At 74.2% G+C, this 56,115-nt stretch carries 53 protein-coding genes (1 of these 53 only partly in view); 14 read left to right on the top strand and 39 right to left on the bottom strand.

Annotated elements, in window-relative coordinates:
• Nucleotides 1–997 carry the 5' portion of a DUF3048 domain-containing protein gene (locus tag BGO37_RS15120; RefSeq protein ID WP_291756204.1) on the bottom strand. It extends 113 nt beyond the left edge of the window, so 997 of the gene's 1,110 nt are visible here — the first part of the coding sequence; it begins with the start codon at nt 995–997; its stop codon lies beyond the left edge, outside the window.
• A gap of 83 nt (nt 998–1,080) precedes the next feature.
• Between BGO37_RS15120 and menE the strand changes: the two genes are divergently transcribed.
• Both menE and BGO37_RS15110 read left to right on the top strand, forming a co-directional pair.
• Entirely contained in the window at nt 1,081–2,250 is a 1,170-nt protein-coding gene (gene menE, locus BGO37_RS15115; protein ID WP_291756202.1) for an o-succinylbenzoate--CoA ligase, read from the top strand.
• A 184-nt stretch (nt 2,251–2,434) separates the two neighbouring features.
• Nucleotides 2,435–3,304: a 1,4-dihydroxy-2-naphthoate polyprenyltransferase gene (locus BGO37_RS15110; protein WP_291756199.1), complete on the top strand. Its 870-nt coding sequence runs from the start codon at nt 2,435–2,437 to the stop codon at nt 3,302–3,304.
• Between the two features lie 49 nt (nt 3,305–3,353).
• Here BGO37_RS15110 and BGO37_RS15105 read toward each other — a convergent pair whose 3' ends face one another.
• From BGO37_RS15105 to BGO37_RS15070, 8 genes are read right to left on the bottom strand one after another with little or no spacing between them, the layout of a single operon-like run.
• Nucleotides 3,354–4,070, bottom strand: a complete 717-nt coding sequence (locus tag BGO37_RS15105) for a DUF2161 family putative PD-(D/E)XK-type phosphodiesterase (protein ID WP_291756198.1) — start codon at nt 4,068–4,070, stop codon at nt 3,354–3,356.
• Between the two features lie 3 nt (nt 4,071–4,073).
• Nucleotides 4,074–4,397 (bottom strand): DUF4229 domain-containing protein, encoded by a 324-nt coding sequence (locus BGO37_RS15100; protein WP_291756196.1) that lies wholly within the window; start codon nt 4,395–4,397, stop codon nt 4,074–4,076.
• Nucleotides 4,398–4,414: 17 nt separating this feature from the next.
• Nucleotides 4,415–5,560 carry a c-type cytochrome biogenesis protein CcsB gene (gene ccsB / locus BGO37_RS15095; protein WP_291756194.1) on the bottom strand — a complete coding sequence of 382 codons (1,146 nt, stop codon included), beginning with the start codon at nt 5,558–5,560 and terminating at the stop codon, nt 4,415–4,417.
• 2 nt (nt 5,561–5,562) lie between these two features.
• On the bottom strand, nt 5,563–7,233 hold the full coding sequence (locus BGO37_RS15090; protein ID WP_291756191.1) for a cytochrome c biogenesis protein ResB: 1,671 nt from the start codon (nt 7,231–7,233) through the stop codon (nt 5,563–5,565).
• Nucleotide 7,234: 1 nt separating this feature from the next.
• The gene (locus tag BGO37_RS15085; RefSeq protein ID WP_291756188.1) at nt 7,235–8,005 is read right to left on the bottom strand and encodes a cytochrome c biogenesis CcdA family protein; all 771 of its coding nucleotides are present in this window, start codon (nt 8,003–8,005) and stop codon (nt 7,235–7,237) included.
• Nucleotides 8,002–8,634 (bottom strand): TlpA disulfide reductase family protein, encoded by a 633-nt coding sequence (locus BGO37_RS15080; RefSeq protein ID WP_291756244.1) that lies wholly within the window; start codon nt 8,632–8,634, stop codon nt 8,002–8,004. The genes BGO37_RS15085 and BGO37_RS15080 overlap by 4 nt, the downstream gene beginning before the upstream one ends.
• Nucleotides 8,634–9,290: a histidine phosphatase family protein gene (locus tag BGO37_RS15075; protein WP_291756185.1), complete on the bottom strand. Its 657-nt coding sequence runs from the start codon at nt 9,288–9,290 to the stop codon at nt 8,634–8,636. Before BGO37_RS15075 ends, BGO37_RS15080 begins: the two co-directional genes overlap by 1 nt.
• Nucleotides 9,291–9,313: 23 nt before the next feature.
• Nucleotides 9,314–9,883 (bottom strand): MarR family winged helix-turn-helix transcriptional regulator, encoded by a 570-nt coding sequence (locus BGO37_RS15070; RefSeq protein WP_291756183.1) that lies wholly within the window; start codon nt 9,881–9,883, stop codon nt 9,314–9,316.
• Between the two features lie 104 nt (nt 9,884–9,987).
• Between BGO37_RS15070 and BGO37_RS15065 the strand changes: the two genes are divergently transcribed.
• Nucleotides 9,988–10,554, top strand: coding sequence for a YceI family protein (locus tag BGO37_RS15065; protein WP_291756181.1), 567 nt, complete (start codon nt 9,988–9,990; stop codon nt 10,552–10,554).
• A 58-nt stretch (nt 10,555–10,612) separates the two neighbouring features.
• Here BGO37_RS15065 and BGO37_RS15060 read toward each other — a convergent pair whose 3' ends face one another.
• The 3 genes from BGO37_RS15060 to BGO37_RS15050 all read right to left on the bottom strand — a co-directional run bounded on the left by BGO37_RS15060 (nt 10,613) and on the right by BGO37_RS15050 (nt 12,233).
• On the bottom strand, nt 10,613–11,230 hold the full coding sequence (locus BGO37_RS15060; RefSeq protein WP_291756179.1) for a LysE family translocator: 618 nt from the start codon (nt 11,228–11,230) through the stop codon (nt 10,613–10,615).
• Between the two features lie 13 nt (nt 11,231–11,243).
• Nucleotides 11,244–11,906, bottom strand: a complete 663-nt coding sequence (locus tag BGO37_RS15055; protein WP_291756178.1) for a redox-sensing transcriptional repressor Rex — start codon at nt 11,904–11,906, stop codon at nt 11,244–11,246.
• A 63-nt stretch (nt 11,907–11,969) separates the two neighbouring features.
• Nucleotides 11,970–12,233 carry a glutaredoxin family protein gene (locus tag BGO37_RS15050; protein WP_291756176.1) on the bottom strand — a complete coding sequence of 88 codons (264 nt, stop codon included), beginning with the start codon at nt 12,231–12,233 and terminating at the stop codon, nt 11,970–11,972.
• Between the two features lie 61 nt (nt 12,234–12,294).
• On the opposite strand from BGO37_RS15050, the gene BGO37_RS15045 reads away from it, so the two are divergent.
• Together BGO37_RS15045 and BGO37_RS15040 are read left to right on the top strand one after the other, a co-directional pair.
• Complete coding sequence (locus BGO37_RS15045; RefSeq protein WP_291756173.1) at nt 12,295–13,008, top strand: HAD family phosphatase; 714 nt, start codon at nt 12,295–12,297, stop codon at nt 13,006–13,008.
• A 53-nt stretch (nt 13,009–13,061) separates the two neighbouring features.
• A complete protein-coding gene (locus BGO37_RS15040; protein ID WP_291756172.1) occupies nt 13,062–13,685 on the top strand; it encodes a hypothetical protein in 624 nt (207 codons plus the stop codon).
• A 96-nt stretch (nt 13,686–13,781) separates the two neighbouring features.
• Here the strand turns inward: BGO37_RS15040 and BGO37_RS15035 are convergent, their stop codons facing one another.
• From BGO37_RS15035 to BGO37_RS15025, 3 genes are all read right to left on the bottom strand, one after another.
• Complete coding sequence (locus tag BGO37_RS15035) at nt 13,782–13,880, bottom strand: AURKAIP1/COX24 domain-containing protein (protein ID WP_003792170.1); 99 nt, start codon at nt 13,878–13,880, stop codon at nt 13,782–13,784.
• Nucleotides 13,881–13,993: 113 nt separating this feature from the next.
• Nucleotides 13,994–14,221, bottom strand: coding sequence for a helix-turn-helix domain-containing protein (locus BGO37_RS15030; RefSeq protein WP_291756170.1), 228 nt, complete (start codon nt 14,219–14,221; stop codon nt 13,994–13,996).
• A 128-nt stretch (nt 14,222–14,349) separates the two neighbouring features.
• The gene (locus tag BGO37_RS15025) at nt 14,350–15,540 is read right to left on the bottom strand and encodes an acetoin utilization protein AcuC (RefSeq protein WP_291756168.1); all 1,191 of its coding nucleotides are present in this window, start codon (nt 15,538–15,540) and stop codon (nt 14,350–14,352) included.
• A 118-nt stretch (nt 15,541–15,658) separates the two neighbouring features.
• On the opposite strand from BGO37_RS15025, the gene BGO37_RS15020 reads away from it, so the two are divergent.
• Nucleotides 15,659–16,516, top strand: coding sequence for a PPK2 family polyphosphate kinase (locus BGO37_RS15020; RefSeq protein WP_291756166.1), 858 nt, complete (start codon nt 15,659–15,661; stop codon nt 16,514–16,516).
• On the opposite strand, the gene BGO37_RS15015 is transcribed toward BGO37_RS15020, so the two are convergent.
• The 4 genes from BGO37_RS15015 to BGO37_RS15000 are packed head-to-tail and all read right to left on the bottom strand — an operon-like array spanning nt 16,517 to nt 19,324.
• Entirely contained in the window at nt 16,517–17,254 is a 738-nt protein-coding gene (locus tag BGO37_RS15015; RefSeq protein ID WP_291756165.1) for an ABC transporter permease, read from the bottom strand.
• A complete protein-coding gene (locus BGO37_RS15010; RefSeq protein WP_291756162.1) occupies nt 17,251–17,997 on the bottom strand; it encodes an ABC transporter ATP-binding protein in 747 nt (248 codons plus the stop codon). The genes BGO37_RS15015 and BGO37_RS15010 overlap by 4 nt, the downstream gene beginning before the upstream one ends.
• A gap of 46 nt (nt 17,998–18,043) precedes the next feature.
• Entirely contained in the window at nt 18,044–18,661 is a 618-nt protein-coding gene (locus tag BGO37_RS15005; RefSeq protein ID WP_291756160.1) for a TetR/AcrR family transcriptional regulator, read from the bottom strand.
• Nucleotides 18,662–18,709: 48 nt separating this feature from the next.
• The gene (locus BGO37_RS15000; RefSeq protein ID WP_291756157.1) at nt 18,710–19,324 is read right to left on the bottom strand and encodes a TetR family transcriptional regulator; all 615 of its coding nucleotides are present in this window, start codon (nt 19,322–19,324) and stop codon (nt 18,710–18,712) included.
• A 113-nt stretch (nt 19,325–19,437) separates the two neighbouring features.
• On the opposite strand from BGO37_RS15000, the gene BGO37_RS14995 reads away from it, so the two are divergent.
• Both BGO37_RS14995 and BGO37_RS14990 read left to right on the top strand, forming a co-directional pair.
• On the top strand, nt 19,438–20,364 hold the full coding sequence (locus tag BGO37_RS14995) for an ABC transporter ATP-binding protein (RefSeq protein WP_291756155.1): 927 nt from the start codon (nt 19,438–19,440) through the stop codon (nt 20,362–20,364).
• A complete protein-coding gene (locus BGO37_RS14990; RefSeq protein WP_291756153.1) occupies nt 20,361–21,980 on the top strand; it encodes a hypothetical protein in 1,620 nt (539 codons plus the stop codon). The genes BGO37_RS14995 and BGO37_RS14990 overlap by 4 nt, the downstream gene beginning before the upstream one ends.
• 1 nt (nt 21,981) lies before the next feature.
• Here BGO37_RS14990 and araA read toward each other — a convergent pair whose 3' ends face one another.
• From araA to BGO37_RS14910, 16 genes are all read right to left on the bottom strand, one after another.
• Nucleotides 21,982–23,487 (bottom strand): L-arabinose isomerase, encoded by a 1,506-nt coding sequence (araA, locus tag BGO37_RS14985; RefSeq protein WP_291756152.1) that lies wholly within the window; start codon nt 23,485–23,487, stop codon nt 21,982–21,984.
• A 32-nt stretch (nt 23,488–23,519) separates the two neighbouring features.
• Nucleotides 23,520–24,272 (bottom strand): L-ribulose-5-phosphate 4-epimerase, encoded by a 753-nt coding sequence (locus BGO37_RS14980; protein WP_291756150.1) that lies wholly within the window; start codon nt 24,270–24,272, stop codon nt 23,520–23,522.
• Nucleotides 24,273–24,333: 61 nt separating this feature from the next.
• Complete coding sequence (locus BGO37_RS14975; protein WP_291756148.1) at nt 24,334–25,905, bottom strand: xylulokinase; 1,572 nt, start codon at nt 25,903–25,905, stop codon at nt 24,334–24,336.
• Nucleotides 25,906–26,039: 134 nt separating this feature from the next.
• On the bottom strand, nt 26,040–27,059 hold the full coding sequence (locus tag BGO37_RS14970; protein ID WP_291756145.1) for a LacI family DNA-binding transcriptional regulator: 1,020 nt from the start codon (nt 27,057–27,059) through the stop codon (nt 26,040–26,042).
• Nucleotides 27,059–27,892, bottom strand: coding sequence for a pyrroline-5-carboxylate reductase (proC, locus tag BGO37_RS14965; RefSeq protein WP_291756143.1), 834 nt, complete (start codon nt 27,890–27,892; stop codon nt 27,059–27,061). The genes BGO37_RS14970 and proC overlap by 1 nt, the downstream gene beginning before the upstream one ends.
• A gap of 200 nt (nt 27,893–28,092) precedes the next feature.
• Nucleotides 28,093–30,036: an HlyD family efflux transporter periplasmic adaptor subunit gene (locus BGO37_RS14960; protein WP_291756141.1), complete on the bottom strand. Its 1,944-nt coding sequence runs from the start codon at nt 30,034–30,036 to the stop codon at nt 28,093–28,095.
• A complete protein-coding gene (locus BGO37_RS14955; RefSeq protein WP_291756139.1) occupies nt 30,029–30,976 on the bottom strand; it encodes a hypothetical protein in 948 nt (315 codons plus the stop codon). The genes BGO37_RS14960 and BGO37_RS14955 overlap by 8 nt, the downstream gene beginning before the upstream one ends.
• Before the next feature lie 26 nt (nt 30,977–31,002).
• Complete coding sequence (locus tag BGO37_RS14950) at nt 31,003–32,232, bottom strand: ABC transporter permease (RefSeq protein ID WP_291756137.1); 1,230 nt, start codon at nt 32,230–32,232, stop codon at nt 31,003–31,005.
• The gene (locus tag BGO37_RS14945; RefSeq protein ID WP_291756135.1) at nt 32,229–32,972 is read right to left on the bottom strand and encodes an ABC transporter ATP-binding protein; all 744 of its coding nucleotides are present in this window, start codon (nt 32,970–32,972) and stop codon (nt 32,229–32,231) included. Before BGO37_RS14945 ends, BGO37_RS14950 begins: the two co-directional genes overlap by 4 nt.
• Nucleotides 32,965–34,215 (bottom strand): efflux RND transporter periplasmic adaptor subunit, encoded by a 1,251-nt coding sequence (locus tag BGO37_RS14940; RefSeq protein ID WP_291756134.1) that lies wholly within the window; start codon nt 34,213–34,215, stop codon nt 32,965–32,967. The genes BGO37_RS14945 and BGO37_RS14940 overlap by 8 nt, the downstream gene beginning before the upstream one ends.
• 153 nt (nt 34,216–34,368) lie before the next feature.
• On the bottom strand, nt 34,369–36,636 hold the full coding sequence (gene yicI / locus BGO37_RS14935) for an alpha-xylosidase (RefSeq protein WP_291756133.1): 2,268 nt from the start codon (nt 36,634–36,636) through the stop codon (nt 34,369–34,371).
• Between the two features lie 22 nt (nt 36,637–36,658).
• A complete protein-coding gene (locus tag BGO37_RS14930) occupies nt 36,659–37,546 on the bottom strand; it encodes a carbohydrate ABC transporter permease (protein WP_291756132.1) in 888 nt (295 codons plus the stop codon).
• Nucleotides 37,546–38,478: a carbohydrate ABC transporter permease gene (locus BGO37_RS14925; protein ID WP_291756131.1), complete on the bottom strand. Its 933-nt coding sequence runs from the start codon at nt 38,476–38,478 to the stop codon at nt 37,546–37,548. The genes BGO37_RS14930 and BGO37_RS14925 overlap by 1 nt, the downstream gene beginning before the upstream one ends.
• A gap of 84 nt (nt 38,479–38,562) precedes the next feature.
• Nucleotides 38,563–39,897, bottom strand: coding sequence for an ABC transporter substrate-binding protein (locus BGO37_RS14920; protein ID WP_291756130.1), 1,335 nt, complete (start codon nt 39,895–39,897; stop codon nt 38,563–38,565).
• 56 nt (nt 39,898–39,953) lie between these two features.
• Nucleotides 39,954–40,991 carry a LacI family DNA-binding transcriptional regulator gene (locus tag BGO37_RS14915; protein ID WP_291756129.1) on the bottom strand — a complete coding sequence of 346 codons (1,038 nt, stop codon included), beginning with the start codon at nt 40,989–40,991 and terminating at the stop codon, nt 39,954–39,956.
• Nucleotides 40,992–41,144: 153 nt separating this feature from the next.
• Nucleotides 41,145–42,491 (bottom strand): dipeptidase, encoded by a 1,347-nt coding sequence (locus BGO37_RS14910; RefSeq protein WP_291756128.1) that lies wholly within the window; start codon nt 42,489–42,491, stop codon nt 41,145–41,147.
• A gap of 123 nt (nt 42,492–42,614) precedes the next feature.
• Here BGO37_RS14910 and BGO37_RS14905 point away from each other — a divergent pair, with 123 nt between their 5' ends.
• The 3 genes from BGO37_RS14905 to BGO37_RS14895 all read left to right on the top strand — a co-directional run bounded on the left by BGO37_RS14905 (nt 42,615) and on the right by BGO37_RS14895 (nt 45,522).
• Complete coding sequence (locus BGO37_RS14905; protein WP_291756127.1) at nt 42,615–43,154, top strand: sigma-70 family RNA polymerase sigma factor; 540 nt, start codon at nt 42,615–42,617, stop codon at nt 43,152–43,154.
• Nucleotides 43,145–44,587, top strand: a complete 1,443-nt coding sequence (locus BGO37_RS14900) for a hypothetical protein (protein WP_291756126.1) — start codon at nt 43,145–43,147, stop codon at nt 44,585–44,587. The genes BGO37_RS14905 and BGO37_RS14900 overlap by 10 nt, the downstream gene beginning before the upstream one ends.
• Nucleotides 44,588–44,709: 122 nt before the next feature.
• Nucleotides 44,710–45,522: a hypothetical protein gene (locus BGO37_RS14895; protein ID WP_291756125.1), complete on the top strand. Its 813-nt coding sequence runs from the start codon at nt 44,710–44,712 to the stop codon at nt 45,520–45,522.
• 5 nt (nt 45,523–45,527) lie between these two features.
• Here BGO37_RS14895 and BGO37_RS14890 read toward each other — a convergent pair whose 3' ends face one another.
• Nucleotides 45,528–47,885 carry a sodium-translocating pyrophosphatase gene (locus BGO37_RS14890; RefSeq protein ID WP_291756124.1) on the bottom strand — a complete coding sequence of 786 codons (2,358 nt, stop codon included), beginning with the start codon at nt 47,883–47,885 and terminating at the stop codon, nt 45,528–45,530.
• 291 nt (nt 47,886–48,176) lie between these two features.
• Here BGO37_RS14890 and BGO37_RS14885 point away from each other — a divergent pair, with 291 nt between their 5' ends.
• From BGO37_RS14885 to BGO37_RS14875, 3 genes are all read left to right on the top strand, one after another.
• A complete protein-coding gene (locus tag BGO37_RS14885; RefSeq protein WP_291756122.1) occupies nt 48,177–48,830 on the top strand; it encodes a sigma-70 family RNA polymerase sigma factor in 654 nt (217 codons plus the stop codon).
• Nucleotides 48,827–50,209 carry a hypothetical protein gene (locus tag BGO37_RS14880; protein ID WP_291756119.1) on the top strand — a complete coding sequence of 461 codons (1,383 nt, stop codon included), beginning with the start codon at nt 48,827–48,829 and terminating at the stop codon, nt 50,207–50,209. Before BGO37_RS14885 ends, BGO37_RS14880 begins: the two co-directional genes overlap by 4 nt.
• A 264-nt stretch (nt 50,210–50,473) precedes the next feature.
• Nucleotides 50,474–51,907, top strand: coding sequence for a DUF222 domain-containing protein (locus BGO37_RS14875; RefSeq protein WP_291756118.1), 1,434 nt, complete (start codon nt 50,474–50,476; stop codon nt 51,905–51,907).
• A gap of 108 nt (nt 51,908–52,015) precedes the next feature.
• On the opposite strand, the gene BGO37_RS14870 is transcribed toward BGO37_RS14875, so the two are convergent.
• The 3 genes from BGO37_RS14870 to BGO37_RS14860 form a co-directional block, all read right to left on the bottom strand.
• Entirely contained in the window at nt 52,016–52,981 is a 966-nt protein-coding gene (locus tag BGO37_RS14870) for an anaerobic ribonucleoside-triphosphate reductase activating protein (protein WP_291756116.1), read from the bottom strand.
• A gap of 2 nt (nt 52,982–52,983) precedes the next feature.
• Complete coding sequence (locus tag BGO37_RS14865) at nt 52,984–54,855, bottom strand: ribonucleoside triphosphate reductase (protein WP_291756114.1); 1,872 nt, start codon at nt 54,853–54,855, stop codon at nt 52,984–52,986.
• Between the two features lie 521 nt (nt 54,856–55,376).
• A partial coding sequence (locus tag BGO37_RS14860) for a hypothetical protein (protein WP_291756113.1) occupies nt 55,377–56,115 on the bottom strand: 739 nt, incomplete at its 5' end.

Here is a 56,115-nt window from a genome sequence, read left to right as displayed (position 1 = left end):
GCGCGCCCTTGCTCCACTTGACCGGGATCGTCTTGCCGCCACTGGCCAGCACGCCGTCGCCGCTGGCGTTGACCAGGGTGTACGTGGGCACCGGCGCGTTGTTCTGCGCCCGGAACTGCGTGTTGGGGTGCGACGCCACGATCGTCAGCACGTTGACCGCGTGGATCTGCGACTCCGCCGCGCCCGACGTCTGCGTCATCGCCTTGGCCGGGCCCTCGAAGCGCAGCCAGGTCCCCGACGTCGCATCCCACGTCCAGCTCGGGTGCGCGTAGGCCGACAGCTTGAAGCTCAGGACGTTGGTGGGGGTCCCCGCCACCATCGCACTGGCCTGCGCGGCCGAGCGGCCGAACTGGAACCACGGCTTCGGCGCGACGCGGCTCGGGTCGGCCTGCGCCCAGATGTCCGCCGGGTGCGAGTAGACGTTGTGCGGCGCCGGCCGGGCCTTGATCCGGTAGAACGCCGAGTTGCCCGAGTCGAACGAGAAGTTCTGCTCGCCGCTGGACTGCGCCAGCGCGAGGATCCCCGGCTGGCCGCCGGAGTAGGCGAAGAGCCCGTGCAGCGGCGCGCTCTCGGGCATGTCCATCGGCCGCACCGAGCGGATCGGGCCGATCTCCCCCGGCACCTGCGACTGGAACACGGCGTTGAACCGGGACACGTCGAACTCGACGATGTTCTCCCAGACCAGGTCAGCCTCGTTGAGCCCCTCCTGCGGGCGGGCCTCGGCGGTGTTCTCGATCTTGACGGCGAGCGCAGGGCGGTTGGCGGCGGTGCCCGTCACCGGCATCCCGGTCAGCGGCCACACCGACGGGACGGTCGGCGTGGGGACGGGCTGCTTGCTGGGGTCGACCGTCGGCGGGAGGGCGACCGTGCTGGTCGACGGGGTCGATGTCGTGGGCGGCGTGGTGCCGCCGGTGCACGCCGCGAGCGCCAGCGTCAGGGCCCCCAGGAGCGCGACCAGCATCGGCCTGCGGACCGGCCCGAGCCGGGTCGTCGTCATCGTTCCTCCGTCCGTCGCGGTGAGCGGGTACCAGGGTGCCACTAGTTGGCCGAGCCGCGGGGAGGCACGAATACCCTGGACGCGTGGACCGCCCGCTGCGTGACCTGGCCGCGGACCACCCGCACCTCGCTGCCGCGCTGGCCGCCGCGCTGGACGGGTCGGGCCCGGCCCTGCGCGTGCTCGCGCCGGGAGCGGCCGTGACGCGTCCAGCCTCCGCGCACGACGAGCCGCACGTGCCGGAGGGGGTCGCCGTCGTCCTCCGCACGTCGGGATCCACCGGCGCGCCCCGTGACGTGCTCCTCTCCGCCGCAGCGCTGCGGGCGTCCGGCGAGGCCACGCTGCGACGCATCGGCGGGCCGGGCAGCTGGCTGCTGGTGCTGCCGCCGGACCACGTGGCGGGCCTCCAGGTGCTGGCCCGCGCGGCCCTGTCCGGCGCCGTGGCGCACGTCGCGCCCGGTGGGCCGTTCCGGGCCTCGTCGTTCGCGGCCGCCGCCGCCGAGCTCCCGGCCGGGGGACGTCGGTACACCTCGATCGTGCCGACACAGCTGGTGCGGCTGCTGGACGACGAGGCCGGCCGCGCCGCGCTGCGCACGTTCGACGCCGTGCTGCTGGGCGGCTCGGGCATCCCGCCGGCGCTGCTCGACGACGCGTTCGACGCCGAGATCACGGTCGTCACCACGTACGGGATGACCGAGACCTGCGGCGGCTGCGTCTACGACGGCGTGCCCCTCGAGGGCGTGCGGGCGCGCGTGGCCGACGACGGCCGCGTGCTGCTGGCCGGCCCCGTGCTCGCCGACGGGTACCTGGGCCGCCCCGACCTCGACGAGGCGGCGTTCCTGGTGGACGACGAGGGCACGCGCTGGCTGCGGACGTCCGACCTCGGTCGCTTCGACGCCGGTGGCCGGCTCCGGGTGGTCGGCCGGGCGGACGACGTCATCATCACCGGCGGCGTCAACGTCACGCCCGGCCCGGTGGAGGACCTGCTGGTGACGTTGCCCGCCGTCCGCGAGGCGTGCGTCGTCGGGGTGCCCGACGACGAGTGGGGCCAGGCCGTGGTGGCGGTGCTCGTCGTCGGGCCGTCCGGCCCACCTGCCCTCGCCGACGTCCGCGCCCTGGTCACGGCGCACCTCGGGACGGCCGCCGCGCCGCGCCGGCTCGTCGTCGTCCCCGCCCTGCCCACCCGCGGCCCGGGCAAGCCCGACCGCCGCGCCGCCGCCGCCCTCGCCACGGAGCCCCCCGCACCACCGGCATGACGCCTCGGCGCGGCCCCTCGCCGAGGCCGCCACCCTCACCGAGCGCCACCCCTGTTCGTCGAACGCCACCGACGTTCCACCGGCACTCGGTGAACGACACCGGCACTCGGCGGATGGCGGCGGTGCTCGGCCAGGGGCGGGGCGGCCGAGGGGAGCACGTCCTGACCACGTAGGGTTTCGATCCGTGGCGAACGGGCATGAGTGGGCGGCCGGGGCGAGGCCCCGCACGCTGCCGGCGGCGGTCGCACCCGTGCTCCTGGGCACCGGTGCCGCCGCGCAGCTGGGCGCGGCGTCGCTGGGCCGGGCCGTGCTGGCGGGCGTCGTGGCGCTCGCGCTGCAGGTGGGCGTCAACTTCGCCAACGACTACTCCGACGGCGTGCGCGGCACGGACGTCGACCGCGTCGGGCCGATGCGCCTCACCGCGTCCGGCGCGGCCAGGCCCGGCCAGGTGAAGGCCGCCGCGTTCGCGGCGTTCGGCCTCGCGGCGCTGGCGGGGCTCGCGCTGGTCGCCGTCTCCGCGCACTGGTGGCTGCTCGCGGTCGGCGCGGCCGCCATCCTCGCCGCGTGGTTCTACACCGGCGGGAAGCGGCCGTACGGGTACCGCGGGCTCGGCGAGGTCGGCGTCTTCGTGTTCTTCGGGCTCGTCGCGACCCTCGGCACCACCTACACGCAGGCCGGCCGGCTCTCGTGGCCGGCGTGGGCCGGCGCCATCGGCACGGGCCTGCTGGCGTGCGCGCTGCTCATGGTGAACAACCTGCGCGACATCCCGACCGACGCCCTCTCCGGCAAGCGCACGCTGGCGGTGCGGCTCGGCGACCACCGTGCGCGCCTCGCCTACCAGTGGCTGGTCACGCTGCCGATCCTGCTCGGCGTCGCGTGCGCGTTCGTCGCGCCGTGGTCGCTGCTCGTCGTGCTGCTCGGTGCGGCCGTCGCCGTGCTGGTCACGGCCGTGCGGGCCGGTGCGCGGGGCATCGCGCTCGTCCCGGTGCTCGCCGGGACCGGGATGCTGCAGCTCGGCTTCGGCGTGCTGCTCGGGCTCGGCCTGGCGGTCTGAGACCCGGCCGGGCCGAGCCCGGACGGGCACGCCGCCGGCGGCGCCCGGCTCAGTCGACGGTCGGTGCCGGCTCGGTTGGCATCGGCGCCGCCGGCGGGAGGGTCGGCAGGAGCGTCGGCAGGAGGCCGGCATAGGTGTCGAGCGCGGTCAGGCCCAGGGCGCTCAGCTCGTACCGCCCGGCCCCGAGCCGCGTGAACCAGCCGTACGGGTTGCGGTAGAGGATCGCGTACGTGTCGTCGGGCGCCGCGAGCGCCCGCAGGCCGGCGGCCGTGGCCGGGCCGGTGCGCAGCAACGCGGCGACCGTCAGCGCGCGCTCGCGGTAGGCCGTCATGAGCGGCACGCGGGCGACACCGCCGACGTTGTGGTCGGTCCGGCGCGCGACGAACTCCGCGAGCGCCTCCCGTCGCAGCCGCGCGTTGCGCCGCACGCCGTGGGCTCGCGCCTCGAAGTCGACCCTCGCGCCGCCGGCCCGCACCGTGATCAGCCCGACGTCGAGGCGGCGCAGCACGCGGCAGACGTCCCGGAAGCGCGCCGTGTAGTAGGCGCGGCCGGGGGCCGGGATCGCGACGTAGACGGCGTCGGCGAACCGCTGCCGGGCGGCCGCCTGCACGATGACCTCGAGGTTCAGCCGCAGCTTCAGCTCGACGGCGCAGCACTCGTCACCGCGCACGGCGACCGCGTCACAGCTGGCGACCTCGGCCTGCACCGCGTAGCCGCGCTCCTCGAGCAGGGCCTTGACCGGCGCGTAGAGGTCGCGCTCGAGCATGCGCTAGGCCTGCCGGTCCTCGTCGTCGCCGGGCGCGTCGTCGGGCACGTCCTCGTCCTGCGACGCGAGGAGCGCGTCCTCGTCGGCCGCGTCCCGGCGCGCCCGCGCGGACAGCTGGGTGGTGCCCTTCCGCTTCGCGTCCTTGTCCGCGAGCCACCGCGCGGCGGCGTCGCGGGGTCCTCGTAGCGCCACGTAGCTGAGCCCCCACGCGATGAGTGCGGCGATGACCGCGGCTACCCACGGGTTGACGAAGCCGACCAGCAGCAGCGCCACCCAGCAGGCCCCGAACAGCGCCAGCCGCAGGACCGAGTAGACGAGGAGCGGCACGGCTCCAGGCTAGGGGGTCAGCGCAGGCCGGAGTACGAGTGCAGGCCGGCGACGAACAGGTTGACCACCGTGAAGTTGGCGAGCACCGCGGCGTACCCGGCGAAGACGAGGTAGGCGGCCCGCCGCCCGCTCCAGCCGCGCGTGGTCCGGGCGTGCAGGTAGGCCGCGTAGACCACCCACACCACGAACGTGCCGACCTCCTTGGGGTCCCAGTTCCAGTACCGGCCCCAGGCGTGCTCGGCCCAGATGGAGCCGGCGATGAGGGTGAACGTCCACAGCACGAAGCCGACCGCGTTGAGCCGGAAGCTCAGCGCCTCCAGGTGGAGCGCATCCGGCACCTGCTTGAGCCACGCGAACCGCGGCCCGGTGACGCGCCAGCCGACGAGCGGCCGACGCAGCGCGTCGGCCCGGCCCCAGGGGGTGGCCAGCCGCGAGCGGTTCTCCGCCCGCGCCGCCGAGAGCAGCTGCGTGACGCTCGTGCCGAGGGCGACCGTGAACACGCCCGTCGCGGAGATCGCGACGCCGACGTGGATCACCAGCCAGTAGCTCTGCAGCGCCGGCTGAACCGCGTCGGCCCGCACGAAGAACGCGTTGAGCGCCAGCACCAGCGCGAGCACCGCGATCGCGGTGACGACGACGCCGACGAAGGCGATGATTCGGCGACGCTGGACCACGGCCAGCACCGAGGTGGCGACGAGCACGCCGACGAGGCTGAACTCGTACATGTTCGCGGTGGGCCAGCGTCCGGCGGCGACACCCCGCAGCACGATCCCGATGACGAGCAGGGCGATCCCGAGCCAGTGCGTCGAGCGGGCGATGCCCTCGGCCTTGGCGCCGCTCCCGCGGCCGGTGCCTGCCGGACGGGCGGCCGTGGCCACCGGCGCGGACGCCGCGCCGGCGGCGGGCTCGACGTCCGTGGGCGTCGGGGGCAGCGCCGAGGCGTACGACGACGACGCACCCGCGCCTGCGAGCGCCGGGACGCGCTGGCGGTTCGCCGTCTTCGCCGCGGTCGCGGCGGCGACCTTGGCGGTACGGGCGGCCTGGCGGGGGCGTGCCGCCGCGTCGGCGATGCGCGCGAGGGCGACGGAGTAGCCGAACAGCGCGACGGTGAACGCCGTCGCCGCAGCCCACACGAACAGGGTCGACAGGTCGCCCACCGGCATGACTAGTCCCCTCCCGAGTCGTCCTCGACCGGGGCGCGGCCCGTGACCGGCACCGGGGACCCGAGGACGGCCTCGAGCACACGGCCCAGCTCGGGCGCGAGCCCGACGTCGTCGCCCCGGGCCAGCCCCGCGGCGGTCACCACTGTAGTAGGACCTTCGTCCTGGTTGCCGCGCGAGGTCGACGCCCGGACCCACAGCCGCCGACGCGGTACGAACAGCGAGGTCGCCAGCCCCGCCAGCGCGGTCAGCGCGAACGCCAGCAGCCAGCCGAGGGCCGGGTCCTTGCGGAGGTCGAAGGCGGCGAACCGGCGCATCCCGTCGAACGTCAGCGTGCCGAGGCCGTTCGGCAGGGTCACGGTGTCCCCGGGCCGGAGGTCCAGCGTCACCGGCTTGCCGGACGCGTCCTTGGCCTCGGTGAGGCCCTTCTCGTCCAGCTGGTACACGTTCTGCGGCACGCCGGTGTCCAGCCCGAGGTTCCCGGACCACACCGAGAGGACGAGCAGCGGGGAGGTCGGCTCCGGGTTCGTCGACACCCACTGGTCGGGGCCCATCTGCGCCGCCGTGGGCAGCAGGAAGCCGAGCAGCCCGATCTGCGGCTGACCGCCGGACACGTCCGGCACCTTGACCACGCCGCGCGACGTGTACACCTGGTCCTGCGGCAGGAACGGCACCGGGCCGGAGAACGCGACCTGGCCCGCCGCGTCCTTGACCGTCACCTGGGGCGCGTACCCGTTGCCCTGGAGGTACACCTGCGTCCCGCCGACGTCGAGCGGGTGGTTGACCTTGATGGTCCGCGCCACGGGTGCCGCGCCGGGCTCGGTCACGGTGACGTGCGCGGTGAAGTCGCGGGCCGCCAGCGTCGCCGCGTCGAACCGGGACTCGAAGTCGTCGAGCCGCAGCGTGAACGGCTCGAGCTTGGCGGCGTCGAACGCGCGCCCGTGCTCGAAGGTGTCGAACGACGTCTCGGAGTTGGCGAAGCCGTCGCCGGCCACGACGATCACCTGCGCGCGGTAGTGCAGCAGCTGCCCGTAGGCGACCGCGACGAGCAGCCCGACGAGCGCCAGGTGGAACAGGAGGTTGCCGGTCTCACGCAGGTAGCCGCGCTCCGCCGACACCGACCACGTGCCGTCACCCTCGTCGTGCACGTCGACGCGGTACCGCCGGCCCCGCCCCAGCAGGGCGGCCGTGCGCCGGACGAGGGCCTCGGGCTCGCCCTGCACCGTGACGGAGGCCTGCGCCGGGAACCGGCCGAACCGCCGCGGCGTCCGCGGCGGCCGCGCGCGCATCGCGGCCCAGTGGTGCTTGGTCCGCGGCAGGATGCAGCCGACGAGCGAGACGAACAGCAGCAGGTAGATCGCGCTGAACCACGCCGACGTGTACACGCCGAAGAACCCGAGCCGGTCCAGCCACGTGCCGAGTGCGCCGTGCGCGGTGATGTAGGCCGACACCTTGGCCGGGTCCTGGCCGCGCTGCGGGAACATCGTCCCCGGCACCGCCGCCACCGCGAGCAGCACGAGCAGCAGGAGCGCCACGCGCATGCTCGTCAGCTGCCGCCAGGCCCAGCGCAGCCAGCCGACGACGCCGATCGCGGGCACGGCGACCGGCCGCCCGTCGTCCGACGAGGCGGTGGCGGTGAAGGTGTCGTCGAGCCCCTCGGGGCGGTAGCCGCTCATCTCACACCACCGGCACGAACGGGTCGGCGCCGGTCAGCAGGCCCTGCAGCCACGCGGCCCAGTGCCCCCACACGCCCGTGACCAGGGCGAGGCCGAGCACGACGAGCAGGCCGCCGCCGACCCGCAGCACGCCGAGGCGGTGCCGGGTCAGCCAGCGGGTGAGGCGGCGCGAGCGCTCGAGGCCGAGGGCGACGAGCAGGAACGGCAGCCCGAGGCCGAGGCAGAACACGGCCGCCAGCAGCGCGCCGCGCCCGGCCGAGCCGCCGCCGAGGGACAGCGCGAGGATCGCGGCGAGCGTTGGCCCGATGCACGGCGTCCAGCCGAGGCCGAACGTCAGCCCGAGCACGGGCGCGCCCCACAGCCCGGCGCGCGGCGCCAGGTGCACCTTGCGCTCGTTCTGCAGGAACGGCACCAGCCCGGCGAACGCCAGCCCGAGCAGGACGACCAGCACGCCGAGGATGCGCTGCACCGGGTCCTGCCAGCGGGCCAGCCACGCCCCGACCCCGCCGGCCACCGCACCGAACGCGACGAACACCACGGCGAAGCCGAGGACGAAGAGGCCGACGCCCGCCAGCACACGCCCCCGCCGCGCCGCGCCCGCCTCCGCGCCGAGCGAGCCGCCGACGAAGCCGACGTACCCCGGGACCAGGGGCAGCACGCACGGCGAGGCGAACGAGACGATCCCGGCGAGCAACGCCACCGGGACGGCGAGCGCCAGGGAGCCGCCGGCGACGGCACGGCCGAAGGCGTCGCCCGCGTCGAAGGGCGTCACGGCGTGCCCGCGCTCGGGGTCGGCGACGCGCTCGGGGCGCCGCCCTCGGCGAGCAGCTGGTCGACGATCGAGCGCACGGTCGAGGGGTCCACCCGGCCGAGGATGCGGGCGGCGACGCGGCCCTGCCGGTCGAGCAGCACCGTCGTCGGCACCGCGTTCACCGGCACGACGCCCTGGAGCGCCGCGATCGCCGAGCCGTCGCTGTCGATGATCGTCGGGTAGGGCACGGAGAACTGCCGCGCGAACGCGGCCGCGGTGCCGGCGGCGTCGGTCGAGTTGACGCCGATGACGTGCAGGCCGCGCGGCGCGTCGTCGTTCGCGATGGCGACGAGGTCCGGCGCCTCGGCCCGGCACGGCGGGCACGCGGCGTACCACGTGTTGACGAGCACCACGTCGCCGCGCCAGGCCGTGACGTCACGGGTGGTGCCGTCCGCGTCCTTGCCCGCCAGCGCGACGGGACCGGTCCGCCGGCCGACCGGCCAGGTCTTCGTCGTCCCGTCCGCCGAGGTGTAGCCCGTGTCCGTGCTGCTCGTCGCGGTCGGCCCGGCGGGCGTCGTGGAGCAGGCGGCGAGCAGCGCGACGAGCCCGGCGAGGGCGCCGGCGACGAACGGACGCCGTGACCGGCCCATCACGCCCCCGGCACCGTGGACGCGCCGGCGAGCAGCGCCGCGGCCGGCTCGGTGTACCCGATCCCCACGAGCTCGTCGTCGTCGTAGTGCAGCGACGTCAGGGAGCCCAGCGAGCACTGCCGGCGGCGCGGGTCGTGCCACAGCCGGCGGTGCTCGAGCGTCAGGCGCGTGATCCAGATCGGCAGCTGGTGCGAGACGAGCACCGCCTCGTGCCCGCGCGCGGCGGCCCGCGCGTCCGCGACGGCCGCGAGCATCCGGGAGGCCTGCTCGGCGTACGGCTCGCCCCACGAGGGCGTGAACGGGTTGCGCAGGTACGGCCAGTGGCCGGGGTGCCGAAGGGAGCCGTCGCCGACGCCGAACTTCATGCCCTCGAAGTGGTTGGCCGCCTCGATGAGCCGCGCGTCGCTGCCGACCGGCAGGCCGAACGCCTCGCCGACCGGGGCGGCGGTCTGCTGCGCCCGCTCCAGCGGGGAGGCGACGACGACGGTGACGTCCCGGCGGGGTGCGCCGGCGCGTCCCGCCAGGTGGTCGGCCACGGTCCGGGCCATCGCCTCGCCGCGCGCGGAGAGCCGGTAGCCGGGCATGCGCCCGTACAGGATCCCCGTGGGGTTGTGCACCTCGCCGTGGCGCAGCAGGTGGACCGTCGTCGCGACCATGGGCCCAGTGTGTCAGGCGAACCTCAGTGCACGTCGTCGGCCGGGCACTCGCCCCGCAGGTGCGCGCGCACCTGCTCCATCGCCTCGCCGAGGGCGACGAGCTGCTCGCCGGACAGCACGTCGACGAGGTGCGCCCGCACGCTCGCGACGTGCCCGGGCGCCGCCGCGACGAGCGCGGCCCAGCCCTTCTCGGTCAGCACGCAGTTGACCCCTCGCGCGTCCTCCGAGCACGCGACGCGCGCGACCAGACCGGCGGACTCCATGCGCGAGATCGTGTGCGTCAGGCGGCTGCGCGAGTGCGCGATGTCCGTGGCGAGCTGCGACATCCGCAGCGTGCGGCCGGGCGCCTCCGACAGCCGGACCATCACCTCGTACTCGTGCAGCGAGAGGCCGGAGCGCTCCTCGAGGTCGCGGCCGAGGGCGTCGAGCAGCAGCACGGTGCCGTCGCGGAAGGCGCGCCAGTCGCGCTGCTGGTCCGCCGACAGCCAGCGCACCGGCGCCGTCGCCACGGTGCCCCCGCTCGTCGTCCCGGTGCCGGCGGCGCTCGTCGCGCTCGCGCCGGCCGTGCCCATGTCCGTACCTGTCGTCCTCATCGCTCCCCTCCATGCGCCGCGTCAGTGTCCAACGCTTGCGCTCGGCGCAACAGTGTAGTAGAAAGTTGAACTACATACGTGATGATTCAACCAATGGAGTCGACATGACCGCCACCACGCAGACCGCCCTCCCCCAGGGCCTGACCTCGGGCACCTGGGCCCTCGACACCGCGCACACCGAAGCCAGCTTCACCGCCCGCCACGCCGGCGTCACCAAGGTCCGCGGCACCGTGAAGGTCACCGAGGGCGCGCTCGTGCTCGGTGACACGCTCGAGAGCTCCACGCTGACCGCGACGCTCGACCCGACCACGATCGCCACGGGCAACGAGTCCCGCGACGGCCACCTCAAGAGCGCCGACTTCTTCAACGCCGAGACCGCGCAGCCGTGGACCTTCGTCTCCACCGGCGTGCGCCAGACCGGCGAGAACACCTACGCGATCGCGGGCGACCTGACGATCAACGGCGTCACGAAGGCCGTCGAGCTCGCCACCGAGTTCAACGGCGTGGTCGTCGACCCGTGGGGCGGCACGCGGGCCGGCGCCGAGGCGACCCTCACGGTGTCGCGCAAGGACTTCGGCCTGACCTGGAACGTGGCGCTCGAGGCCGGCGGCGTGCTCGTCTCCGACAAGGTCGTCATCAACCTCGACGTCGCGGCGGTCAAGCAGGCCTGAGCCTGCCCGCTCGTCGGCCCGGTCCCCGTCACCAGCACGCGGGGCCGGGCCGTCGTCGTCAGTGCTCCGCCGCCAGCCCGGTGGCGAACCCGAGGAAGACGAGGCCCGCGGCACCCTCCAGCCGGCGGCGCGCACTCCGGGACGTGAGGACGCGCCGGGCGGCACCGGCCGCCGCCACGACGACGAGCAGCACCGTCACCCCGACCGCGGTGAGGGTCAGGGCGTAGAGCATCAGCTGCGGCAGCGCCGCGTGCGGCCCGACGAACTGCGGCAGCACCGCCAGGTTGAAGGCGAGCACCTTCGGGTTCGTGATGTTGCACAGGAAGCCCGTCCGCGCCGCCGACCATCGCCGGCCGCCGGTGACGGCCTCGGCGGCCTCGGCCGCCTCGTCGTGCCGGGCGGCCGCCATGAGCGCCCGGACACCCAGGTAGACCAGGTACGCGACGCCCGCCCAGCGGATCGCCTCGAACGCCGGCTGCGACGCGTGGATGACCGCCCCGAGCCCGGAGCCCGCCAGCACGCCCTGCACCACGTTGGCGACGCCGATGCCGAGAAGCGTCCAGAGCCCGCGCCGCCGTCCCCCGACGACCGTGCTGCGCATCGTCAGCAGCATGTCGGGTCCCGGCACGAGCGCCAGCGCCAGCGCGAACGCCAGGAACGACAGGTAGTGGCCCACCGCGTGAGCCTAGCTACGCCTTCGCGTGCTCGCGGTGCCGTCCGTGGAACGCCAGCAGCTGCAGCTCCGAGGCGAGGTCGACGGCGCGCACCTGGACGCCGTCGGGCGTCTGCAGGGTCTGCGGCGCGAACGTCAGGATGCCGTGCACCCCGGCGGCCGCCAGCGCGTCGGCCACCTGCTGGGCCACCGCCGCCGGCGTCGCGATGACGCCGATCGTCGCGCCGCCGGACGCCACGACGTCCGCGAGCTCCGCCACCGGCCGCACGACGAGCCCGGCGACCGTCGTCCCGACGACCGCGGGGTCGTCGTCCACCAGCCCGACGATGGAGAACCCGCGCTCCGCGAACCCGCCGTACGCCGCGAGCGCGTGCCCCAGGTGCCCCACGCCGACGATCACGACGCGGTTCGGCTCCTCCAGGCCGAGCACCGAGCCGATGTGCCCCCGCAGCTGGGCGACGTCGTAGCCGACGCCGCGCCGCCCGTAGGAGCCGAGGAACGACAGGTCCTTGCGCAGCTGCTCGGGGCTGACGCCGGAGCGGGCCGCGAGCTCGTGCGACGACGTCAGCTTCGTGCCCTCCGACCACAGGCCGTCGAGGGCGAGGAGGTAGGCGGGCAGCCGCGCGACCGATGCTCGCGGCAGGCGCTCCCGGGCACCCTCCGCACTCGCGGTCGTCACGTCGCACCACCTCTCCGGGGCCCGTCCAGGCACCTGGCCTCACGCTACGGGTCCGGCGGGCCCTCAGGCGAGCGCGGCGCGCAGCAGCCGTTCGGAGACCTGCCACTGCGCCACGTCGACGCCGTCCACCGCGACGACGGGCACGCGCTCGCCGTAGGCGTCGAACAGGTCCGGCGCGCCGGGCGCCGGCGGGTCGTCGACGTCGACCTCGGCCCACGGCACGCCGACCTCGTCGCAGACGCGTGCCACGACGGCCCGCGCCTCGTCGCAGAGGTGGCAGCCGGCACGGCCGTAGAGGACGACACGAGGCGTCGCGGGCGGGGTCACGTCACCACGGTAGACACACCCCGGTTCCGGACCATTCGCCCGCGCTCGCTACAGTGGCGGCGTGTTCGCGCGCCCCGACCGGTCCGACGTGACCGGTCCGGAGGCCCGGGTCGGCGCGTTCTTCGACGTCGACAACACGATCATCCGCGGCGCCAGCGCGTTCCACCTCGCCGTCGGCCTCTACCGGCGCGGCCTGCTGCGCGCCCCGGACATCGTGAGGTTCGCCGGCCACCAGGTGCGCTACCGCACGTTCGGGGAGAACCGGCGGCAGATGGACGAGGTGCGCGCCGCGGCGCTGGCCATCGTGCGCGGCCACTCCGTCGCCGAGATGGGCCTCATCGCCGAGGACGTGTACGACGAGGTGATGACGCTGCGGATCTACCCCGGCGCCCGCCGCCTGCTCGACGCGCACCGCGCCGCAGGTCACCGCGTGTGGCTCGTCACCGCCGGGCCGCGCGAGGTCGGCGAGATCATCGCGCGCAAGCTCGGGGCCGCCGGCGCGCTCGGCACGATCGTCGAGCAGCAGGACGGCCGCTACACCGGTCGCCTCTGCGGTGACCTGCTCCACGGCACGGCGAAGGCCGAGGCGGTCGCGGTGCTGGCCGAGCGCGAGGGCATCGACCTCGGTTCGTCGTACGCCTATGGGGACTCGACCCACGACGTGCCGATCCTGTCGCTCGTCGGCAACCCCGTGGCGATCAACCCCGACCGCCGGCTGCGGCGTCACGCGGAGCGGGTCGGCTGGCCGGTGCAGGAGTTCTCGACGCGGGGCTGAGGCGCCGACCTCCTCCCGTTGCGGCGCCGTGGCGTCGACACGATCCTCGGAACGTGCGCGTCCGGGGGCAGCAGTCGTGGTCGATCCGCATCGACTCCCCGAGCGTGCTCGCGGACCAGGCGCTCTGGGTGCGCGGCGTCGAACGCATCGACGCCCCGGCCGGAGGAGTGGTCCCCGGCCCGCTCGACGAGGACGACCTGCCGGCGCCCACCCCGCGCACCCCCGACCCGGGCCTGCCGGCCGCGTGGTCGCGGTGGTGGACGGCGATCGCGGGGGGCGTGACCGTCGACGCCCGCCCCGACCTCGACGTCCTCGCCGACGAGCCCGGTCTGAGCCGACTCGTCGACGCACGCTTCGACGAGTTCCGCGCCTGGCACGACCGGCGCAAGGAGCGAGCCGCCCGGCGATGGCACGAACGGCTCGAGCAGGCGGGCACGCGCCGACGGCGCGCGGGCTCCCTGTCCGACCCCCTCCGCGAGACTCACCTGGTCGCGGACCTGGAGCGGCGCCTCGGGCGCCCTGCTCCGCCGTTCGTCCTCGAGCTGCTCGTGCTGCCCGTGCGGGACGACGTCATCCGCGAGGTGCGGCCCGACCGGTACCTCGTCCCGGAGCGGGTCTACGACAGCCCGGACTGGCCGGCGCGCCTGGAACCCCTGGTGCTCCGCTGGCTCGCCTGAGGCGCGCGCCGGCCAGGCCGAGGCACCCGGGGAACGACGAGGGCCCGGCCGTCGCCGGCCGGGCCCTCACGTCGGTGCCGCCTCAGGCGGCCGGCGTCACTTCTTGTTGCGACGCTGGTGACGCGTCTTGCGCAGCAGCTTGCGGTGCTTCTTCTTGGCCATCCGCTTGCGGCGCTTCTTGATGACGGAGCCCATGGTGGTCCTCGTTCGCTTCTCGTTGTGGTCGACCGGCGGGGCCGGAAGCCCACGCAGAAAGTCCGGGGACAAACCTTACGCCCACCGGGGCCGTCGCCGTAACGCCGGGGTCGTCAGGAGCTGAGGCGACCCTCGCCGCGGTCCTCCGGCAACGGCACCGTGGAGGACGAGCGCAGGTACGCGTCGAGTGCGTCCTGGGGCACGCGGAACGAACGGCCGACGCGCACGCCGGGCAGCTCGCCGGAGTGCAGCAGCCGGTACACGGTCATCTTCGACACCCGCATGACGGCGGCGACCTCCTCGACCGTGAGGTAGCGCACGCGGCCGGTCTCCTGGCTCATCCTTCGCTCTCTTTCCCGGCCTCGGTCGCGGTGTCGCGTCGCGGTGTCGCCCACGGGCTCGCGCGTCAGCGTAGTGCCTGATGGGACGCGTGTGAAAGGGGTGACGCGTGTGACCGACTCGACGCGGTTCAGTCGTAGTCCGGATCGAGTCCATGGTGGGGGAAGACGGCCGTCCGTGTCGCCCTGATCGCCCGGTCGACGTCGTCGGCCGGGTCCCACCCGGCCGACCACGGGCGGAACGTCGCGGCGGCGCCCTCGGTCATGGTCGACGCCTCCAGCCGGCCGTACCGCTGGCGGACCGCGTCGCACCACATCTCGGGCAGCGGCGCGGCCGGGTCGACCGGCCGGTGCGTCGCCAGGCCGATGACGTGCGCCCACACGCGCGGCACCACCTCGACGCGCGCGTACCCGCCGCCGCCGAGGGCGAGCCACCGGCCCCCGGCCGCCTCGTGCGCCAGGTCGTGGAGCATCGACGCCGCCACGCGCTGGCCGTCCACCGACGTCCGCAGCGTGGTCAGCGGGTCCAGCCGGTGGGTGTCGCAGCCGTGCTGCGTCACCAGCAGGTCGGGGGCGAACGCCCGCAGCAGCGGCGGCACCACCGCGTCCAGGGTCCGCAGCCAGCCGGCGTCCCCCGTCCCCGACGGCAGCGCGACGTTGACGGCGGAGCCCTCCGCCCCCGGACCTCCGATCTCGCGCGGGAAGCCCGTGCCGGGGAACAGCCGGACTCCGGTCTCGTGCACCGACACCGTCAGCACGCGCGGGTCGTCCCAGAACACCGCCTGCACCCCGTCGCCGTGGTGGGCGTCCAGGTCGACGTACGCCACGCGGGACGCGCCCGCCGCCAGCGCGGCGCGGATCGCCACCGCGGCGTCGTTGTAGATGCAGAACCCCGAGGCGGCACCGGGCATGGCATGGTGCAGCCCGCCGCCGACGTTGACGGCGTGCTCGGCCTCGCCCCGCCACACCGCGAGCGCGGCGTCGACCGATCCGGCGACCATCCTCGCCGCGGCCTCGTGCATGCCGGGGAACACGGGGTTGTCCTCGGTCCCCAGGCCGCGGACCTCGTCGGTCACGCCGGCGTCCGAGGCCGCCCGCACGGCCGCGACGTAGGCCGGCTCGTGCACGGTCGTGAGCAGCTCGTCGGGCGCCTCGCCGGCGGCGACCACGGCGACGTCGGGCCGCTCGAGCAGGCCGAGCCCGGCTGCCAGGGCGATGGTGAGGTCGATCCGGTCGCTCGACATCGGGTGGCCCGGGCCGAAGTCGTAGCCGAGCAGCTCGGTCGACCACACGACCCGCGCGACCGTCCCCCCGGCTGACATGCGCCAACCGTGGCACCCGGAGCCCGGTGGTGTCGACGTGGACCAGACGTGGACCAGCGGTTCGCCGCGCCTCGCCGGCACCCGTGCGGTAGGACTTGCCCGACGAAGGAGGGCGACGATGTCCGACGGTCCCTGGGCGTTCGACGCATGGAACGAGCTGCGCCCCGGCCCGCGGTTCTCGCTGGCGGACCTCGACACCTCGGCCACGCCCGGGTTCTCCGGCGGCTCGACGAAGGCGGGCCACCTGCTGGCGGAGATCGGCGAGGCGACCTCCGACCTGCAGGAGCGCCTCTACGCGCACGGGCGTTCCGGCGGGACCCGGTCCGTGCTGCTCGTCGTGCAGGGCATGGACACGTCCGGCAAGGGCGGCATCATGCGGCACGTCGTCGGCATGGTCGACCCGCAGGGCGTCGAGCTGCACGCGTTCGGCGTGCCGACGCCCGAGGAGCGCCGGCACCACTACCTGTGGCGCATCCGCAGGGCCCTGCCCCTCGCCGGCCGCATCGGCGTGTTCGACCGGTCCCACTACGAGGACGTCCTGGTGGTCCGGGTCGACCGGCTCGTGCCGCCCGAGGAGTGGGAGAAGCGGTACGACGAGATCAACGCCTTCGAGGACGAGGTGGTCGGCGGCGGGACGACGATCGTCAAGGTGGCGCTGATGATCTCCCACCACGAGCAGTACAAGCGCCTGCACCAGCGGCTCGAGCGCCCCGACAAGTACTGGAAGTTCAATCCCGACGACGTCGACTCCAGGGCGAAGTGGCCCGCCTACCAGGAGGCGTACCAGGCCGTCTTCGAGCGGACGTCGACCGACGTCGCGCCCTGGCACGTCATCCCGGCCGACGAGAAGTGGTACGCCCGCCTCGCGGTCTCGCAGCTGCTGTGGCAGGCGCTGGTCGGGCTGGACCTCGACTGGCCGTCGGCCGAGTTCGACGTTGCGGAGCAGCTCGCCCGGCTCGAGGCGACCGGGACGTAGCTACTCGGTGCGCCGGCGCAGCGTCGTCGTCGCCAGCGCGACGGCGCCGACGATGAACAGCGCCAGGACGCCGATCGCACCCCGGGTCTCCAGCCACCCGCCGCCCTTGGCGATCTTCTGCATCGCGTCGACGGCGTACGTCAGGGGCAGCACGCGGGAGATCCACTCGAGGACGGCGGGCATCTGGTCGCGCGGCATGATGACGCCGCACAGCAGCAGCTGCGGCAGCAGGAACGCCGGCATCAGCTGCACGGCCTGGAACTCGGTGCGCGCCAGGGCCGAGGCCGCCAGGCCGAGCGTGCAGCCGAGCACCGCGTTGAGCACGGCGACGACGAAGAGCAGCCACACCGGGCCGGCCACGTCCATGCCGCACACCCAGATCGCCCAGAGCACGACGACGACCGACTGGATCAGCGCCATCACCGCGAACGCCAGCGCGTAGCCGACGACGAAGTCGCCCTTGCCGAGCGGCATCGTCATCAGCCGCTCCAGCGTGCCGCCCGTGCGCTCCCGGAGGGTCGCCACGCTCGTGACGATGAACATCACCAGCAGGGGGAAGAAGCCGACCAGCACGGGCCCGATCGTGTCGATCACCGGGACACGGCTGCCGTGGTACATCCACGCGATGATCCCGAGCAGCAGCATCGGCACGCCGATGATGAGGGCGATGGTGCGGCGGTCGTGGCGCAGCTGGCCGAGCACGCGCTCGGTCGTGGCCATCGTCAGCGCGGGGGTCATGCCACCGCTCCCTTCTCGGCGGCGTTCGCCTGGTCGACGAGGTGGAGGAACGCGCCCTCGGCGTCGGCGGCTCCGGTGCGCTCGAGCAGGTCGGGCAGGGTGCCGTCGGCGAGGATCGCGCCGTTGCGCATGAGGACGAGCCGGTCGCAGCGGACCGCCTCGTCCATGACGTGGCTGGACACCAGCAGGCTCGCGCCGGCGTCCCGCAGCCGGTGGAAGAGGGTCCAGAGGTCGCGCCGCAGCACCGGGTCGAGCCCGACCGTCGGCTCGTCGAGCACGAGGAGGTCGGGCCGACCCAGCAGCGTGACCGCGAGCGACACGCGGGAGAGCTCGCCGCCGGAGAGGGTGCGCACGATCCGCCTCTCGAACCCCGCGAGGTCGACGTCGGCCAGGGTGGCGCCCACCCGCTCGCCGTCCACCCGCAGGATCGACGCCGCGTAGCGCAGGTTCTCGGCGACGGTGAGGTCGGGGTACACGCTCGGCGCCTGCGTGGTGTACCCGACGCGGCGCCGCAGCGCCGCCGAGCCGGCCGCCTCGCCGAACACCTCGACCGTTCCCCCGGCGACGATCTGGGCTCCGACGACGGCGCGCATCAGCGTCGTCTTGCCACTCCCGCTCGGGCCGAGCAGCCCGACGACCTGGCCGGCCGGCACCGTGAGGTCCAGGCCCTCGATGACGTGGTTCCTGCCTCGGACGACCCGCAGCCCGCGGACCGCGATCGCCGGAACCTCACTATTCCCCATGCGAGGAATAATGGCCTTGGTGCGCCTCCTGCGCAAGGACCCACGGCTACGGGCGTGCGGGCACGAGCTCGGCCAGCGGCGCGCTCAGGTACCGGTCGAGCGTGGGCCCGACGACGGCCGCGACCTGGCCGATCGGCAGCGACGCCAGCGGCTCCATCCGGATGACGAACCGCACCATGAGCAGGCCCGCGACCTGCGACACCAGCAGCCCCACGCGCAGGGCGACCTCGTCGGGCGCCACCAGGCGGCCGATGTGCTCGAAGATCGTGCGCCCGAGGTAGGCCACCAGCGCCCGCGGCCGCTCGAGGTTGCCCGCCATGAGGCCCGCGGCCGCGCGGAACGCCTCGCCGTCGTCCCCGCCCCACAGCGTGAGGACCTCGGTGACCAGCCGCTCGCCCAGGCCGGGCAGCCCGCCGCCGACGATGCGGGCGGCGACCTCGGCCGGGTTCGCCGTCGGCGGCAGCACGGAGACCGCGAAGAGCTCCGTCCGGTCGGGGAAGTAGTGCCGGACGAGGGCCGGGTCGACGCCGGCCCGCCGCGCCACGGACCGCATGCTCGCCGCCTCGAACCCGCGCTCGGCGAACTCGGCGCGGGCCGCGGCGAGGATCGCCCCTCGGGTGTCGGCCCCGGCGGGGCGCCGTCCCCTCGGCCGCACCGGCTCCATGGCCGCAGCGTAGGGGAATTCCCCATCCGGGGACAGTGATGGGGCTGGTCAGCGAGCCGGGGCTGGTGCGGGCAGCGTGACGATGTCGAGGCCCTCGGAGAACAGCTCGAAGACGCGCTTGACCACGTCGCGCAGGGGTTCGGCGAAGCCGGTGCCCTGCCAGTGGTGGAACATCCCCAGGAGCGCGCCCGCGAGCGCGTGGGCGAACACCTGGACGTCGAGGTCCTCGACGGGGCGGCGCAGCTGCCGGGCGAGGACCACCTCGAGGACACGCGCGGCCGAGTACGTGTACGCCACGGTCGCCTGCTCGAGGGCCGGCGTGGTGCCGGCGATGCGGAGCCGGCGCACGAGGAACTGCTCGTCGGCGGGCGGGAAGCCGTCGAGCGCGCGCAGCACGACGCGGCGCAGGCCGGCCAGCGGCACCGGGTCCGTCATCGCCTCGGCGGCGAGCCCGCGCAGCAGCCGCTCCGAGCCGTCCCAGAGGAGCACGTGCTCCTTGGTGCCGAAGTAGCGGTACACCGAGCTCGCCGACACCTCGGACGCCTCGGCGATCTCGTCGATGGTCACGGCGTCGAAGCCGCGCTCCTCGAAGAGGCCGACCGCGACCGACTGGATCCGCAGCATCGCGGCGGCACGCTTGCGCTCCCGCAGGCCCCCAGGCATGAGGACATCCTAACCCCGAAAGACTGTTGCTCTCAGTTGACAGCAACTATTGACTTCTGGCCATACTGCGACCTACGGTCAACTGATAGTGACTCTCACATCAGGGGGCGGTCATGGACCAGGCCATCGAGACCCGGGGTCTCACCAAGTCGTTCGGTCGCACCGTCGCGCTCGACGGGCTCGACCTCGTCGTCGAGCGGGGCCAGGTGCACGGCTTCCTGGGCCCCAACGGCGCCGGCAAGTCCACGACGATCCGGCTCCTGCTCGGCCTGCTGCGGGCCGACGGCGGGAAGGCGACCGTGCTCGGCGCCGACCCGTGGCGGGACGCCGTGACGCTGCACCGCCGCCTCGCCTACGTCCCCGGCGACGTCGCGCTGTGGCCGACGCTCTCCGGCGGCGAGGCGATCGACCTGCTGTGCGCGCTGCGCGGCTCGGTCGACCGGGCCCGGCGCGACGAGCTCGTCGACCGCTTCGCGCTCGACCCGACCAAGCGGTGCTCGTCGTACTCGAAGGGCAACCGGCAGAAGGTCGCGATCGTCGCCGGCCTGGCGGCCGACGTCGAGCTCTTCCTGCTCGACGAGCCGACGAGCGGCCTCGACCCGCTCATGGAGGCCGTGTTCCGCGACGTCGTCCGCGAGATCACGGCGGCCGGCGGCACCGTGCTGCTCTCCAGCCACATCCTGGCCGAGGCGGAGGCCCTCTGCGACGCCGTGTCGATCATCCGCGCCGGCCGGATCGTCGAGACCGGCAGCCTGGCCGCGCTGCGCCACCTCACCCGCACCACGCTGCACGTGACGACGCGCGTGCCGCTGGACCGGCCGGAGGCCTGGCCCGGGGTGTTCGGGGCCGAGGTGTCCGACCGCACCGCCCGGCTCGAGGTCGGCGCCGACGACCTGGGCGGCGTGATCGAGCGGATCGCCGCCCACGGCGTCGTCACCCTCACCAGCGCGCCGCCGACGCTCGAGGAGCTGTTCCTGCGCCACTACGGCGACGCGCTCGCCCGCCTCGACGGCGAGCGGGAACCGGCGGTGACGCGATGACCGCGACCTGGCGGCTGGTCCGGCTGGCGCTGCGGCGCGACCGCATCGTCCTGGTGGTGTGGGTCGTGGCCATCGCCGGGCTCGCCTGGGGCACCGTGCAGAGCTACGTCTCGCTGACGCAGACCGAGGCCGACCGCATCGCGGCGGCGGCCCTCGTGGCGTCCAACCCCCTGTCCCGCGTGTTCGACGGGCCGGCGTCCGGGCCGTCCGTCGGGGCGATGTCGATGAACGACGGCTACAAGATCCTCGGCATCCTCACCGCGCTCATGGCGGCCCAGGCGGTCGTGCGGCACTCCCGGCGGGACGAGGAGACCGGCCGAGCCGAGCTCGTCGGCTCCGCCGTCGTCGGCCGGCGCGCACCGCTCGCCGCCGCGGTCGTGGTGGCGCTGACCGCGTGCGTCGCCGTCGGCGTCGGCGTGGCCCTGGCGGTCGGCGCGACCGGGGTCGGGTGGACCGGGGCGTGGGCCGGCGGGATGGCCGTCGCGGGCGCCGGGTGGGTGTTCGCCGGCATCGCCGCGGTCGCGTCGCAGGTGTTCGGCACGTCGCGCGGCGCGAACGGTGCGGCCGCCGGCGCGCTCGGGGCGGCCTTCGTGCTGCGGGCGATCGGCGACCTCACCGGGCACGTCGCGCCCGGCGGCCTGTCCGTCGTCAGCGCCTGGCCCTCCTGGCTGTCGCCGCTCGGCTGGGGGCAGCAGGTGCGCCCGTACTTCCTGGACCGGTGGTGGATCGCCGGGCTCTTCGCCGGCACGACGCTGCTCCTCGTCCTGGTGGCGGCGGCGCTGCGCGGGCGACGCGACCTCGGCACCGGCATGGTGGGAGCCCCGCACGGACCGGCGCGGGCGCCCGCCGGCCTGCTGTCGACGACCGGCATGACGTGGCGGCTGCAGCGCGGCGTCCTGCTCGTCTGGGTGGCCGCGATGGCGACGATGGGCGCGGCCTTCGGCTCGGTGGGCCGCACCTTCGCGGACTACGTCGCCGGGAACGACGCGATGCGGGCGATGCTCGAGACCATCGCGCCGGGCGCGGCGCCGCTCGACCTCTACCAGGCGTTCCTCATGGCCTTCCTCGGGGTGGCGGGCACCGGGTACACCGTGCAGGCGCTGCTGCGGATGCGGGCCGAGGAGCAGGAGGGCCGGCTGGAACCCGTGCTGGCCACCGCCGTCGGGCGCGCGTGCTGGCTCACCAGCCACGTCCTCGTCGTCGGGGCCGGGACGGCGCTGGTGCTCGGCTCGTCTGGCCTCGTCGGCGGCCTGGCGTACGGCGCCCTGACCGACGACTGGTCCGGCGCGTCCGGGATCCTCGGTGCCGCCGCGGTCCAGGTGCCCGCCGCGCTCGCGCTGGCCGGCCTCGTCGTCGCCGTGTTCGGCCTGCTGCCCCGGTGGACCAGCCCGGTGGCGTGGTTCGCCCTCGCCGCCGCCCTGGTCATGGGCCAGCTGGGCGAGATCCTCGAGCTGCCGCAGTGGCTGCTCGACGTGTCCCCGTTCACGCACGTGCCGGCCGTGCCGGCCGAGCCGTTCGCCGCCGCGCCCTTGCTGTGGCTGGGCGCGGCGGCGCTCGCACTCGGCGCCCTCGGGTTCGCCGCCTTCCGGCGGCGTGACCTGGCGATCCCGGGGTGAGCTACAGGCCGCGGGCGAGCCGGAAGTAGGCCTGGTTGGCGCGGACCTGGTCCTTGAACCCGCGGCGGGTGGTGGTCTCGTCGATGACGAGCAGCTCGGTGCGGGCCATGTCGGCGAACATCTCCCACGTGTCGACCGGCACGTTGGTGGTCATCACGGTGTGGTGGGCGGCGCCCGCGGTCAGCCACGCCTCCGCGCTCGTCGTGAAGTCCGGGCGCGGCTTCCACACGGCGCGGGCCACGGGCAGGTGCGGCAGGTCGGGGTGCTCGACGAGGTCGACGACGTTGGCGGTCAGGCGGAAGCGGTCGCGCATGTCGGCCAGCGAGACGACGACGCCGACGCCGGGGTCGGCGTCGAAGACCATCCGCACCGGGTCGTCCTTGCCGCCGATGCCCAGCGGGTGGATCTCCACGCGCGGGCGCGAGGTGGTCAGCGAGGGGCAGATCTCGAGCATGTGCGCGCCGAGGATCACCTCGGCGCCCGGCGTCAGGTCGTAGGTGTAGTCCTCCATGAGGGAGGCGCCGCCAGGCAGGCCGGCCCCCATCACCTTGGCGGCGCGGACCAGCACCGCGGTCTTCCAGTCGCCCTCGGCGCCGAAGCCGAAGCCGTCGGCCATGAGCCGCTGCACCGCCAGGCCCGGCAGCTGCTCCAGCTCACCGAGGTCCTCGAAGTTCGTCGTGAACGCGGTGGCACCCCGCTCGGCGAGGAACCCGCGCAGCGCGATCTCCTGCCGGGCGGCGTAGCGCAGCGAGTCGTGCCGGGCGGCGCCCTTGCGCAGCTCGGGCACCACGTCGTACGCCGCCTCGTACTCGGCGACGAGCGCGTCGACGTCCTCGTCGGACACCGCCGCGATCGCTGCGACCAGGTCGTTGACGCCCCACGTGTTGACGCTGACGCCGAAGACGTGCTCCGCCTCGGTCTTGTCGCCCTCGGTGACCGCGACGTTGCGCATGTTGTCGCCGAACCGGACGAGCCTCAGCTCGTGCGTCGCGGCCCAGCCGGCCGCGGCACGCACCCACGCGCCGACCCGGGCGGCGACCGCCGGGTTGGACGCGTGGCCGACGACCGTGGCCCGGGAGACGCCCAGGCGCGTGAGGGAGTACGCGTACTCACGGTCGCCGTGCGCCGCCTGGTTGAGGTTCATGAAGTCGAAGTCGATGGTGTCCCACGGCAGCTCGACGTTCGCCTGCGTGTGCAGGTGCAGCAGCGGCTTGGCCAGGGCGTCCAGGCCGGCGATCCACATCTTCGCGGGGCTGAACGTGTGCATCCACGTGATGACGCCGAGCACGTCGTCGCGGCCGTTGGCCTCGAGCATCGCGCGGCGGATGGACGCGGAGTCCTTGAGGACGGGCTTCCAGACGACGTGCGCCGGGACCGCGTCGGAGGCGTCGAGCAGGCGCGCGACCTCCTGCGACTGCTCGGCGACCTGGCGCAGGGTCTCCTCGCCGTAGAGGTCCTGGCTGCCGGTGAGGAACCAGACCTCGCGGTCGGCGTACGGCTTGCTCATCGTGGTGCTGCTCCTTGGGTGCGGTTGGTGGGTCAGATCGCCTCGGTCAGGGGGGTGCGCGAGGCGCCGCCCTGGCCGTAGACGTACTGGTAGCGCTCGTACAGGGCGTCGACCTGCGACGGGTCGATCGGGGTCGGCTCGCCCAGCTGCCGGCTGATGTGGACGGTCCGGGCGACCTCCTCGACCATGACGGCCGCCTTGACGGCGTCCTGGGCGTCGCGGCCGATGGTGAACGGGCCGTGGTTGCGCATGAGGACCGCTCGGCTGCGGCCGCCGGCGAGCGTCTCGACGATGCCGCGGCCGATGGAGTCGTCCCCGATGAGGGCGAACGGCCCGATCGGGACGGGGCCGCCGAACTCGTCGGCCATCATCGTCAGGACGCACGGCACCGGCTCGCCCCGGGCGGCCCACGCCGTGGCATAGGTCGAGTGCGTGTGCACCACGCCGCCGACGGCCGGCATGTGCCGGTACACGTACGCGTGCGCCGCGGTGTCCGACGAGGGCGACCGGTCGCCGTCGACGAGCCGCGCGTCGAGGTCGCACACGACCATCGACTCGGGGCTCAGCTCGTCGTACGTCACACCGGACGGCTTGATGACGAGGAGGTCGGCGCTGCCGTCGTCGGCACCGCCGAGCGCGGCGGGGACCCGCACGCGCTGCGAGACGTTGCCGGCGGTCCAGACGACGAGCCCCCAGCGAGGGAGCTCGGCGTGCAGGCGCGCCACGACGTCGCGCGCGAGCGCGACCTCGGTGCGGACCTCGTCGGCGTAGCGGGACAGCGTCATCGGGTGGGCCCCCAGGGCGGTGCGGTCGGGTGGTGCGGGTCGGATCGGGTCGTGCGGTGGGTCAGACGGCCTCGGTCGCGGCGCGCTCGACGGCCATGCCGGCGCGGTAGCGGTCGAGGAACGCGGCGTAGCCGGCCACGTCGGCCGGATCGGGCTCGACCACGGTGGTCGGCGCCCCGGCGAAGACGCGCGCCGCCAGGTACTCCCCCAGCGGCAGCTCGTCGTGCGCGTGCAGGTAGGCGGCCAGGACCGCCATGCCCCACGCGCCGCCCTCGCCGGCCGTCGCGCCGACCGCCACGGGCGCGCCGATCGCCGCCGCGAGGAAGCGCTGGGCGACGCCCGCGGTCCGGAAGACCCCGCCGTGGGCGAACATCGCGTCCAGCGCCACGCCCTCGCGGGCGAGCACCTCCATGCCCAGGCTCAGCGTGCCGAACATGCCGTACAGCTGCGCCCGCATGAAGTTGGCCAGGCTGGGCGTGCTGCCGGGCGTCCGGACCACCAGCGGGCGGCCCGCCTCGAGCCCGGTGATGGGCTCGCCGGCCAGGTAGTTGTACGCCAGCAGGCCGCCGCCGTCGGGCTCGCCGTCCAGGGCCGCCCGGAACAGGGCGCCGAACACCTCGTCGGGCGCCGCGTCGTGACCGAGCGCCCGCGCGAACTCGCCGAACAGGCCCGCCCAGGCGTCGACCTCGCTCGCGCCGTTGTTGCAGTGCACCATCGCCACCGGGTCGCCGGCGGGCGTCGTCACGACGTCGATCTCGTGGTGCAGGCTGGCCAGCGGCCGCTCGAGGACGACCATCGCGAAGATCGAGGTGCCGGCCGACACGTTGCCGGTGCGCGGCGCCACCGAGTTCGTGGCCACCATGCCGGTGCCGGCGTCGCCCTCGGGCGGGCACAGCGGCACACCGGCTCGCAGCGCGCCGGTCGGGTCGAGGAGCGCGGCACCCTCGTCGGTCAGCACGCCCGCCGGCACGCCCGCGCCCAGCACCTGCGGCAGCAGGTCGACGAGCGGCGTCGGCCGCCCGGACAGGGCGTCGAACGTCGCCAGCATGCCCGCGTCGTAGGTGCCGGTCGCCGGGTCGATCGGGAACATCCCCGAGGCGTCGCCGACGCCGAGCACGGTGCGGCCGGTCAGCCGCCAGTGGACGTAGCCGGCCAGCGTCGTCAGGAACGCCACGGCCGGCACGTGCGGCTCGCCGTCCAGGATGGCCTGGCGGTAGTGCGCGATCGACCAGCGCAGCGGCACGTTGAAGCCGAAGCGCTCGCTCAGCTCGGCCGCGGCGCGGCCGGTCGACGTGTTGCGCCACGTCCGGAAGGGCACCAGCAGCTCGCCGGCGGCGTCGAAGGCCAGGTAGCCGTGCATCATCGCCGAGACGCCGAGGGCGCCGATCCCCGCCGGGTCGACGCCGCGGCGCTCGCAGTCGGCCAGCACCGCGGCGACGGCGCCGCGCAGGCCGGTCCACACCGCGTCCAGCGAGTACGTCCACACGCCGTCGACCAGGCGGTTCTCCCAGTCGTGGCTCCCGGTGGCGACGACCTCGTGGTCGGGCCCGACCAGGCACGCCTTGATCCGCGTCGAACCGAGCTCGATGCCCAGCGACGTGCGGGCCACCGGCCCGCCGGCCTCGACCGTCATCGGTCGCTCCTTCACGCTCTGCTCGGGCACCGCCGGGCGCCCCGCGCCCGTGGTGGGCGCTCCCCCGATGTTAGCGATCACATGGGATGCCGTCCATGACCTCCGGCCCACGCCGGTGGCGGCGCGGCGCGGCCTCAGGCGCGCGGCGGTCCGCTGCTCGCGCGGACGACGACGCTCGTGGCGATCAACCCGGCCGACGCGCCCTCCTCGCCCGCGATGGCGGCCAGCAGCACCTCCATGCAGCGCTCGCCGAGGGCCGTGAACTCCTGGCGCACCGTCGTCAGCGGCGGGAAGAACTGGGCGGACCCGTCGACGTCGTCGAACCCGACCACGGAGACGTCGCCCGGCACCCGCACGCCGGCCTCGGCGAACGCCCGCAGCAGCCCGAGGGCCAGCTGGTCGTTCGCGGCGAACACCGCCGTCGGCAGGCCGCCCGCCACCAGCTCGCGGCCGACGGCATAGCCGCGGTCGGCGCTCCAGTCGCCGGGGATCGGCTCGCCGGCGAGGACGCCGGCCGCCGTCAGCTCGTCGTGCCAGCCCTCGATGCGCCGGCGCGCGTCGAACCAGTCCAGCGGTCCGGCCAGGTGCGTCACGTCCCGGTGGCCGAGGTCGAGCAGGTGCCGCACCGCCAGCCGGGCGCCGGTGTACTGGTCGACGGCCACCGAGCGCAGCGGCGCCGGCAGGCCGACCGGTCCCACCATGACCACGGGAACCGGGGTGCCGAACGCCTGGACCGCCTCGACGGCCTCGTCGTGCGCCGCGATGACGACGACGCCGTCGACGCCCTCGGTCATGAAGTGCTCGAGCACGCCGGCGACCTCGCCGGCGCGCCACTGCGGGAGGGTCGCGACCGAGACGAACAGGCCGGCGTCGCGCGCCGCGCGCTCGATCGCGATGAGGGTGCTCGTCGGGCCGAACAGCGCCGAGCCGGAGGCGAGCACGCCGATGGTGCCGGTGCGCCGGGTCACCAGCGCGCGCGCCGCGAGGTTGCGCCGGTAGCCGAGCGTGGCGATGGCGTCGAGGACGCGCTGCCGGGTGGCGGGCAGCACGCTCGGGTGGTCGTTGAGCACGCGCGACACCGTCTGGTGGGACACGCCCGCGAGCGCCGCCACGTCGCTCATCGCGGGCGGGCGCGAGGCCTGGTCGCCGCTCATCAGTGCTTCGTGGGGCGGCCCAGCTCGGCCGACCGGGCGGCCGCGGCGCGCGCGGCCGCGACCACGCCCGCCCGCACGCCGTGCGCGTCGAGCTCGGCCACCGCCGCGACCGTCGTCCCGCCCGGGGACGAGACCCGCTCCCGCAGCACCACCGGGTGCTCCCCCGTGCTGGTGACGAGCGCCGCGGCGCCCTCCACCGTCGCCGCGGCGAGCCGCGTCGCCAGGTCGCGCGGCAGGCCGAGCAGCACGCCGGCCTCGGCCATGGCGTCGACCAGGTAGAACGCGTACGCGGGGCCGGAGCCCGAGATCGCCGTCACCGCGTCCAGGTGCTTCTCCGCGACGCGCACGACGAGCCCGGTCGGCGCCAGGATCGTCTCGGCCAGCGCGAGGTGGTCGGGTGTCGCCGCCGTCCCGCCGGCGATCGCCGCGGCGCCCTTGCCGATGACCGCGGGCGTGTTGGGCATGACGCGCACCACCGGCGTGCCCAGCGGCAGCCGCTCCTCGTAGAACGCCAGCGGGACGCCCGCGGCGACGCTGATCACCGGTGCGCCGTGGCGCAGGACCGGACCCACCTGGGCGAGCACGTCGCCGACGACGTCCGGCTTCACCGCGACGAGGACGATGTCCGCACGCGGCGCCGCGGCGGCGGCCGACGCGCTCGTCACCACCCCGTACGTGCGGCGCAGGACCTCGGCACGGCCCGGGTCGGTCTCGATGACCTCCACGTCACGCGCCGACCAGCCCGCCGCCAGCAGCGCGGTGACGAGCGTGCCGCCCATCACGCCCCCGCCGACGACGAGCACCCGCGCCCGGGGGGCACCCTGCTCCGACATCGCGACCTCCTGACCAGGCGACTGCGCCGGGGTGAGCCTATTGCCCGTCCCCGGCGGCGGTCATGAGCCGCCCGACCTGCCGCCCCCCACATGGTTCGCCGAGCGCCACAGTCGTCCGCCGAGCGCCACCGCAATTCCTACGGCGCTCGGCAAGCGAGTGCGGCGCTCGACGACGGGCCACCGTCCCTGACCGGTCAGCGTCAGCCGCCGTTGCGGAACGTCCCCCCTCCGGGCGCGAAGCCGCCGCTCCCGCCGACCCCGACGCGCGTCGTCGACCGGTTGGTCAGGCCGGACAGCCCCGAGCCCTGGTTCGTCGAGCTGCTCGGCAGCTGCTGGTTCCGGTCGGCCAGCACCACGACCTGGCCGACGGTGAGGCCGGACGTGATCTCCGTCAGCTGGGCGCCGACGGCGCCGCGCTGCACGGTGACGTCGCTGACCTGGCCGTTCGCGAGGACCTGCACGGTCGCGCTCTGACCGGAGACGTGCACGGCGGAGGTCGGCACCGTGACGACCTGCCCGGTGGCGGCGACCGCGATGGCGACCTGCGCGGACGAGCCGTCGAACAGCCGGTCCTTCGTCGCGTCCAGGGCGACGACGAGGTCGTACTCCGGCGTCGAGGTGGACGACACGTTGAGCACGCCGATGCTGCTGACCTTCCCGGTGAGCTGGGTGGAGGTGCTGGGCACGAGCGCGGTCGCGGTCTGCCCCACCTTCACCTTCTCCAGCGACGTCAGCGGGACGGTGAGGTCGACGACGTAGCCGTCGGTGCCGAGCACCGTGATGACGGCCGACGTCGACGACGCCTGCACGTGCTGGCCCACGGAGAGGGAGACGGCGCCGACGGTGCCGGCGATGGGCGAGGTGAGGTTGACGAGGGTCAGCTCCTGCGTGGCCATCGCCACCTGCGACTGCGCCGCGTCGATGGCCGCCTGGTCGGAGAGGATGTCGGCCGCGGTCGCGACCCTGCCCTGCGAGGCGGACGACGAGCCGAGCGACGCCGAGCCCGAGCGGCTCTGTGTGGCCGCGGCCGACGACGAGCCCGTCGCCGGCGCGGTGGACTGCGTGCCCCCCGCTCCGGAGGAGCCGGTGCCCGTGGACCCGGCGCCGGTCGACCCGGTGGCCCCGGCACCCGCGCCGCTCGCACCGCTCGTCCCGGACCCGCCGAGCGCCTTCTGCAGCGCCGCGACCGCCTGGTCGAGCGCGGTGGCGGCATCGTTGACGGCCTGCTGCTTCGTCGTCGTGTCGGCCTGCGCCTGGGAGGCGGACGACAGCTTGGCCTGGCAGGCGGCGATGAGCGCCTGGACCTGCGCCACCGTCGTCGACCCGGTCGAGGTCGGCGTCGGCGTGGGGGTCGAGGAGTCCGAGGGCGACGGCGTGGAAGTCGAGGAGTCCGACGGCGACGGCGTGGGGGTGGCGGAGTCCGACGGCGACGGCGACGGCGTGCTGCCGTCGGCCGTCACCGTCGCGGGGTCCAGCCCGGTGACGCCGGTGCAGGCGGCCTGCGCGTCGGCCAGGGCCTGCGTGCTGGCGCCGAGCGCGGCGTGGGCGGCGCCGTAGGCCGCCAGCAGCGCCTGCTGCGCGGTCGCGACGTCCTGGGTTGCCTTGGTCACCACCGGAGAGGTACCGGTGGACGAGGAGGCCTGCGTGGAGCTCCTGGCGGCCGACGACGTGGCGGACGACGTGGCGGACGACGTGGACGACGTGGACGACGCGCTCGTCGTGCTCGCGCTGCTCGTCGTGCTCGCCGTCTGCGACTGCAGGTCGTCGGACAGCTGCTGCTGCGCCTGCTGGAGCGTGGTGCTCTCCTGGTCGAGCGCGTTCTGCAACGACGTCGGGTCGAGGCTCGCGAGCACCTCGCCCGCCGTCACCGTGTCGCCCAGCCCCACCTTGACGGTGGCGACCGTGCCCGCCACCGGGAACGCCACGTCGCGCCGCGACGCCGACGCCACCGTGCCGGTGCCCGAGACGGTCTGCTGGACGGAGCCCATCGCGACGGTGGCGGTCGTCCAGCGCTCGCCGGTGCGGCCGGACAGCGCCCACGCGACGCCGCCGCCGCCGGCCACGAGCACGACGGCGACGCCGACGCCGATGGCGAGCGGGCGGCGCCAGCGGGGACGCCGGCGCCGGCGGGAGCGGTCAGGCATTCGAGCCACCCTGGGTGCTGGTGCCCGTGCCGGTGCCGCCGTTGCGGTTCCGGGTGCCGCCGGTGCGGCCGAAGCCGGTGCCCCCGCGGTTGACGGAGAAGGACGAGCACGTGCCGTTGACCGGCGCCGAGACCGTGATCGAGGTCGCGTTCACCTGGCCGGACGCGTCGGACGGGCCGAACGCGGCGGCGCACTGGCCGACGACGATCGCGCTGGCGTCCGCCTTCACGGTCGTCGTGTAGGTCGTCGCCGCATCGACCGTGAACGTCGTGGTCCCGGCGGTGCTGCCGTTCTGCCCCGTGGTCTGGATCGAGACGGTGTCGCCCGACACCCCGGTGACCAGCCCGACGTGGATGCCGGCGGCGCGCGCGGCGCCGAACCCGCCGGCCGAGCCGGACGGCCGCGCCGTGGGCCGGTCGGTCGGCACCTGGCCCGGGGTCCGGCCGGTGAAGGCCCCGCCGCCGAAGCCGCCCAGCGCCCCGGCCTGGCACGTGCCGTTGACCGGTGGGGTGACGACCACCCGGGTCGCCGGAGCGTTGGGGTCGACCGTCGGCTGGGCGGTCGGTGCCGCCGTCGACGTCCCGCCGGTGCCGACCGCGAAGCTCGTCGCGACGACGCAGGACCCCGCCGTGACGTCGGCGAGCGTGCCGGCGGTCTCCTTGGAGATCGTCGTCGTGGCGGTCCACGCGACGGCCGTCTGCATCGAGGTGTCCTGCACCTGCATGAGCTGGCCGGAGACGTAGGCGATCGTGCCGCTGACCCCGCCGCCGCCGGCGCCGGGCGTGCCGGCGGGCCGCGGCGCGGCGGAGGCGCCGGCCGCGGGCTGCGTGGCGGCGGCCTGGGGTGTGGCGGTGCCCCCGCCGCACCCGGCGAGCAGCAGGGCGACGCCGAGGCCGAGACCCAGCGGGGCGGCGGTTCGCAGCGAGGACAGTGTGGGCACCGGGGTTCTCCTGTCGGGAAGCACGCTCACTCCGAGCGCAGCGCGTCGATGGGGGCGAGCCGGGCGGCTCGCGTGGCGGGGTAGACACCGAAGACCAGGCCGATGCCGACGGCGACGACGAGGGAGGCGGCGATCGCGGCGCCCGAGACGACGATGGTCGAACCGACGAGCGTGGGCAGCGTGCGCGCGGCGAGCACGCCCAGCCCGGCACCGAGCACGCCGCCGGACAGGCCGAGGATCGAGGCCTCGGCGAGGAACTGCCGGCGGATCGCCCACGGCGGGGCGCCGAGCGCCTTGCGCAGGCCGATCTCCCGGGTCCGCTCCGTGACGGACACCAGCATGATGTTCATCACCCCGATGCCGCCGACGAGCAGCGAGAGGGCCGCGATGCCGGTGAGCAGCACCGTGAGCGTCTTGGCCACGGCGGTCGCGGTCGACACCAGCGACTGCTGCGAGGCGATCGAGAAGTCGGCGCTGGACGCGCTCGAGATCCCGTGGAGGTTGAGGAGGGTGTTCTGCGCCTCCTGGTAGGCCGCGGAGAGCTGGCCGGTGCTGGCGGCCTCCACGTAGATCCGGTTCACCGAGCTGCGCGAGGAGCCGCCGACGAGCGTCTCGGCCTCGGTCGACAGCGGGACGACCGCGAGGTCGTCGAGGCTGGTGCCGCTCGCGGACCCCGCGCTGGCCAGGACGCCGACCACCTGGAACTGGACGTCCGAGATCGTCACCGACTGGCCGACGACGTTGGTCGTGCCGAACAGCTCGGTCGCGGTGTCGGACCCCAGGACGATGACGGCGTTGCGGGCGGTGTCGTCCTGGTCGGTGATGAAGCTGCCGGACGACAGCGTGCGGTTGCGGACCGAGAGCCACGACGCGGTGGTCCCGGTGACCGTCGTCGTCCAGTTCGTCGAGCCGTTCTGGATCTCCAGCGACGTCGACTTCTCGGGGGCGACGCCCTTGACGTCCGGGGCGTTGGTCGACGACGCCAGCGCCTCGGCGTCGGCCCGGGTCAGCGTCGTGGCGGACCCGAAGCCGCCCCGGATGCCGCCGGTGGTCGACGAGCCCGGCGTGACGATGAGCAGGTTGGACCCCAGCGAGTCGATCCGCGCCGAGACGTCGCGCTGCGAGCCGAGCCCCAGGCCGACGGTGAGGATGACCGCCGCGATGCCGATGAGGATGCCGAGCACCGTCAGCGACGACCGCATCACGTGGGTGCGGACCGCCGACCACGCGGTGTGCAGCGTCTGGCTCCAGGTCATCGCGCCACCTGCTCGTCGACCGTCACCAGGCCGTCGCGCACGTGCACCACGCGGTGCGCGTGGTGCGCGACCTCGGCCTCGTGCGTGATGAGCACCACCGTGCGGCCCTGCGCCTGCAGCTCGTCGAACAACCCGAGCACCTCGTCGGTGGACGACGAGTCGAGGTTGCCCGTCGGCTCGTCGGCCAGGATCAGCGCGGGGTCCGTGACCAGCGCGCGGGCCACGGCGACCCGCTGCTGCTGGCCACCGCTCATCTCCCCCGGGCGGTTGGCGGTGCGGTCCGCCAGGCCGACGCGCTCGAGGGAGAGCATCGCCCGCTCCCGGCGCTCGACGGCCCGCACCCCGGCGTACATGAGCGGCAGCTCGACGTTGCGCCACGCAGGCAGCGAGGGCAGCAGGTGGAACTGCTGGAACACGAACCCGATGCGCCGGTTGCGGATCGCCGCCAGCTCCACCTCGTCGAGCTCCTCGACGTCCTCGCCGGCGAGCCGGTAGGTGCCTTCCGTCAGGACGTCCAGGCAGCCGAGGATATTCATGAGCGTCGACTTGCCGGATCCCGACGGGCCCATGACGGCGACGTACTCGCCGGCCCCGATCCGCAGGTCCACCCCCCGCAGCGCCTCGAACTCGAGGCTGCCCGTGGTGTAGGTCTTGCGGGCGCCGACCAGCTCGATGACGGGTGCGGCCGCCTCGATCACGGCTGCCCGGCCGGCCACGCGCGTCGCGGTGCCGTCAGCCATTGCTGCCGCCCTTGCCCTGCGTGACCGAGAAGCTGCCGTTGGAGTTGCGCTGGACGGTGGTGCCGTTGGGCAGCTGGAACGACCCGGTGCCTCCGCCGGGGAAGCCGCCCGGGAAGCCCTGCTGGTTCTGGTTCGTGCCGCCGGTGCTGGTGCCGCTGGAGGTCCGCGCGTACGTGGTCACCTGCACCTGGTCGCCCTCGGACAGGCCGGCGGTGATCTCGGTGACGGTGCCGGAGGACTCGCCGGTGGTGACCGTGACGGTCGACGTCGTGCCGTCGGAGGCCACCTTCGTCACGGTGGACGTGCCGTTCGCGGCCTTCGTGATCACCGCCGTCGGGATCGTCAGCACGTTGGCGCGCCGCTCGTAGATGATCCGCGCGGTGACGGAGATGCCGTCGTGCAGCGACTTCGTGTCGCCGGTGACGTCCACCACCACGGGGTAGGCCGCCACGCCGGTGGCGGTCGACAGCGGGCCGACCGTCCGGACGACCCCGAACACGGTGCCGGTGACGGAGTCGGACGTCATCTCGACCTGGTCGCCGGGCTTGATGAGCGCCACGTCCGAGTCGTTGACCGACAGGCTGGAGTCGTAGGCGTCCGTCCCGACGATCTCGAACTGGCCGCTGGCCGACGAGCTGTTCGAGCCGGACGACGAGCTCGAGCTGGGCACGTTGCCGGTCGAGCCGGTGCCGGTCGATCCGGTGCCGGTCACCTTGTCGCCGACCTGGAGGTTCACGGCCGTCACGAGCCCGGCGACCGGCGCGAGGAGCGTGGCGTCGCCCATCGCCGCCTCCGCCGCCGTCTCGGCCGCCTGCGCGACCGTGACCTTCGCCGACGCGGCGGCGATCTGGGCGGTCGCGGCCGCGGTGCCGGTGTTCGTCGCCTGCAGGTCGGACAGCGTCGCCTGCGCGCTCGCCAGCGTCGCCTTGGCGGCGAGGAGGTCCGCGTTGAGCTGCAGCGTGTCCACCGTCGCCAGCGTCTGGCCGACCGTCACGGTGTCGCCCACCTTGACGGGGATCGCCGTGACCGTGCCGCTGACCGCGAAGCTGACCGCCTGCTGCACCGTCGGCGTGAGCGTGCCGGTGGCGCTGACGGACTTCTCCAGCGTCGTCAGGCTCGCGGCGACCGTGGTCGTCGTGGCGCCGGTCGTCGAGGCCGCGTTCGCCTTGTCCCGTCCGGTGAACCACCAGACCCCCGTGCCGGCACCCGCGAGCACCAGGACGGCCACGACGATGGCGACCACCCTTCCCACGGGCCGAGCAGCCCTCCACCGCCTGACCATGTCGTCCTCGTCGTCCTCACGTCGTCCGTCACGTCGTTCGTCGTCGGCAGACGCTACGGACGCCACCTGGGCCTTCGACGAAGCCGGCCTGGAACGATCCTGTGAGGCCTCGGGTCAGAGGGTCAGCCGCGCGACCCCCCCGGCGGCCGCCACGGTGCGGTCGCCCGCCCGCAGCTGCCAGGCGACGTCGGACGGGCCGGTCGCCTCGAGGGCGTCGCCGTCGCGCCGCACGACGAAGGTCGTCGCGGCCCCGCCGGACGAGGAGGGGACCACCACCTCGCGCCGGTCGCCGTCCGCGAGCTCGAACGCCGTCAGCGTGACGCCGTCGGCCCAGTCGTAGTCCGGGCGGGACGTCACCGCGCCGATCGGCAGCACCGTGCCGGGTCGCACGAGCACCGGCAGCGAGTCCGTCGCGTGCGTCTGGTGCACCCAGCGCGGGCCGGTGAGCGTCGAGCCGTCGAGCAGCGACGTCCACGTGCCCTCCGGCACGTAGACGTCGACCTCGCCGTCGGCGTCGAACACCGGCGCGACGAGCAGCCCGTCGCCGAGCAGGTACTGGGTGTCGGCGGTGAGCGCCGCGCGGTCGTCGGCGAACTCCAGCAGCATGTGGCGCAGCATCGGCACGCCGTCGGTGTGCGCCTCCTCGGCGACCCGCCCGAGGTACGGCATGAGCGAGTGCTTGAGGTGCGTGTAGCGCCGGGTGATGGCGACCGCCTCGTCGTCGAACGCCCACGGCACCCGCACCGAGCCGGAGCCGTGCAGCCGCGAGTGCGACGACAGCAGCCCGAACGGCAGCCACCGCTTGAACACCACCGGGTCCGGCGTGCCCTCGAAGCCGCCGATGTCGTGCGACCAGTAGCCGAACCCGGACAGCCCGAGGCCCAGCCCGCCGCGCAGCGTCTCCGCCATCGAGGCGAGCGACGAGTCGTTGTCGCCGCCCCAGTGGACGGGGAACTGCTGGCCGCCCACCGTCGCCGACCGGGCGAAGAGGACCGCCTCGCCCTCGCCGCGCTCCTCGCGCAGCACGTCGAACACCGTGCGGTTGTAGAGGTACGTGTAGTAGTTGTGCATCCGCTGCGGGTCGGAGCCGTCGAACCACGCGACGCCCTCGGTGGGGATGCGCTCGCCGAAGTCGGTCTTGAAGCAGTCGACGCCCTGCCCGAGCAGCACCTTCAGCTCGCCGGCGTACCAGTCGCAGGCCGCCGGGTTGGTGAAGTCGACCAGCCCCATGCCCGCCTGCCAGAGGTCGGACTGCCACACGCCGCCGTCCGTGGTGCGCAGCAGGTAGCCCTTGGCCCGGCCCTCCTCGAAGAGGCGCGAGCGCTGGGCGATGTACGGGTTGATCCACACGCAGATGCGCAGGCCCCGGGCCTTGAGCCGGGCCAGCATCCCGGCGGGGTCCGGGAACGTCGCCGGGTCCCACACGAAGTCCGTCCAGTGGAACTCGCGCATCCAGAAGCAGTCGAAGTGGAACACCGACAGCGGCAGGTCACGCTCGGCCATGCCGTCGATGAACGAGGTGACCGTCCGCTCGTCGTACTCGGTGGTGAACGACGTCGACAGCCACAGCCCGAACGACCACGCCGGCACGCGCGCCGGCCGCCCGGTCAGCGCGGTGTACCGGCGCAGCACGTCCTTGGGGGTCGGGCCGTCGATGACCAGGTACTCCAGCACGTGCCCGGGCACCGAGAACTGGGTGCGCTCGACCATCTCCGAGGCGATCTCGAAGGACACCTGCTCCGGGTGGTCGACGAGCACGCCGTACCCGCGCGACGTCAGGTAGAACGGCACGTTCTTGTACGCCTGCTCGCTCGACGTGCCGCCGTCGAGGTTCCAGATGTCGACCGTCTGGCCGTTCTTCACCACGGGGCCGAACCGCTCGCCGAGCCCGTACACCAGCTCGCCGGGGGCGAGCGTCAGCTGCTCGTGCACGTAGTGGGTGCCGTCGGGCCCGGTCGCCGCGCCGATCGAGCGCGTGGTCGACGAGGTGAGCAGCCGGCCGCCCGAGCGCAGCTCGACGAGCCACCCCGGTCCCCGCCGCACGCGCAGAACGAGGTCGCCCGCGACCAGCTCGCCGGTCTCGTCGTCCACCCGCACCTGCGGGACGAAGCCGGGGACCGCGGCGACCGTGAACCGGGGCCGGCGCTCGACGCCGCCGTCGAAGTGCGCGATGCGCACCCGCACCACGCCGGGCGCCGGCGCGGAGTAGGTGACGGTGAGCAGGGGCGCGTTGAGGGTGTCCCCCCGGCCGCGCACCCGCTTCGTGGCGGCGTACACGGTGAGCGTGCCCGCCTCGGGGTCGGCCACCACGTCGCGGACCTCGACGGCGCGGAGCACGGAGAACCCGTCGCGGTCCAGCCAGTAGCCGTTCGTGAACTTCATCTCTGCGGGGATCCTTCTCGGGCTACTTGACGGCGCCCGCGGTCACCCCGCGGGTCAGCGTGCGCTGGAAGAACAGGAAGAACATGAGCGTCGGGACCAGCGAGACGAGCGCGCCGGCGTTGAGCGTCGGCACGTCGAGCATGCGGTCGCCCTGGAGGGAGGCCAGTGCGATCGGCACGGTCTGCGAGTCCGGCGTGGTGAGCATCACCAGGGGGATGAAGAACTCGTTCCACGTCCAGATGAAGAAGAAGATCATGAGCACCGACAGCGTGGGCCTCACGATGGGGAACACCACCCGCCACAGCACGCGCCAGCTGTTCGCGCCGTCGAGCTGCGCCGCCTCGAGCAGCGCCTTGGGGAACGTGCCGAGCACGGAGGCCAGCAGGTACGTGCCGAACGCCGCCTGGATCACCGTGAAGATCACGACGATCGACCAGGGGCTGTTGTTGAGCCCCACCTTCTGGGCCATCGTGTAGAGCGGGTAGAGAAGCACCTCCTGCGGCAGCATGTTGGCCAGCAGGAACACCGCGACGAGCCACACCCGGCCCTTGACCTTGCCGACGCCGATGGCGAACGCGGTGAGCAGCGACAGCAGCGTGCCGAGCACCGCGACGGCCGCCGAGCTCCAGATCGAGTTCCACAGCTTGACCGGGAAGTCGACGTAGCTCCAGAACTTCGCCAGCCCCGAGAAGTACAGCGACGACGGCAGCGTCAGCGGACCGTGCGTCGAGTAGTCGGCCGGCGACTTGAAGGCGTTCATCACCATGAGGCCGAACGGCGCCAGCATGAGGAGCGCGACGACGACGCACCCGGCCAGGACCACCCAGCGCAGCGCGCCGCGGTGATGGCGGTCCTGGGTCCGCGTCGGCGCCACGACCGGGCGCGTGCGGGCCTGCGTGAGCGTGGCCATCACAGGCCCTCCTCGTCGCGGCGGGCGGCGCGGTTCTGCAGCACCTGGATGACCGTGGCGACCGCCACGATCACGAGCGTCAGCACCGTGGCGACGGCGGCGCCGTAGCCCACCTTGGACTTGTCGAAGAAGTTGAGGAACGAGTAGTAGGACGGCACGAGCGTCGAGAGCTCCGGCCCGCCCCGGGTGAGCACGTAGATCGGCGCGAAGACCTTGAGCGCGGCGATGGTGCACGTCAGCGTGATGACGTAGGTCTCGGGCCGGATCTGCGGCACGGTGATCGCCTGGAACCGCCGGAACCAGCCGGCGCCGTCGAGCTCGGCGGCCTCGTACAGCTCGGGGTCCACCCGCTGCAGGGCGGACATGAAGATCACCGTCGGGTAGCCGATCTGGACCCAGACGAGCACGAGCATGACCGCGGGCAGCGCCGTGCCGGGGCTGCCGAGCCAGTTCGGCGGGCTGGTGATGCCGATGTCGCGCAGGAACGTGTTGAGCGCGCCCGTCTCGGCGTTGAAGATCCAGTTCCAGACGATGCCCGCGACCGCCACCGGCATGATCTGCGGCAGGTAGTAGGTCGCGCGCAGCAGGCTGGCGGTCCGGCTGCCCACGTTCTTGCCGACGTGGTCGAACAGCACCGCCGCCAGGACCAGCCCGATGAGCGTCGGGACGACGACCATCGCGACGATCATCCACACCGAGTTGCGGAACGAGCCCCAGAACGCCGAGTCGTGCAGCAGGTCGGCGTAGTTGCCCAGCCCGTACCAGTGCATGGGCGACAGGCCGCCCTTCCACCGGTGCAGGCTGTAGAAGATGTTGAGGCCGAACGGCACGATGATGACCGCCGTGAGGGCCAGCACGCCGGGCAGCAGGTAGAGCCAGTACACCGCCTGCCGCCGCCGGGCGGCGCGAAGGACGCGGGTCGGGGCCGACATGGGCTCTCCAGTCCGGGTGGTGGGTCGGGACGAGGGGGTGGCGGACCCGCCGGGCCCCGTGGTGGCGGGGCCCGGCGGTTCACGTCACTTGCCGGTCAGGTCCTTGCGACCCGAGTCGTAGTACTGGCCGAGGGCCGCCAGCGCGTCCGTCGGGCTCTTGGAGCCGTTGACGATCGACTGGCCGAAGCTGACGAGCTGGTCGTAGAACCCGGGGACCGGCCAGTCGGGGTAGAACGCGAGCCCGTCGTTCTTGACGATCGAGTCGAAGTTCTGCTGCAGGACCTTGGTGTTCTCGTCGGTGATGACGGACGAGTCACCGGCGACCGGCAGGCCGCCGAGCTGCGCGGACGTGTTCTGCGCGGTCTTGCCGAGCGTCGCGTCGATGAACTTGGCGGCGAGGTCCTTGTTCTTGGCGTTCTTCGGGATGACCAGCAGGTTGCCCGACGAGCCCGGGTTGAGCGTGTTGCCCGGGAACGTGAACTGGCCGAGCTTGAAGGTGGTGACCTCCTTGTTGAGGCGGCCGAACCACCACGAGCCGGAGACCATGATCGGGTACTTGCCGGCGATGAAGGCCGTGCCCATGTCCTCGGCCTTCAGGCCCGACGAGTCCTTGGACAGGTAGCCCTTGGCGACCCAGTCGGCGAGCTTGTTCGTGCCGTCGAGGAGCGGGCCGGAGGTGAAGCTGACGTCGCCCTTGAACAGCTGGAAGTTGTCGACGAAGGAGCGGTCGGCGCCGGAGAGCACCAGCTCGTACCAGAGCTGGCCCAGGGGGTACTCGGCGCCGGCCTCCGCCAGCGGCGTGACGCCGTTCTTGACGAACGTGCCCATGGCCGACTCGAGCTCGGCCAGGCTCGTCGGCACGGCGATGCCGTACTTGGCGAACATGTCCTTGTTGTAGAAGACGGTGACGTACTCGCCGTAGCTCGGGACGCCGTACCAGCTGCCGGAGCCCATGAGGCCGTTGTCGTCGTACTTCGCCGTCGTCTGCACGGAGGACGGGAGCTTGGTGTCCCAGCCGTAGGTCTTGGCGTCGTCGGACAGGTCCGTCAGCAGGCCCTGCGAGGCCAGCTGGCCGGCGGTGGCGTTGCCCTTGTTGTACTCCATGACGTCGGGCACGTCGTTGCCCGCGAGGACGATCTTGGCGTTCTTCTGCAGCTGCTCGAACGTCTGCTTCTCGACCTTGACGGTGACGCCCGGGTTGGCCGCCTCGAACTCCTTGATCGCGGCGTTCCAGGACTGCGCCATGGCCGAGTCGTCGCCCTCGTAGTGCCAGAACGTCAGGGTGGTCGGGTTGGCGGCCCCGGCGGTGCCGGCGCCGGCGGTGGACGCCGGCGAGCCACCGCCGGAGGAGCACGCGGCGAGGCTCAGCGCCGCGACGGCGACCGCGGCCGCCACCTTGATGCGGGTGGAACGAGACATGCCTTTCCTTCCGTCTGGCGGCTCGGCGTCGAGTCCGCGAGGGGTGGTGCGCCGGCTCAGCGGGGGTCGAGCCGGGTGGCCGGGCCGGACGTCTCCCGGACCTGCAACGTGCAGGGCAGGTTGACGCCGGCCGGTGCGGGACGGCCGTCGAGGACCTCGAGCAGCCCGTGCACCGCGCGTCGTCCCTGGTCGGGGCCGGGCGCGGCGAGATAGGTGAGCGGGTGGTCGTACATCTCGCTGATCTCGCCCGAGATCGCGACGCCGACGACCGAGACGTCCCCGGGGACCGTTCGCCCGGCCTCGCGGAGCGCCGCCGAGACGCCGAAGAGCGCGAGCTCGTTCATGACGACGACGGCGGTGAGGTCGGGGTGGGCGGCGAGCAGCGCGCTCGTCGCGCGACGGCCGGCGGACGGGGTGACGTCGGACGCGGTGGAGTACCCGACGAGGCCGCGGCGGGCGGTGGCCGCGTCGAACGCCCACTGCGCACGCACCGCCGGGCCGTACCCGGCGTCGAGCTCGGCCTGCGCGCGGTTGACGAACGCGATCCGGCTGTGGCCCTGGGACGCGAGGTGCTCGACCGCGGCCTCGATGGCCTGCTCGAAGTCGATGTCGACCCAGACGCGGTCACCCGGGTCGGCGGAGCGGCCGATGAGCGCGCAGGCCAGCCCGGCGCTCTCCACCGCCTCGATACGCGGGTCGTCCAGGGAGACCTCCATGAGCAGCACGCCGTCGGCGGTGCGCTGCTCGGCGAGCTCGCGCAGCAGGCCGGGCTCGCCGCTGGAGACGGGCCACAGCACGAGCTCGTACTGCGCCTCGCGCGCGGCCTCGACGGCGCCCCGGACGATCTCGTTGAGGGTCGCGCCGAGGGAGACTCCGAACACCGGGTAGGCGAGCGCGAGCACGTGGGTGCGGCGCGAGGCGAGGGCCCGGGCGACGGGGCTGCGACGGAACTCCAGCTCGGCCATCGCCTGCTCGACGCGGGCCCTGGTGGCGGGCGCGACGGGGCGCTTGCCCGTCAGCGTGTAGGAGACGGTGGAGAGCGAGACTCCCGCTCGCTGCGCCACGTCCTGCATCGTCGCCACTGTGACCCCCATCGGTCGAAGCGCTTCCGCGAAGCGCTTCGATAAGGATGGGACGCCGACGGCTCCGCGTCAACCCGTGTGGTCAGAGCATGGCAACGGCCCCGGCCATGGGGTGGCCGGGGCCGCGCGGGCGCCGTGGTGGCAGGCCGGGCAGCCGGCCGGGGATCAGCCCAGGTGGGTCAGGAAGAGCGCCAGGGCGTGCGCCAGGTGCTCGATCTCGCCGGGGTGCACCGACTCGTTGGGCGCGTGGATCGCGGCCGCCGGGTCCTCGACGCCGAGCAGGACGATCGACGCCTGGGGCATGAGCGTGGCCAGGACGTTGCACAGCGGGATCGACGCCCCCTCGCCGACCGTGACCGTCGGCGACCCGAACGCCTCCTCCAGCGCGCCCGACAGCGCGGCGAACGCCGGCGTGTCGGTCCGCGCCAGGAACGGCTCGCCCACGTGGTCCGCCTCGACGGTGACGGTGGCCCCCCACGGCGCGACGGAGTGCAGGTGCGCGACGAGCGCGTCCCGCGCGTCGGTCGCGCGCGTCCCCGGCGGCACGCGCAGGTTGAGGCGCGCGGAGGCCCGGCCCTGGATGGCCGGCGTCGAGCCGACGACCGGCGGCACGTCGATGCCGACGACCGTGACGGTGGGGCGTGCCCACAGCTGGTCGGCCACCGAGCCGGAGCCGAGCACCTGGGCGCCGGGCAGCAGGCCGGCGGCGGCCGCGAACTCGCCGGCGTCCCAGCCGGCGCCAGGCCACGTCTGGGTGCTGTCGAGGCCCGGGATCGTCGTGTCGCCGTGCTCGTCGCGCAGCGTGGCCAGCATGCCGATCAGTGCGGCGACCGGGTCGGGCGCCGCACCCCCGAACATCCCGGAGTGCACGGCGCCCTGCAGCGTCGCGACGTGGACGACGACGTCCGCGCTGCCGCGCAGGGACGTGGTGAGGGTCGGCCGGCCCACGGCGACGTTGCCGACGTCGACGACGAGCACCGCGTCCGCGGAGAACAGCTCGGGCCGGGCCTCGACGAGCTGGTCCAGGCCGCCGCCGCCCTGCTCCTCCGACCCTTCGATCGCCAGCTTGAGGGTGACCGGGTAGCCGCCGTCGTCGTCGCGCAGCGCCCGCAGCGCCGTGAGGATCGCGGCGATGTTGCCCTTGCAGTCCGCCGCGCCGCGGCCGAACCACCGGCCGTCGCGCTCGGTCAGCTCGAACGGCGGCGTGGTCCACGCGGCCTCGTCGAGCGTCGGCTGCACGTCGTAGTGGGCGTAGAGGAGCACCGTGGGCGCGCCGTCCGGGCCGGGCCGCTGCCCGACGACCGTGGCCGTCCCGTCGGGCGTCCGCTCGGGCCGGGCGTCGTCGATCCCCTCGGCGCGGAACGCGTCCGCGACCCATTGCGCCGCGCGGTCGCACTCCGCGAGCGGGACGATCCTCTCGTCGGCGATCGACGGGATGGCGACCAGCTCGGCGAGGTCGGACAGGGCACGGGGCATCAGCGCGGCCACGGTGGCGCGCAGGTCGGCGGACATCGGTTCGTCTTCCTTCCGGAGGGGGGCGCGACCAGCCTAGGACGCACCCAACGATTCGCCGTCGCCGGGCGTCCTGATGATGACGGCGTGGTCGAGGCTCGACGTGAGGAGGCGGAGCGCGCGGTGCGATCGTGGGAGGACGTGCTGGACGACCTCGTCCGCCACCGTGGCGGCGCCCTCGTCCGCTACGCCACGCTCCTGACGGGCGACCGCCGCGCGGCCGAGGACCTGGTGCAGGACGCGCTGGTCAAGGCCTTCGGCACCGGCCGGCCGCTGCGCGACGCGCTGGCCGCGGAGGCATACGTGCGCCGCGCGATCCTCACCGTCTTCCTCGACGGGACCCGGCGCCGGCGGCGGTGGTCCGGTGTCGCGCACCTCCTGGTGCTCGACGACGAGGGACCGGACCACGCCGCCGGCGACCGCATCGACGTGCAGCGGGCGATCGCCACGCTGCCGCCGCGGCTGCGGGCCTGCGTGGTGCTGCGGTTCTACGACGACCTGACCGTGCCGCAGATCGCGCGGGACCTCGACCTGGCGGAGGGGTCGGTCAAGCGGTACCTGTCCGACGCCACGCAGCAGCTCGAGGCCCTGCTCGGCCCGCTCGAGGACGCCGGGGAGACCGAGGATGTCCGGCTCGTCGAGGGGAGGAAGCGATGGCGCTGAACCTGGGCCAGACGCTGCGCGACGCCGTGGACGGGCCGTCGCTCGACGAGCTCGTCGGCGAGGACCCGGCGGACCTCGACCTGCCCGCCCTCTCGGCGCGGATCCGGCACCGGCGGCGGGCCCGGGCCGCGACACGCTCGGCGGTGGGCGTCGCCGCCGCCGGTGCCGTGGCGCTCGTCGGCGTCCAGGGCCTCGACCGCAGGGGGGTCGAGAGCTCGGGGACGGTCCCCGCGCCGGGCGAGGTGCTGCAGCAGCTGTGCGGCGTGGACATCACGCGGGTGGCCCGGCTGGACGGCCCACGGCTGGCACAGGCCGGCGCTCCCGTCGTGGTCGACGCGGCGGGCGGCGCCGCCGTCGACGGGGCGGTCTCCCAGCTGGGCACCTTCGTCGGGCGCACCCTCACGGCGATCGCCGTGGGGCCGACGGACGCCGCGCCGGGCGAGCTGACGCTGACGAGGAACGGCACCGTGGTCGCCGTCGGCACGGCGCGGATCGGGGCCTCGGTCCTGTCCGCCGCCGGGTCGGCCGGGCAGACCGCCTCGGTGGTCTCGTCGGACCTCGCGCCGTGCCCGACCCCCGCCGGCACGCCCACCCGCGTGCCGGCGGGGACGTACTCGGTCCAGTACGTGTGGGACCGGGCAGCGGGCGGCGGACTCGTGCGATCGTCGGCCGGGTCCTGGACGGTGACGCTGCTCGACCAGCCTGGCGGCGTCACGCTGCCGGCGGCCTTCCCGTCCGACGAGGTCCCCGTGGTGACCGGGAGGCTGGTGTCGGTGACGTCGAACACCTCGTCGGACGACGGCTCGACGACCGCCTGGACGGTGCAGGTGGGGGTGGCCGGCGACGACGGTGCGACCCGCGCGGCGGCGGCGCTGCGCGCCGCGGGCGCCACCGTGGCCGATCCGCTGGGCTTCGTCGCGTCGGGCGGCTCGACCGCCGGGACGGCAGACGCCTCGCCGGCCCCCGGAACGCCGCCCACCGCCGCGGGCTACGCCTCTCTGGCGGAGCTCGCCGCGCTCCAGGCCCGCCGCGCCTCGGCGCAGGCCGCGGTGGCCGCCGCCCAGGGGACCTACGACTCGCTCGTCGCGGCGCAGGCATCGCCCGACGCCCTGCAGTGGGCGGCGCGGACGCTGCAGGCCGCGCGCACCGAGGTGACCAGCCTCGACGGTCAGATCGCCGAGGCAGAGGCGAACCTGTCGACCGCGACCATCCAGGCGGACCTGGCGGAGCTGCAGGCTCAGCAGAGAGCGCAGCAAGCCCTCGCCTCGGCGGCGGCCACGCCGGGACCCCTGGACGGGTCGCAGGCCGTCTACACGCTCGCCGGGCTCGACGGGTTCACCGCCGTCACGCACTCGTGGACGGTCCGGGTGACGCTGGACGGCCAGACGGCCGACCACTTGACAGTCCTGACGTACGCGCTCACCCACAGCTGAGGCGCAGCGGTCGACGGCCGGCTGAGGCGCGCCCGCACCGTTCGGCCCTGACGCGTTCGCCCGTCCGGGGGACGTCGCGGTGAACTCCACACGACGGCGCCTCACCCGCCGATGGGTCGGGCATGTGGAAGCAGGTGCTCGCGACCGCCGCCTCGGCGTCGGTGCTCGTCGCGGGCATCGCCGCCCCCGGTGCGGGCGCTGCCGGTCCGGGGGACGCCGCGTCCCGCGCGGCCGCGGACATGGTGGCCGGGGGCGCCGACGAGCGCACCGGGGTGGCGGCACCCGTCCGCTCCATCCAGACCGCCACGGTGATGATCGAGCAGCGGGAGGTCGCCCTGGAGCAGGCGGCCGCCGCGCGGCGGGCGGCCGAGGAGGCCGCGGCGGCGGCGGCACGTGCCGCGGCGGAGGAGGCGGCGCGGGTGGCTGCGGCGCAGGCCGCCGCGCAGGCGGCAGCAGCCCAGGCCGCCGCGGAGCAGGCCGCCGCCGAGCAGGTGGCAGCCGCGCAGGCCGCCGCGCAGGCGGCGCAGCGGACCGCCAAGGTCGCCACCCCGCCGCGGCTCGCGCCCCCGCCGCGGCCGCCCGCACCGCCGAAGCCGCCACCGGGCCCGACGATCGCCTGGAGCACCACCGTCGTCGACACGGGCGGCCAGGAGGCCGTGAACCGGTGCCTCGGCGGCCTGACCCACTGGTTCGAGGACGTCGACGGCAAGCCGTACTACCCGATCCACCGCGCGTGCGGCGGCATGCCCGTCCTCGCGCTCCGCCTCGGCGACCATGTGCGGATCGACGGCATCGTGTGGGTCGTCACGGACCGGCGCGACGTGCCCAAGGGGTCGCGCTACGACGCGGCCGCCGGCCTGGACGGCCAGATCCTCGTGCAGACGTGCCTGCGCGACGACGCGACGATGCGGATCGTCGCGCTGACCGCCGCCTGATCCCGCTACGCGACCTGACCGCGCGCGGCGCGCGCCTCTTCGTCGGCCAGCACGACGTCGATGGGCTCGGCGCCCGCGAGCGCGGCCTCGGCCTCGAGCCGCCCCTCGCGGTCCGCCTTCGACGCCCGGTACCGCGACACGATCACCGCGCCGAACGCCACGGCCGCCGCGACGAGCGCCAGCGTCAGCCGGAGCGCGGTGTTGGCCCCCGTCCCGACCGAGACGGACACCACCGCGGGCGCGACGAGCAGCGCCACGAGGTTCATCACCTTGATGAGGGGGTTGATCGCCGGGCCGGCGGTGTCCTTGAACGGGTCGCCGACGGTGTCGCCGATGATGGCGGCGGCGTGCGCGGCCGAGCCCTTCCCACCGAAGTGGCCGTCCTCGACGATCTTCTTCGCGTTGTCCCACGCGCCGCCCGAGTTGGCGAGGAACACCGCCATGAGCACGCCCGTGGCGATCGCACCGCCGAGGAAGCCGGCCAGCGGGCCGATCCCGAGGCCGAAGCCGACGGCCATGGGCGCGGAGGCGGCGAGCAGCCCCGGGGTCGCCAGCTCGCGGAGCGAGTCGCGCGTGCAGATGTCGACGACCTTGCCGTACTCCGGCCGCTCCGTGCCGGACAGGATGCCGGGGTGCTCGCGGAACTGCCGTCGCACCTCGAAGACGATGGAGCCCGCGGCCCGGGTGACGGCGTCGATCGCCAGGCCGGAGAAGAGGAACACGGTCGCCCCGCCGAGGATGACGCCCACCAGGGTGATCGGCGAGATCACCTGGTAGTCGAGCATCGCCTTGACCAGGTCGCCGGTCACGGTGCCCGAGACGTTCGAGACGGCGTGCGTCACCTCGTCGGCGAAGGAGCCGAACAGCGCGGTCGCGGCCAGCACGGCCGTGGCGATCGCGATGCCCTTGGTGATCGCCTTCGTCGTGTTCCCGACGGCGTCCAGGTCGGTGAGGATCTGCGCGCCCTCCTCGGTCACGTCGCCGGACATCTCGGCGATGCCCTGCGCGTTGTCGCTCACCGGGCCGAACGTGTCCATCGCGACGATGACGCCCACCGTGGTGAGCAGGCCGCAGCCGGCGATCGCGATGAGGAAGAGGGCGAGCGGCACCGAGCCGCCGGCGACGAGGAACACGGCGCAGATCGCGGCAGCGATGATGCCCGCGGTGTAGACCGCCGACTCGAAGCCGACGCCGATGCCGGACAGGACGACCGTCGCGGGGCCGGTGAGGGTGGTGCGCGCGACGTGGAGGGTCGGCTTGCTCGTCGTCTTCGTGAAGTAGCCGGTCACCCAGAGGATCACCCCGGCCAGCAGGATCCCGACGAGGACGGCCGCGCTCGCGACGAGCCGGGGGTCCCCGCGATGGGTCTCGAGGCCCGCGGTGCCGCCGGTGATGCCGGCGAACGACGAGGGCAGGTAGAGGAAGGAGGCGACGGCCGCCAGCACCAGGCCGGCCAGGGCCGAGACGTAGAAGCCGCGGTTGATCGCGGTCAGCCCCGACTCGGTGCCGCGCACCCGGGTGATCGCCACGCCGAGGCCCGCCACCAGCGCGCCGATGCCCGTGACGATGAGGGGGAACACCATGCCCTGCTCGCCGAACGCCGCCCGGCCGAGGATGAGCGCGGCGACCAGGGTGACGGCGTAGGACTCGAAGAGGTCCGCCGCCATGCCGGCGCAGTCGCCCACGTTGTCGCCGACGTTGTCGGCGATGGTCGCGGCGTTGCGGGGGTCGTCCTCGGGGATGTTCTGCTCGACCTTGCCGACCAGGTCGGCACCGACGTCGGCCGCCTTGGTGAAGATGCCGCCGCCGACGCGCATGAACATCGCCAGCAGCGCGGCGCCGAAGCCGAAGCCCTCGAGGACCGCCGGCGCGTCGGAGCCGAAGATCAGCTCGACGGTCACGGCCCCGAGCAGGCCCAGCCCCACGACGGACATGCCGACGACACCGCCGGTGCGGAAGGCGATCCGCGCGCCCTCGGCGCGCCCGTGCTTCGTCGACGCGGCGGCGGCGACGCGGAGGTTGGCCCGGGTGGCGAGCCACATGCCGAGGAACCCGATGGCCGCGGAGAAGGCGGCGCCGACGAGGAAGAACACCGAGCGGCCGGCCTTGACGCCGGCGGAGCCGGGGAGCAGCAGGAGCAGGGCGACGACGACCACGGCGAACAGGGCGAGGGTCCGCAGCTGGCGGCGGAGGAAGGCGGTGGCACCCTCCTGGACGGCCTTGGCGATGTCCTGCATCCGGGGCGTGCCCTCGTCGGCCGCCAGCACCTGGCGCGCGAGCACGCCCGCGACCACCAGCGCGGCGAGCGCGAGCACGCCGACGACCGAGACGATGGCGACGCTCGTGGCGTCGAGATGGAGCATGAGTCCTCCCCTGCTCAGGCACGTGGCTCGTGGCTCGTGGCCACCCGCTGCTCACGCCTTCCCGGTCGCTGCTCCGCCGTGCCGACGGTCGTGCTGACCGTCGTCCCGGCGCCGTTCCCCGCGGAGTCGCAGGCAGCGGCGCCCACGGAAGGCGGCAGTCTAGCCGCGACACGTGACCTAGGTCCTAACAAGGGTGGCCGGCCGCGCGGGTGACGCCACGGAATCACCTGCGTCCCCCCAACCGGTGCGCCACGCTGAGCGTCTAGGGCTGTGACGGTGCACGGAGGTGACGTGAGCAGCGGCGACGCCGACGACGCCCTGGCGGTGCTCGCCCGCGAGCGCGCCGGGGCCCTGTTCGGCTACGCCTACCTGCTGACGGGCAACCGCGACGCCGCCGCCGACCTGGTGCAGGAGGGGCTGGTGCGGACGTTCAGCCGGACGAGGACGGGGTTCGCGCCCGACGACGCCGAACGCTACGTGCGCCGCGCGATGCTGACGGCCTACCTCGACGGGGCACGACGAGCGGCGCGGTGGGCCCGGGTGCGGCACCTGTTCGGCTCGTCGGACGACGAGCCGGCGGCACCGTCCCCCGAGGCCGCGGTGACCGCGGCGACGGACGTGCGCCTGGCGCTGCTGCGGCTGTCCCCCACCGAGCGGTCCGTGGCGGTGCTCCGCTACGCCGAGGACCTGCCCGTGGCGGAGGTGGCGGCCCGCCTGCACCTCGCCGAGGGGACGGTCAAGCGCTACCTCTCGGACGCGCGGCACCGGCTGGAGCCGCTGCTCGGGCCGATGCCGGAGGCGGACGACGAGGTGGTGGTCGAGCTGACACCGCGCCGGGGACGGCCGCCGGCGCCCGACGAGCGTCCCCTGCGGAGGGACGTGCCGCGTGAGGACATGTCCGCACGGGCCGCGCCGTCCGCCGCTCCCCGGCGGAGGCCCCGGTGACCGGCCCCGACGAGCGGAACCCGCTGGCGCGGGCGCTCGACGAGGCCTCGGGCGGCGCCGAGGCGCGGGCCTTCACGATCTCGGTCGAGGCGGTGCGGGCCGGTGCCCGGCGGCGGCGTGCGCGGCGCACGGGTGTGACGTCGGGCCTCGCGGCGCTCGTCGTCGTCGCGATGGCCGGCGGGGCGTACGCGGGGCTGCCGCACCTCGCGGGCGCGCCGCGCGTCCTCCCCGGCCCCGGGCCCGCCCCCTCGTCGCAGGTCCAGGCCGACTGGCCCGCCCAGTTCCTCCGCTGCGGGCAGGTCGTCGGCGACGCGCTGCCCCATCTCGGCGGCGACGTTCCCGTCACGGTGACCGACGCCTCGTCGTCCATCCCCGCCGACGGTCCCTGGAGCGCCTCCGTGACCGTCGCCGTGCCGGCGGCGCCCGCCGGCTCGTCCGCCGTCGTGTGGGGCACCGACCTGTCGGTGGTGAGGAACGGCGTCGTCATCGGCGTCCAGGAGGGCCCGGCCACGCCCGACCTCTCGGGGAGCCTCGCCGAACGCCTCGGGCCCGACGGGTACCTGGTCGCCAACCCGTTCCCGGTCACCACGCGGGTCACGCGCACGTTGGCGTCGTGCGACCAGTACCCGAGCGGCCAAGGCTCGCCGTACCTCGCGCCCGGCTCGTACACGCTCGTCGTGACGCAGACGCTCTCGTACGCGACGACCGTCCCCGCCGTCGATCCCGCCCTCGTCGACGTGCGCTCGAGCGTCACCACCTCCGTGACCATCACCGCACCCGCAGCCGGCGCCGGCCCGTCCGGCCTCGGTGCGACGGGCCCGGAGACGACCCCGGCGCGCCCGGGCACGGCAGGTCCGGGTTCGACGAGCCCGGGCACGGCGACCCCGGGCTCGGCGAGCTCCGGGTCCGCGACCACCGCCGGCCCTGCCGACCTCGCGGCGCGCACCGGCTGCGGCGCACCGGCCGACGACCTGGCGGCCCTCGTCGACGCGCCCGGGGCGCCGTACACCGCCGCGCTGAACCCGCACCCGACTCCCTACGGGTACGCCAACATCCCGGCGTCGCCCGTGTTGACGCCGACGCCCGGTCGGACCGTTGCCCACGACCTGGTCGATGTCGCGAACCCGGTCGTCGTCGCGATCCAGGGCGGGACGGTCGTCGCGCGCAGCGTGGTCCCGAACCACCCGGACGCATGGACGGGCGGCCTCACGATCACCTTCCCGGACCCTCCGGCGCTGACCCGGTGCCCCGGCGTGCCCGCCCCCACGGACGGCGGTCCCGGTCTGCAGGGCGACTACGCGCTCCGGCTCGTCGTCGATGTCACCGTGACCGGGGCCGAACCCGGCACCTGGCTGATCGCCAGCGCGCCGCTCCCGTGACGACCGATCCAGCCACGTCACCCCCGAGGACCCAACTTTCCGGGGCGCCCGCTCGTCACCATGGGCACAGGGCCGCACCACGCGGCCCGACGAGCGAGGGGCGACCGTGGCGGGTGTAGGCGGGGCTCGTCAGGATGGTCCGCGAGCGCAGGCCCGCCCTCGTCGGCCGTAGCGGAGGCGCTTCGGCGGAGGTGGCGATCCCCATCGCCGACCAGGGATCGCATGCGTGCGGTCGTGTCAGTGGCGACTCGTACAGTTGTTCGCATGACGGCGGTTGTCATGGAGTCCGAACGGCCGAGGCCGTTCGCGGCCGGCACGCGCCTGCCCGACTTCCGCGACGTCGTGCCCGCTCGCGACGTCGCGGCGCTGGCGGCAGCGCTGTCCGATGTCGACCTGTCCGGGGCCCCCAGCGTGGACCTGCTGGCCCGGGCGGTGGGCTGGGATCAGGTCATCGCGATGGCGCAGGCCGCCCAGGCCGGAGTGCTCGGCGAGCTCACCACCAGGAGCGAGGTCGGCGCGTTCCGGCTGGTCGACGAGCTGCAGGCGGCGCTCTCCTGCACCGCGTACCAGGCACAACGGATGGTCACTCGCGCGGAGGGCCTCGCGGCCCACCCGCGGGTGTCCGACGAGCTGGCGTCCGGCAGTCTCGATCTCCGGCGGGTCGACGCGGTGCTGGACGCATTGCCGGTCGGCGGCGACCCGCGGCGTTGGGACGGGGTCGTGGAGGCTGCGCTCGACGACGCGCCGCTCCTGTCTCCGCCGGCGCTCCGGCGGTTGGCGGAGAAGCTCGTCATCGCGGCCGAACCCGCACAGGCCGAGGCGCGATGCGCCCGCGCCCGGGCCGACCGGGGCCTGGAGCTCCGGCCGGTCGGCGACGGCATGTCGCTGCTCACCGCCCTGCTGCCCGCGCCGGCCGCGGTCACCGTCTTCACCGTCGTCGACGCTCTCGCGGGAACCGCACGGGACGCCGGCGACGAGCGTGACGTGCACCAGCGCCGGGCGGACGCGTTCGCCCGCCTCTTCGACACGATCGCCGCCACCGGGGCGCTGCCCGACGGCACCGCGCTCCCCCGCAAGCACCGTCGCCGCGCCGAGATCCAGGTGACGGTCGCCGCCACGACGCTGCTCGGGCTCGACGAGATGCCGGGCGAGCTGGCGGGCTTCGGGCCCATCCCGGCCGGCATGGCGCGCGAGATCGCCCGGGACGGGACGTGGCGCCGGCTCCTCACCGATCCCGTGACGGGCACCCTCGTCGAGCGGGGCACCGCCACCTACCGGCCTGGTGCGGACCTCACGGCGTTCGTCATCGCCCGCGACGTCACGTGCACGTTCATGGGCTGCGGCCAACCCGGATGGCGGTGCGAGCTCGACCACCGGGAGCCCTTCGACGCCGAGCGGCCGGCCGACGAGCAGACCACCGCCGCGAACCTCGACGCCCGGTGCAAGCACCACCACGAGCAGAAGACGAGCGGTGGCTGGTCGGTGCGCCGGGTCCCAGGGTCGGGGGCGTGCGAGTGGACCGACCCGTGGGGCATCACCTTCACCAGGCTGGCGATCCCCATCACGCTCACTGCGGCCGCGTTGGCCGCCATTCGCCACCGCGACCCCGACGAACCGCGCTGGGGCTGCCGCCCTGGGGCGGATCCCCCAGGGGGACCGACCGGCTCAGCCGGCGACCCCGACGAGCCGCCGTTCTGAGGGGCCCCGCCACCGCCCTGCCTGACGACCGCCCGGCGTACGTCTCGGCGGACTCACCGCTGGCGCACGACGTCGTCGAGGGCCCGCGGCACCCGCGGCGTCCCCCGCTCAGGCGCGAACTGCCGCCAGCGCCGCGCGGTACTCCGGCGTCGTGCCCTCGGTGCGGACCTGCTGCAGCACGTGCTCGCGCACGCCCATGTCGAAGAGCGTGTCGGTCAGCTCGTGCACATCGTCGTCGGTCAGCACCGTCGGGTCCACCGTGGTGCGCACCTGCACGTCGATCCCGGCGTCGAGGACCATGCGCAGCGACTCGAAGGCGCGATCGGCCGTCGTCGTCTCGCCACCGACGCGCGTGATCGCGCGGTAGAGGTGCGCCGGCGCCTTGACGTCGAACCCGATCCAGTCGACGTAGGGCAGGAGCGGGGCGAGCCGCGCCGGGTAGGCGCCACCCGTGTGGAGCCCAACCATGAAGCCCTCGCCCTTCACCTGGCGCACGGCGTCCAGGAGGCCGACCTGACGGGTTGGCTCCCCACCGGAGAACACGACGCCGTCGAGCAGCCCGTGGCGCTTGGCCAGGAGCGTCCGCACCGCCGACCACGGGACGGCGCCCGGCGTGCGGGTGTCGAGGATGCCCGCGTTGTGGCAGTAGGTGCACCGCCACGGACACCCCTGCAGGAACACGGTCGCGACGAGCTTGCCGGGCCAGTCGACCGTCGACAGCGCGACGAGCCCCGCGATCGCCAACGAGTCCGCGCCCTGCGCGAGCGAGACCACGCGGGCCTCGTCCTGCCCTGGCGGGACCACCCGGGCCTCGTCCTGCCCTGGCGGGACCACCCGGGCCTCGTCCTGCCCTGGCGGGACCACCCGGGCCTCGTCCTGCCTTGGGGGGACCACCCGGGCCTCGTCCTGCGCGAGCGAGACCACCCGGGCCTCGTCCTGCGGGGCTCCGACGGCCGTGGCGCGGACGGCGGCCGGCGCGGCGTCCCGCCGCTGCGACGCGGACGGCGCGAGCGCACCGCCCTGCGCCCCCGTGGGGGGAACGCTCGGCGTCGCAGCAGCGGCGGGGTCGGTCATGGTCAGATCCCTGCAGAGGCGCCGACGAGCTCGTCGTGCGAGAAGGAGTGCATCCCGGGGTCGGCGCCGAACGCGACCGACTCTTGGAAGGAGACCCGCTCCGCCTGCTCGCCCTTCTTGCCGACGTTGAACGACGCCACCGGGCGGAAGTAGCCCATGACGCGCGTCCAGACCTCGCACTCGACCTTCTTGCCCACGGCCTCGCAGGTCGGGCACGTCCAGTGCTCGCCCGACAGGTAGCCGTGGTTCGGGCAGATGGAGAAGGTCGGCGTGATCGTGAGGTACGGCAGCCGGAACGACGACAGCGCGCGCTTGACCAGCTCGCGGCAGGCCTCGGACGTCGAGATCCGGTCGGCCATGTACAGGTGCAGCACCGTGCCGCCGGTGTACTTCGTCTGGAGCTCGTCCTGCCGCGCCAGCGCCTCGAACGGGTCGTCGGTGAAGGCGACCGGCAGCTGCGAGGAGTTCGTGTAGTACGGGTTGACGTCGGTGCCGGCCTGGAGGATGCCCGGGAACCGCTTGCGGTCCTCCTTGGCGAACCGGTAGGTGGTGCCTTCGGCCGGCGTCGCCTCCAGGTTGTAGAGGTTGCCGGTCTCCTCCTGGAACTCGACCATCCGCTCCCGCACGTGGTCGAGCAGGCGGATCGCCTGGGCGTGCCCGCGCGGGTCCGTGATGTCGTAGGCGTCCCCGCTGAAGTTGCGGATCATCTCGTTGATGCCGTTGACGCCGATCGTCGAGAAGTGGCTCTCGAGGCTGCCCAGGTAGCGCTTGGTGTAGGGGAAGAGCCCTCGGTCCATGAGGTCCTGGATCGTCGTCCGCTTGAGCTCCAGCGACTCCTTCGCCAGGTCGAGCAGGTGGTCCAGGGCGGCGATCAGCCCGGCCTCGTCGCCCGCGTGGACGAACCCGAGGCGGCCGCAGTTGATGGTGACGACGCCGACCGAGCCGGTCTGCTCACCGGAGCCGAACAGGCCGTTGCCGCGCTTGAGCAGCTCGCGCAGGTCGAGCTGGAGCCGGCAGCACATCGACCGCACGTCGCCGGGCTTCATGTCGGAGTTGATGAAGTTCTGGAAGTACGGCAGCCCGTACTTCGCCGTCATCGCGAACAGCCGCTCGGCGTTCTCCGACTCCCACGGGAAGTCGGCGGTGATGTTGTACGTCGGGATGGGGAACGTGAACACCCGCCCGGAGGCGTCGCCCTCGGTCATGACCTCCATGTAGGCCCGGTTGACCATGTCCATCTCGACCTGCAGGTCGCCGTACGTGAAGTCCACCGGTTCGCCGCCGACGAACGGCACGTCGTCCCGCAGGTCCTCCGGGCAGGTCCAGTCGAACGTCAGGTTGGTGAAGGGCGTCTGCGTGCCCCAGCGGCTCGGCACGTTGAGGTTGTAGATCAGCTCCTGGATGCCCTGCCGCACCTCGGTGTACGAGAGCTTGTCCAGCCGCACGAACGGCGCCATGAAGGTGTCGAACGAGCTGAACGCCTGCGCGCCCGCCCACTCGTTCTGCATGGTGCCGAGGAAGTTGACGATCTGGCCGATCGCGCTCGAGAAGTGCTTCGGCGCCGTCGCCTCGACCTTGCCGGGGACGCCGTTGAGCCCCTCCTGCAGCAGGTTGCGCAGGGACCAGCCCGCGCAGTACCCGCTCAGCATGTCGAGGTCGTGGATGTGGAGGTCGCCGTTGCGGTGCGCCTCGCCGATCTCGGGGCGATACACGTGGCTCAGCCAGTAGTTGGCGACGACCTTGCCGGCCGTGTTGAGGATCAGGCCACCCAGCGAATAGCCCTGGTTGGCGTTGGCGTTGACACGCCAGTCGCTCCGGTCGAGGTACTCCTCGATCGAGCTCCCCACCTCGACGACAACCGGCTCCTGTGACATCGCTTCCCTCTCCTCGGACTCCCGCACACCGCCCCGGGGTGCAGGCCCCATCCGACCCGAGAACACAAGATGTTGTGGTGCGACACGCCCGGCGTGGCTACATGTTGCATTCTCTCGTCACGCGCGCAGCCCCGCCGGGGCCCTTGGGCTTAGGACGAAGGTCCCGAATGACGGGTGAGTTCCGGCGGGGCTGCGCGGCCGCCGACGCGCGGGAAGGCGGCTACCGGCGCGCGGGAGGCGGGCAGCCACCGGCGCGCGGGAGGCGGGCAGCCACCGGCGCGCGGGAGGCGGGCAGCCACCAGCGCGCGGGAGGCGGGCAGCCACCAGCGCGCGGGAGGCGGGCAGCCACCAGCGCGCGGGAGGCGGGCGGCCACCAGCGCGCGGGAGGTGGGCGGCCACCAGCGCGCGGGAGGCGGGCACGACGAAGCCCCCGGACAGGGGGCATGTCCGGGGGCTTCGGTCGCACTGCGCAGGCGGGTTGCTAGCTACGGGCTCCGCCTGCCGCAGCCACGAGCCGTGGGTCAGCCACGAGAACGGCGGGTCGAGCGGCGCGACTCCATGAGGACGATGCCGCCGAGGGCGATAGCACCGAGGCCCACCAGGAGCAGCGGCTGGACGTCGCTGGAGCCGGTCGACGCGAGCACCGCGGTGGCGTCCGGCGGGTTGCTGGCCGAGTCGTCAGCGAGCACCTCGGTGACCGGCTTCGTCGTCGTGGTGGGGTCGGGGGCCGGCGTGGTGGGAGCCGGCGTGGTGGTCGTGGGGTCCGGAGCCGGCGTGGTGGTCGTCGGGTCCGGAGCCGGGGTCGTCGTCGTGGGGTCCGGAGCCGGCGTGGTCGTGGTCGGGTCCGGAGCCGGGGTCGTCGTCGTCGGGTCCGGAGCCGGCGTGGTCGTCGTCGGGTCCGGAGCCGGCGTGGTCGTCGTGGGGTCCGGAGCCGGGGTCGTCGTCGTGGGGTCCGGAGCCGGGGTCGTCGTCGTGGGGTCGGGCGTCGGCGTCGTGGTCGGCGGGACGTATCCCGGACAGATGGTCGGCGACGGACGGTCCCCACCGATCTGGACCACCAGCGACCGACCCTGGTCGTCGGTGAAGGACGCGCCGACCACGACCGGCTGGCCCTTGAGCGTGCTGGCGCTGACCCAGACGAGGCCGTCGTTCCCGTTCTTGAGGGTCTCCTCCTTGCCCGGGACGTCGACGTACTTGCACACCCAGACCTTGTCGTGGCCGCCGCCACCCGGCGGGGTGGCCGAGGCGGCAGAGGCGGGG

The sequence above is a fragment of the Cellulomonas sp. 73-92 genome, from assembly GCF_001898175.1.
In the GTDB taxonomy this organism is placed as follows: domain Bacteria; phylum Actinomycetota; class Actinomycetes; order Actinomycetales; family Cellulomonadaceae; genus Cellulomonas.
The sequence above is the reverse complement of the archived record's forward strand: the minus strand, read 5'-3'. Positions and strand labels throughout refer to the sequence as shown.

Bases quoted from the DNA above. Each gene is read 5' to 3' on its own strand.
- BGO37_RS15105 (WP_291756198.1), bottom strand. From the start codon at position 4,070: ATGCTCGAGCGCGACCTCTACGCGCCGGTCAAGGCCCTGCTCGAGGAG.
- ccsB (WP_291756194.1), bottom strand. From the start codon at position 5,560: ATGCCGGTGGGCGACCTGTCGACCCTGTTCGTGTGGGCTGCGGCGACG.
- BGO37_RS15090 (WP_291756191.1), bottom strand. From the start codon at position 7,233: ATGAGCGGCTACCGCCCCGAGGGGCTCGACGACACCTTCACCGCCACC.
- BGO37_RS15080 (WP_291756244.1), bottom strand. From the start codon at position 8,634: ATGGGCCGGTCACGGCGTCCGTTCGTCGCCGGCGCCCTCGCCGGGCTC.
- BGO37_RS15075 (WP_291756185.1), bottom strand. From the start codon at position 9,290: ATGGTCGCGACGACGGTCCACCTGCTGCGCCACGGCGAGGTGCACAAC.
- BGO37_RS15070 (WP_291756183.1), bottom strand. From the start codon at position 9,883: ATGAGGACGACAGGTACGGACATGGGCACGGCCGGCGCGAGCGCGACG.
- BGO37_RS15065 (WP_291756181.1), top strand. From the start codon at position 9,988: ATGACCGCCACCACGCAGACCGCCCTCCCCCAGGGCCTGACCTCGGGC.
- BGO37_RS15035 (WP_003792170.1), bottom strand. From the start codon at position 13,880: ATGGGCTCCGTCATCAAGAAGCGCCGCAAGCGGATGGCCAAGAAGAAG.
- BGO37_RS15030 (WP_291756170.1), bottom strand. From the start codon at position 14,221: ATGAGCCAGGAGACCGGCCGCGTGCGCTACCTCACGGTCGAGGAGGTC.
- BGO37_RS15025 (WP_291756168.1), bottom strand. From the start codon at position 15,540: ATGTCAGCCGGGGGGACGGTCGCGCGGGTCGTGTGGTCGACCGAGCTG.
- BGO37_RS15020 (WP_291756166.1), top strand. From the start codon at position 15,659: ATGTCCGACGGTCCCTGGGCGTTCGACGCATGGAACGAGCTGCGCCCC.
- BGO37_RS15015 (WP_291756165.1), bottom strand. From the start codon at position 17,254: ATGACCCCCGCGCTGACGATGGCCACGACCGAGCGCGTGCTCGGCCAG.
- BGO37_RS15010 (WP_291756162.1), bottom strand. From the start codon at position 17,997: ATGGGGAATAGTGAGGTTCCGGCGATCGCGGTCCGCGGGCTGCGGGTC.
- BGO37_RS15005 (WP_291756160.1), bottom strand. From the start codon at position 18,661: ATGGAGCCGGTGCGGCCGAGGGGACGGCGCCCCGCCGGGGCCGACACC.
- BGO37_RS15000 (WP_291756157.1), bottom strand. From the start codon at position 19,324: ATGCCTGGGGGCCTGCGGGAGCGCAAGCGTGCCGCCGCGATGCTGCGG.
- BGO37_RS14995 (WP_291756155.1), top strand. From the start codon at position 19,438: ATGGACCAGGCCATCGAGACCCGGGGTCTCACCAAGTCGTTCGGTCGC.
- BGO37_RS14990 (WP_291756153.1), top strand. From the start codon at position 20,361: ATGACCGCGACCTGGCGGCTGGTCCGGCTGGCGCTGCGGCGCGACCGC.
- araA (WP_291756152.1), bottom strand. From the start codon at position 23,487: ATGAGCAAGCCGTACGCCGACCGCGAGGTCTGGTTCCTCACCGGCAGC.
- BGO37_RS14980 (WP_291756150.1), bottom strand. From the start codon at position 24,272: ATGACGCTGTCCCGCTACGCCGACGAGGTCCGCACCGAGGTCGCGCTC.
- BGO37_RS14975 (WP_291756148.1), bottom strand. From the start codon at position 25,905: ATGACGGTCGAGGCCGGCGGGCCGGTGGCCCGCACGTCGCTGGGCATC.
- BGO37_RS14970 (WP_291756145.1), bottom strand. From the start codon at position 27,059: ATGAGCGGCGACCAGGCCTCGCGCCCGCCCGCGATGAGCGACGTGGCG.
- proC (WP_291756143.1), bottom strand. From the start codon at position 27,892: ATGTCGGAGCAGGGTGCCCCCCGGGCGCGGGTGCTCGTCGTCGGCGGG.
- BGO37_RS14960 (WP_291756141.1), bottom strand. From the start codon at position 30,036: ATGCCTGACCGCTCCCGCCGGCGCCGGCGTCCCCGCTGGCGCCGCCCG.
- BGO37_RS14950 (WP_291756137.1), bottom strand. From the start codon at position 32,232: ATGACCTGGAGCCAGACGCTGCACACCGCGTGGTCGGCGGTCCGCACC.
- BGO37_RS14945 (WP_291756135.1), bottom strand. From the start codon at position 32,972: ATGGCTGACGGCACCGCGACGCGCGTGGCCGGCCGGGCAGCCGTGATC.
- yicI (WP_291756133.1), bottom strand. From the start codon at position 36,636: ATGAAGTTCACGAACGGCTACTGGCTGGACCGCGACGGGTTCTCCGTG.
- BGO37_RS14930 (WP_291756132.1), bottom strand. From the start codon at position 37,546: ATGGCCACGCTCACGCAGGCCCGCACGCGCCCGGTCGTGGCGCCGACG.
- BGO37_RS14925 (WP_291756131.1), bottom strand. From the start codon at position 38,478: ATGTCGGCCCCGACCCGCGTCCTTCGCGCCGCCCGGCGGCGGCAGGCG.
- BGO37_RS14920 (WP_291756130.1), bottom strand. From the start codon at position 39,897: ATGTCTCGTTCCACCCGCATCAAGGTGGCGGCCGCGGTCGCCGTCGCG.
- BGO37_RS14915 (WP_291756129.1), bottom strand. From the start codon at position 40,991: ATGGGGGTCACAGTGGCGACGATGCAGGACGTGGCGCAGCGAGCGGGA.
- BGO37_RS14910 (WP_291756128.1), bottom strand. From the start codon at position 42,491: ATGTCCGCCGACCTGCGCGCCACCGTGGCCGCGCTGATGCCCCGTGCC.
- BGO37_RS14900 (WP_291756126.1), top strand. From the start codon at position 43,145: ATGGCGCTGAACCTGGGCCAGACGCTGCGCGACGCCGTGGACGGGCCG.
- BGO37_RS14895 (WP_291756125.1), top strand. From the start codon at position 44,710: ATGTGGAAGCAGGTGCTCGCGACCGCCGCCTCGGCGTCGGTGCTCGTC.
- BGO37_RS14890 (WP_291756124.1), bottom strand. From the start codon at position 47,885: ATGCTCCATCTCGACGCCACGAGCGTCGCCATCGTCTCGGTCGTCGGC.
- BGO37_RS14875 (WP_291756118.1), top strand. From the start codon at position 50,474: ATGACGGCGGTTGTCATGGAGTCCGAACGGCCGAGGCCGTTCGCGGCC.
- BGO37_RS14870 (WP_291756116.1), bottom strand. From the start codon at position 52,981: ATGACCGACCCCGCCGCTGCTGCGACGCCGAGCGTTCCCCCCACGGGG.
- BGO37_RS14865 (WP_291756114.1), bottom strand. From the start codon at position 54,855: ATGTCACAGGAGCCGGTTGTCGTCGAGGTGGGGAGCTCGATCGAGGAG.